The 57,671-nt window shown below is 42.1% G+C and carries 58 protein-coding genes; all 58 read right to left on the reverse strand.

Features of this window, described 5'->3' with window-relative positions:
- Nucleotides 1-166: 166 nt before the first annotated feature.
- The 58 genes from M3204_RS14140 to flgB all read right to left on the reverse strand — a co-directional run bounded on the left by M3204_RS14140 (nt 167) and on the right by flgB (nt 57,422).
- Nucleotides 167-1,399 (reverse strand): M16 family metallopeptidase, encoded by a 1,233-nt coding sequence (locus tag M3204_RS14140; protein WP_251482902.1) that lies wholly within the window; start codon nt 1,397-1,399, stop codon nt 167-169.
- 85 nt (nt 1,400-1,484) lie between these two features.
- Nucleotides 1,485-2,447 (reverse strand): polysaccharide deacetylase family protein, encoded by a 963-nt coding sequence (locus M3204_RS14145; protein WP_251482904.1) that lies wholly within the window; start codon nt 2,445-2,447, stop codon nt 1,485-1,487.
- Nucleotides 2,448-2,663: 216 nt separating this feature from the next.
- Complete coding sequence (gene pnp, locus M3204_RS14150; protein WP_251482906.1) at nt 2,664-4,778, reverse strand: polyribonucleotide nucleotidyltransferase; 2,115 nt, start codon at nt 4,776-4,778, stop codon at nt 2,664-2,666.
- A gap of 367 nt (nt 4,779-5,145) precedes the next feature.
- On the reverse strand, nt 5,146-5,415 hold the full coding sequence (gene rpsO, locus M3204_RS14155) for a 30S ribosomal protein S15 (RefSeq protein WP_251482909.1): 270 nt from the start codon (nt 5,413-5,415) through the stop codon (nt 5,146-5,148).
- A gap of 124 nt (nt 5,416-5,539) precedes the next feature.
- Entirely contained in the window at nt 5,540-6,493 is a 954-nt protein-coding gene (gene ribF, locus M3204_RS14160; protein ID WP_251482912.1) for a bifunctional riboflavin kinase/FAD synthetase, read from the reverse strand.
- A gap of 214 nt (nt 6,494-6,707) precedes the next feature.
- Nucleotides 6,708-7,622, reverse strand: coding sequence for a tRNA pseudouridine(55) synthase TruB (gene truB / locus M3204_RS14165; RefSeq protein WP_251482915.1), 915 nt, complete (start codon nt 7,620-7,622; stop codon nt 6,708-6,710).
- A 146-nt stretch (nt 7,623-7,768) separates the two neighbouring features.
- Nucleotides 7,769-8,131 carry a 30S ribosome-binding factor RbfA gene (rbfA, locus tag M3204_RS14170; RefSeq protein ID WP_251482917.1) on the reverse strand — a complete coding sequence of 121 codons (363 nt, stop codon included), beginning with the start codon at nt 8,129-8,131 and terminating at the stop codon, nt 7,769-7,771.
- Nucleotides 8,132-8,149: 18 nt separating this feature from the next.
- Nucleotides 8,150-8,431, reverse strand: a complete 282-nt coding sequence (locus M3204_RS14175) for a DUF503 domain-containing protein (protein ID WP_251482919.1) — start codon at nt 8,429-8,431, stop codon at nt 8,150-8,152.
- Nucleotides 8,431-10,746, reverse strand: coding sequence for a translation initiation factor IF-2 (gene infB / locus M3204_RS14180; RefSeq protein ID WP_251482921.1), 2,316 nt, complete (start codon nt 10,744-10,746; stop codon nt 8,431-8,433). The genes M3204_RS14175 and infB overlap by 1 nt, the downstream gene beginning before the upstream one ends.
- A 19-nt stretch (nt 10,747-10,765) precedes the next feature.
- Nucleotides 10,766-11,068, reverse strand: coding sequence for a YlxQ family RNA-binding protein (locus M3204_RS14185; protein WP_251482923.1), 303 nt, complete (start codon nt 11,066-11,068; stop codon nt 10,766-10,768).
- Complete coding sequence (gene rnpM / locus M3204_RS14190) at nt 11,068-11,349, reverse strand: RNase P modulator RnpM (RefSeq protein ID WP_251482924.1); 282 nt, start codon at nt 11,347-11,349, stop codon at nt 11,068-11,070. The genes M3204_RS14185 and rnpM overlap by 1 nt, the downstream gene beginning before the upstream one ends.
- 17 nt (nt 11,350-11,366) lie before the next feature.
- Nucleotides 11,367-12,476, reverse strand: a complete 1,110-nt coding sequence (nusA, locus tag M3204_RS14195; protein ID WP_251482926.1) for a transcription termination factor NusA — start codon at nt 12,474-12,476, stop codon at nt 11,367-11,369.
- 253 nt (nt 12,477-12,729) lie between these two features.
- Nucleotides 12,730-13,200, reverse strand: coding sequence for a ribosome maturation factor RimP (rimP, locus tag M3204_RS14200; protein WP_251482928.1), 471 nt, complete (start codon nt 13,198-13,200; stop codon nt 12,730-12,732).
- Between the two features lie 358 nt (nt 13,201-13,558).
- Complete coding sequence (locus tag M3204_RS14205) at nt 13,559-17,884, reverse strand: PolC-type DNA polymerase III (RefSeq protein ID WP_251482930.1); 4,326 nt, start codon at nt 17,882-17,884, stop codon at nt 13,559-13,561.
- A 192-nt stretch (nt 17,885-18,076) separates the two neighbouring features.
- Complete coding sequence (locus M3204_RS14210) at nt 18,077-19,780, reverse strand: proline--tRNA ligase (RefSeq protein WP_251482932.1); 1,704 nt, start codon at nt 19,778-19,780, stop codon at nt 18,077-18,079.
- Nucleotides 19,781-19,878: 98 nt separating this feature from the next.
- Nucleotides 19,879-21,141, reverse strand: coding sequence for an RIP metalloprotease RseP (rseP, locus tag M3204_RS14215; protein ID WP_251482934.1), 1,263 nt, complete (start codon nt 21,139-21,141; stop codon nt 19,879-19,881).
- A gap of 65 nt (nt 21,142-21,206) precedes the next feature.
- Nucleotides 21,207-22,349: a 1-deoxy-D-xylulose-5-phosphate reductoisomerase gene (locus M3204_RS14220; RefSeq protein WP_251482935.1), complete on the reverse strand. Its 1,143-nt coding sequence runs from the start codon at nt 22,347-22,349 to the stop codon at nt 21,207-21,209.
- A 116-nt stretch (nt 22,350-22,465) separates the two neighbouring features.
- Nucleotides 22,466-23,254, reverse strand: coding sequence for a phosphatidate cytidylyltransferase (locus tag M3204_RS14225; RefSeq protein ID WP_251482937.1), 789 nt, complete (start codon nt 23,252-23,254; stop codon nt 22,466-22,468).
- A 19-nt stretch (nt 23,255-23,273) separates the two neighbouring features.
- Complete coding sequence (locus M3204_RS14230) at nt 23,274-24,050, reverse strand: isoprenyl transferase (protein ID WP_285856957.1); 777 nt, start codon at nt 24,048-24,050, stop codon at nt 23,274-23,276.
- Between the two features lie 533 nt (nt 24,051-24,583).
- Nucleotides 24,584-25,141, reverse strand: a complete 558-nt coding sequence (frr, locus tag M3204_RS14235; RefSeq protein ID WP_251482939.1) for a ribosome recycling factor — start codon at nt 25,139-25,141, stop codon at nt 24,584-24,586.
- Nucleotides 25,141-25,866 (reverse strand): UMP kinase, encoded by a 726-nt coding sequence (gene pyrH / locus M3204_RS14240; protein WP_251482941.1) that lies wholly within the window; start codon nt 25,864-25,866, stop codon nt 25,141-25,143. Before pyrH ends, frr begins: the two co-directional genes overlap by 1 nt.
- Before the next feature lie 86 nt (nt 25,867-25,952).
- A complete protein-coding gene (tsf, locus tag M3204_RS14245; protein WP_251482942.1) occupies nt 25,953-26,837 on the reverse strand; it encodes a translation elongation factor Ts in 885 nt (294 codons plus the stop codon).
- A gap of 146 nt (nt 26,838-26,983) precedes the next feature.
- Complete coding sequence (gene rpsB / locus M3204_RS14250; RefSeq protein ID WP_251482945.1) at nt 26,984-27,694, reverse strand: 30S ribosomal protein S2; 711 nt, start codon at nt 27,692-27,694, stop codon at nt 26,984-26,986.
- 144 nt (nt 27,695-27,838) lie between these two features.
- The gene (locus M3204_RS14255) at nt 27,839-28,417 is read right to left on the reverse strand and encodes a hypothetical protein (RefSeq protein WP_251482947.1); all 579 of its coding nucleotides are present in this window, start codon (nt 28,415-28,417) and stop codon (nt 27,839-27,841) included.
- 9 nt (nt 28,418-28,426) lie between these two features.
- Nucleotides 28,427-28,741: a hypothetical protein gene (locus M3204_RS14260; RefSeq protein ID WP_251482949.1), complete on the reverse strand. Its 315-nt coding sequence runs from the start codon at nt 28,739-28,741 to the stop codon at nt 28,427-28,429.
- A gap of 9 nt (nt 28,742-28,750) precedes the next feature.
- Complete coding sequence (locus tag M3204_RS14265; protein WP_251482951.1) at nt 28,751-30,121, reverse strand: DUF342 domain-containing protein; 1,371 nt, start codon at nt 30,119-30,121, stop codon at nt 28,751-28,753.
- Between the two features lie 22 nt (nt 30,122-30,143).
- Nucleotides 30,144-30,905: a FliA/WhiG family RNA polymerase sigma factor gene (locus M3204_RS14270; protein WP_251482953.1), complete on the reverse strand. Its 762-nt coding sequence runs from the start codon at nt 30,903-30,905 to the stop codon at nt 30,144-30,146.
- A gap of 84 nt (nt 30,906-30,989) precedes the next feature.
- Nucleotides 30,990-31,487 (reverse strand): chemotaxis protein CheD, encoded by a 498-nt coding sequence (locus M3204_RS14275; protein ID WP_251482955.1) that lies wholly within the window; start codon nt 31,485-31,487, stop codon nt 30,990-30,992.
- Nucleotides 31,480-32,121 carry a chemotaxis protein CheC gene (locus M3204_RS14280; RefSeq protein ID WP_251482957.1) on the reverse strand — a complete coding sequence of 214 codons (642 nt, stop codon included), beginning with the start codon at nt 32,119-32,121 and terminating at the stop codon, nt 31,480-31,482. The genes M3204_RS14275 and M3204_RS14280 overlap by 8 nt, the downstream gene beginning before the upstream one ends.
- Before the next feature lie 18 nt (nt 32,122-32,139).
- On the reverse strand, nt 32,140-32,595 hold the full coding sequence (locus tag M3204_RS14285) for a chemotaxis protein CheW (RefSeq protein ID WP_435367724.1): 456 nt from the start codon (nt 32,593-32,595) through the stop codon (nt 32,140-32,142).
- 45 nt (nt 32,596-32,640) lie between these two features.
- Nucleotides 32,641-34,692 carry a chemotaxis protein CheA gene (locus M3204_RS14290; RefSeq protein WP_251482961.1) on the reverse strand — a complete coding sequence of 684 codons (2,052 nt, stop codon included), beginning with the start codon at nt 34,690-34,692 and terminating at the stop codon, nt 32,641-32,643.
- 19 nt (nt 34,693-34,711) lie between these two features.
- Nucleotides 34,712-35,806: a protein-glutamate methylesterase/protein-glutamine glutaminase gene (locus tag M3204_RS14295; protein WP_285856958.1), complete on the reverse strand. Its 1,095-nt coding sequence runs from the start codon at nt 35,804-35,806 to the stop codon at nt 34,712-34,714.
- 8 nt (nt 35,807-35,814) lie between these two features.
- Nucleotides 35,815-36,681 carry a MinD/ParA family protein gene (locus tag M3204_RS14300; protein ID WP_251482963.1) on the reverse strand — a complete coding sequence of 289 codons (867 nt, stop codon included), beginning with the start codon at nt 36,679-36,681 and terminating at the stop codon, nt 35,815-35,817.
- Nucleotides 36,674-37,861, reverse strand: a complete 1,188-nt coding sequence (gene flhF, locus M3204_RS14305) for a flagellar biosynthesis protein FlhF (RefSeq protein ID WP_251482965.1) — start codon at nt 37,859-37,861, stop codon at nt 36,674-36,676. Before flhF ends, M3204_RS14300 begins: the two co-directional genes overlap by 8 nt.
- Nucleotides 37,858-39,894 carry a flagellar biosynthesis protein FlhA gene (gene flhA, locus M3204_RS14310; protein WP_251482967.1) on the reverse strand — a complete coding sequence of 679 codons (2,037 nt, stop codon included), beginning with the start codon at nt 39,892-39,894 and terminating at the stop codon, nt 37,858-37,860. Before flhA ends, flhF begins: the two co-directional genes overlap by 4 nt.
- Nucleotides 39,895-39,928: 34 nt before the next feature.
- Nucleotides 39,929-41,014 carry a flagellar biosynthesis protein FlhB gene (gene flhB / locus M3204_RS14315; protein ID WP_251482969.1) on the reverse strand — a complete coding sequence of 362 codons (1,086 nt, stop codon included), beginning with the start codon at nt 41,012-41,014 and terminating at the stop codon, nt 39,929-39,931.
- Complete coding sequence (fliR, locus tag M3204_RS14320) at nt 41,015-41,791, reverse strand: flagellar biosynthetic protein FliR (RefSeq protein WP_251482971.1); 777 nt, start codon at nt 41,789-41,791, stop codon at nt 41,015-41,017.
- A 4-nt stretch (nt 41,792-41,795) separates the two neighbouring features.
- Entirely contained in the window at nt 41,796-42,065 is a 270-nt protein-coding gene (gene fliQ, locus M3204_RS14325) for a flagellar biosynthesis protein FliQ (protein ID WP_251482973.1), read from the reverse strand.
- Nucleotides 42,066-42,080: 15 nt separating this feature from the next.
- Nucleotides 42,081-42,746: a flagellar type III secretion system pore protein FliP gene (gene fliP / locus M3204_RS14330; protein ID WP_251482975.1), complete on the reverse strand. Its 666-nt coding sequence runs from the start codon at nt 42,744-42,746 to the stop codon at nt 42,081-42,083.
- Entirely contained in the window at nt 42,739-43,404 is a 666-nt protein-coding gene (locus tag M3204_RS14335; protein ID WP_435367725.1) for a flagellar biosynthetic protein FliO, read from the reverse strand. Before M3204_RS14335 ends, fliP begins: the two co-directional genes overlap by 8 nt.
- 19 nt (nt 43,405-43,423) lie before the next feature.
- Nucleotides 43,424-43,786: a response regulator gene (locus M3204_RS14340; RefSeq protein WP_251482979.1), complete on the reverse strand. Its 363-nt coding sequence runs from the start codon at nt 43,784-43,786 to the stop codon at nt 43,424-43,426.
- Between the two features lie 18 nt (nt 43,787-43,804).
- Nucleotides 43,805-45,073 (reverse strand): flagellar motor switch phosphatase FliY, encoded by a 1,269-nt coding sequence (fliY, locus tag M3204_RS14345; protein ID WP_251482981.1) that lies wholly within the window; start codon nt 45,071-45,073, stop codon nt 43,805-43,807.
- Nucleotides 45,060-46,061, reverse strand: a complete 1,002-nt coding sequence (gene fliM / locus M3204_RS14350) for a flagellar motor switch protein FliM (protein WP_251482983.1) — start codon at nt 46,059-46,061, stop codon at nt 45,060-45,062. Before fliM ends, fliY begins: the two co-directional genes overlap by 14 nt.
- Before the next feature lie 42 nt (nt 46,062-46,103).
- Complete coding sequence (gene fliL / locus M3204_RS14355) at nt 46,104-46,532, reverse strand: flagellar basal body-associated protein FliL (RefSeq protein WP_251482985.1); 429 nt, start codon at nt 46,530-46,532, stop codon at nt 46,104-46,106.
- A complete protein-coding gene (locus tag M3204_RS14360; protein WP_251482986.1) occupies nt 46,522-46,743 on the reverse strand; it encodes a flagellar FlbD family protein in 222 nt (73 codons plus the stop codon). Before M3204_RS14360 ends, fliL begins: the two co-directional genes overlap by 11 nt.
- 54 nt (nt 46,744-46,797) lie before the next feature.
- The gene (locus M3204_RS14365) at nt 46,798-48,018 is read right to left on the reverse strand and encodes a flagellar hook protein FlgE (protein WP_251482988.1); all 1,221 of its coding nucleotides are present in this window, start codon (nt 48,016-48,018) and stop codon (nt 46,798-46,800) included.
- A gap of 80 nt (nt 48,019-48,098) precedes the next feature.
- The gene (locus M3204_RS14370; protein ID WP_251482990.1) at nt 48,099-48,488 is read right to left on the reverse strand and encodes a TIGR02530 family flagellar biosynthesis protein; all 390 of its coding nucleotides are present in this window, start codon (nt 48,486-48,488) and stop codon (nt 48,099-48,101) included.
- A gap of 17 nt (nt 48,489-48,505) precedes the next feature.
- On the reverse strand, nt 48,506-49,135 hold the full coding sequence (flgD, locus tag M3204_RS14375) for a flagellar hook assembly protein FlgD (RefSeq protein ID WP_251482992.1): 630 nt from the start codon (nt 49,133-49,135) through the stop codon (nt 48,506-48,508).
- A gap of 13 nt (nt 49,136-49,148) precedes the next feature.
- A complete protein-coding gene (locus M3204_RS14380; RefSeq protein ID WP_251482994.1) occupies nt 49,149-50,390 on the reverse strand; it encodes a flagellar hook-length control protein FliK in 1,242 nt (413 codons plus the stop codon).
- Nucleotides 50,391-50,424: 34 nt separating this feature from the next.
- The gene (locus M3204_RS14385; protein ID WP_251482996.1) at nt 50,425-51,024 is read right to left on the reverse strand and encodes a MotE family protein; all 600 of its coding nucleotides are present in this window, start codon (nt 51,022-51,024) and stop codon (nt 50,425-50,427) included.
- Nucleotides 51,025-51,028: 4 nt separating this feature from the next.
- Nucleotides 51,029-51,475, reverse strand: a complete 447-nt coding sequence (gene fliJ, locus M3204_RS14390; RefSeq protein WP_251483238.1) for a flagellar export protein FliJ — start codon at nt 51,473-51,475, stop codon at nt 51,029-51,031.
- Between the two features lie 8 nt (nt 51,476-51,483).
- Nucleotides 51,484-52,761, reverse strand: coding sequence for a flagellar protein export ATPase FliI (gene fliI, locus M3204_RS14395; protein ID WP_285856972.1), 1,278 nt, complete (start codon nt 52,759-52,761; stop codon nt 51,484-51,486).
- A gap of 35 nt (nt 52,762-52,796) precedes the next feature.
- Nucleotides 52,797-53,567 carry a flagellar assembly protein FliH gene (gene fliH / locus M3204_RS14400; protein WP_251483000.1) on the reverse strand — a complete coding sequence of 257 codons (771 nt, stop codon included), beginning with the start codon at nt 53,565-53,567 and terminating at the stop codon, nt 52,797-52,799.
- Nucleotides 53,551-54,567 carry a flagellar motor switch protein FliG gene (gene fliG / locus M3204_RS14405; protein ID WP_251483001.1) on the reverse strand — a complete coding sequence of 339 codons (1,017 nt, stop codon included), beginning with the start codon at nt 54,565-54,567 and terminating at the stop codon, nt 53,551-53,553. Before fliG ends, fliH begins: the two co-directional genes overlap by 17 nt.
- An 11-nt stretch (nt 54,568-54,578) precedes the next feature.
- Nucleotides 54,579-56,171, reverse strand: coding sequence for a flagellar basal-body MS-ring/collar protein FliF (fliF, locus tag M3204_RS14410; protein WP_251483002.1), 1,593 nt, complete (start codon nt 56,169-56,171; stop codon nt 54,579-54,581).
- A gap of 77 nt (nt 56,172-56,248) precedes the next feature.
- Nucleotides 56,249-56,560 (reverse strand): flagellar hook-basal body complex protein FliE, encoded by a 312-nt coding sequence (gene fliE, locus M3204_RS14415; RefSeq protein ID WP_435367726.1) that lies wholly within the window; start codon nt 56,558-56,560, stop codon nt 56,249-56,251.
- A 14-nt stretch (nt 56,561-56,574) separates the two neighbouring features.
- On the reverse strand, nt 56,575-57,024 hold the full coding sequence (flgC, locus tag M3204_RS14420; protein ID WP_251483003.1) for a flagellar basal body rod protein FlgC: 450 nt from the start codon (nt 57,022-57,024) through the stop codon (nt 56,575-56,577).
- A 2-nt stretch (nt 57,025-57,026) separates the two neighbouring features.
- On the reverse strand, nt 57,027-57,422 hold the full coding sequence (gene flgB, locus M3204_RS14425) for a flagellar basal body rod protein FlgB (protein WP_251483004.1): 396 nt from the start codon (nt 57,420-57,422) through the stop codon (nt 57,027-57,029).
- Between the last annotated feature and the right edge of the window lie 249 nt (nt 57,423-57,671).

The raw sequence follows: 57,671 nt of genomic DNA on the forward strand, positions 1-57,671 counted from the left end.
GGAGGTTTGCCGCTCGCTTCCTTCAGATTCCGCGTCACCACGGACACCCTTGCGTTAAGCTAACCACTACTACTGCCTTCATGGCTCGGGACTTGCACCCTATAGACTGCACCCATGCCGGGCGCACGTAAAAAACAGCAGCTCCAAAAGGATCTGCTGTTTGAAATTACATTTTTGGCAATTCGCCATTCGGGCTGATTAATGAAACCGAATAATTGTCAGTGAAAATATTGTTAGCCATGCTATCGACACTTAACTTTGTCACCTGGTCAATTTGTTCCACGATTTCATCAAGAGATCTGTGCCTTCCAAGCAGAAGTTCATTTTTCCCGTTCCTGCTCATGCGGCTGTTTGTGCTCTCAAGACTCAGCATCAGGCTGCCTTTAAGCTGCTCTTTGCTGTTGTTGAGCTCCTTTTCTGTTATGCCATCAGCGCGAAGCTTGGAGAGAGTTTCCTGAATCGTTTCATATAAAACATTCAGCTGGTTCGCTCCAGTCCCACCATAGATCGTCACAATGCCGCTGTCAAGGTAGGCAGAGTGGTAAGAAAACACTGAATAAGCGAGGCCGCGCTGTTCCCGTACATCCTGGAACAATCGGCTGCTCATGCTTCCGCCAAGGACGTTATTCAGCACAATCAGGCTGTAGACATCCTTGTGGCCAATCTGCAAACCTTCAAATCCGAGGCAAAGGTGGGCTTGTTCTGTTTCTTTTTTGCGTGAAATCTTGCTTGCATGGAATTCGGGCTTCACATGCTCGATCTTTTTCTTGCTTGCTTCATATGAGCCAAAGAATTGTTCGGCATTGTTGATGAATGATTCTGGAACATTACCAGCAATCGAAATTACGACATTTTCAGGTGTATATGTTTCATGCATATACTGCTCCAGCTTTTCTCCGGAAAAGCTTTGGAGAGTTTCCTCCGTCCCGAGGATTGGATAGCCCAGAGGATGGTCGCTGTATATTGCCTTGCTCAGCAGGTCGTGAACGATATCATCTGGTGTATCTTCGTACATTTTAATTTCTTCATTTACAACGTTCTTCTCTTTATTAAGCTCTTCAGAATCAAAAGTGGAATTAAAGAACATGTCAGCTAATACTTCAAGAGCAAATGGAGCGTGATTGTCCAGCACTTTTGCGTAATAGCACGTATATTCCTTGGAAGTAAAGGCATTTACCTGTCCGCCGATGCTGTCGAAGGATTCAGCGATTTCTCTTGCCGACCTTGTTTTTGTGCCTTTAAAGAACATATGCTCTAGGAAATGTGAGATCCCATTATTCTCGGGGTTTTCATTCCGAGATCCTGTACCGATCCATACACCGATCGCGACCGAACGAACAGTCGGAATTTGTTCAAGTACAATTCTTACACCATTTTGGCATGTATATTTCTTTATCAATTATATTCCTCCTCTGGAACCTGCTGCTAAAAATACTGCATTTCATAAGTATAGTCCATTTAACTTACTTTTTCCAAATACAATGCTATTCTTTCATTTTTTTTGACATTACCCTATTTTCACTCAACATATCTGAAACTGTGCCAATTTGCAAATCTTTATCCTTGATTTGCGTAATTAGCTGATCGAGCGACGCTGAAGTAGATTCTGTAGGATGCATCAATATCATTGCTCCATTATGGACTTTTCCCATCACCCTGCTGATCAGCTTTTCTGGGGAAGGTTTCTGCCAATCGATTGTATCCACACTCCACATAACGGTTCCTAATTTGTGGGCAGCTGCAATTTCAACTACTTCATCTTTATAATAACCGCTTGGTGGGGCAAACCACTTTGTTTTCACCCCTGTTACAGCCTCAATCACTTCGTCCGTTCTCTTAATTTCCTCATTGATTTCCGGAGGGGAAAGCTGTTTCATATTAGGATGTGTATAGGAATGGTTACCTATCTCATGACCGGCCTCAGCTATCATCTTCGCCATCCCTGGATTATTTTTAACCCATCTCCCCTCGAGGAAAAAACTCGCGGTTACATTATGCTTCTTTAGTGTAGCAAGCATTCCTGAAAGGTATTCATTCCCCCAGGCCACATTGATGATAAAGCTTACCATGGGTTTTTCCGGATGCCCTTTATAAATGGCCATAGGCGGCAGGTCACTCAAATGCACCTCTGGAGGAACCTGTTTGTAGACCAGCTTTTCTTGATTGAATTTACCTTCTTTTTTCATCTTCTTATAGGATTCATCAACATCGACTTTTAGGCCATTATAGCCAGGAATCGCTTTCCAGACCGGATCCTTCCTTGCATTTGAAGCTTTAATCTCATATTCCTTCGCTTTTGTTTCTATTTCTGCAATCAATGAATTTTCATGTCCAGCTACAGCGAGAGTCTCCGTTTTCAGCCCCGCAACATATGTACTAGAAAATGGGTTATTTACCGTGATCCAAGCTCCGAGTAACAACGCAGAAATCAACACAAGCCTTCTCATATCCTTGCCCCCCTCATTTGTTAAATTAATTGCGCAGGGCCTTCCAGCCAAGCTCTTTTCCAGACGATTTATTATCATATTTTTTTAGCTGAATATACGAAATGGACCTTATTTTACATTATGAAGGGAGAGGACAAGGTAGAACGAAAGAGAGTGGGAAGGAACCGAAAATACATGTAAAAAGGCCAGGGGTTTCCCCTGGCCTCGTTGATTGAATTATTCTTTTTCAGCCTTTTCGCGCTGATCTTTTAAGACTGCTTTACGTGAAAGATTAACCCTGCCTTGCTTATCGATTTCTGTGACCTTAACAAGGATTTCGTCACCAAGCTTAAGGATATCCTCCACTTTTCCAACTCGCTCTTCAGCAAGCTCGGAAATGTGGACCAGTCCATCTTTTCCTGGGAAGATTTCTACGAAAGCACCGAATTTTTCGATTCGGCGAACTTTACCAAGGTACATCTCTCCGACTTCAACTTCGCGGACGATATCTTCGATGATTTTCTTTGCCCTTTGGATCATTTCTTCATCTACGGAACCGATGAATACCGTACCATCTTGTTCGATATCAATCTTAACGCCAGTTTCTTCAATGATCTTATTGATCTGTTTTCCGCTTGGCCCAATGACGTCACGGATTTTATCTGGCTTGATCCACATAGTAATGATTTTAGGCGCATATTTTGAAAGCTGTTCGCGTGGTTCTTTTAGTGTTGCGAGCATTGACTCAAGAATTTGCATACGGCCAATTTGAGCCTGCTGCAAAGCTTCTTCCAGGATCTCGCGGGATAAGCCATCAATCTTGATGTCCATCTGCAATGCCGTCACACCCTTGGCAGTACCTGCAACTTTGAAGTCCATATCGCCAAGGTGGTCTTCCATACCCTGGATATCAGTCAGGATCGAATAATGCTCTCCTGATTTAATAAGGCCCATTGCAATTCCGGCAACTGGTGCTTTAATCGGCACCCCTGCATCCATCAATGCTAATGTACTTGCGCAAATACTAGCCTGTGAAGTAGAACCATTAGATTCCAGTACTTCTGACACTAGACGGACGGTATATGGGAAATCTTTTTCATTAGGGATAACAGGTTCAAGTGCACGTTCACCCAATGCACCGTGTCCGATTTCACGTCGGCCTGGTCCACGGATCGGTCCAGTTTCACCTACAGAGAATAACGGGAAGTTATAATGGTGCATAAAGCGTTTTTCCTCTTCGATTCCTAGACCGTCAAGGATTTGAACATCACCCATCGCTCCAAGCGTACAAATGCTCAAAGCCTGTGTTTGTCCCCTTGTGAACAAGCCAGAACCATGTGTCCTAGGCAACAATCCAACCTCAGATGAAAGCGGGCGGATTTCTTCTAGTTTACGTCCATCAGGACGAACTTTATCTTCTGTAATCAAACGGCGGACTTCGCCTTTGACGATTTTATCAAGGATTTGTTTCACCATTTTAAGCTGGTCTGCATCAGCTTCTTGCTCTTCAAATCGAGCAATAACGGAATTTTTCACTTCTTTGATTGCGTCTTCGCGTGCATGCTTTTCTTGTACCTGGATTGCAGCCAGCATGTCTTGTTCGCAAATTCCGCGAACTTCCGCTTCTAATTCTTTGTCTAGTTCAAAGAGAGTGATTTCGCGCTTCTCTTTACCAACTTGTGCAACGATTTCCTGTTGGAAAGCAATCAGACGCTTGATTTCGTCATGTCCGAACATGATCGCTTCAAGCATTACTTCTTCAGGAACCTCATCAGCACCAGCTTCAACCATGTTGATCGCATCCATTGTACCTGCAACGACAAGATGCATATCACTCTTTTCTGTTTCTTCAACAGATGGATTGATGATGAATTTTCCATCAATTCTTCCAACTGTCACACCAGCGATTGGCCCTTCAAACGGGATATCGGAAACACATAGAGCCAGTGATGAACCAAACATTGCAGCCATTTCAGATGAACAATTTTGATCCACACTCATGACGATGCTGATTACCTGGACATCATTACGGAAGCCATCTGCGAATAAAGGGCGAATTGGACGGTCAATCAAGCGGCTGGCAAGAATAGCCTTTTCGCTTGGACGTCCCTCACGCTTAATAAAGCCGCCTGGTATTTTACCAACAGCATATAATCTCTCTTCATAATTCACTGTGAGCGGGAAGAAGTCTAAATTCTTCGGCTCTTTTGAAGCTGTTGCTGTACTTAGGACAGCAGTATCGCCATAACGGACAAGGACTGCGCCATTTGCCTGCTTTGCAAGCTGTCCGATTTCGACTGTAAGCTTGCGCCCTGCCCAGTCAAAGGAAAAACTTTGTTTTTCTTGTTCCATGCTTTATAGCCCCTCTCTACCATAAAATCCATCCAGGAGTGTCCCTGGGAAATATTCAAAACAGCACCTATGCATGTCTTATAACAAATATACCTTTATTATGTAGAATAAAACACTAACGATACCATGTTAACACCGCATCGATTCTGCTTGTCCTTTTACTGAGCTTGGCCGTTTACGGCCGTCCAGTAAAAGAACTTCTACATTAAAAAGGAATCTATCAGCCAAAGTTTACGAATAGCGCTTTAACAAAAGACTTTTATGTTATATTATGCTCCAAATAGGAACGGTTCATATCAATAGATTGTTATGTATCTTACAAAAATTTTGCCTAATAAAAAAGCGGGAAAAATCCCGCTTTAACAGACTATCTACGTAGACCAAGCTTGTTGATTAACTCGCGGTAACGAGAAACGTCCTTGTTACGAAGGTAAGTCAATAGGTTACGACGTTTACCTACCATTTTTAAAAGGCCGCGACGTGAGTGGTGGTCCTTTTTGTGAACGCGTAAGTGATCGTTCAATGTGTTGATTTCTGCAGTAAGGACAGCGATTTGAACTTCTGGAGATCCAGTGTCACTTTCGTGAACCTTGAATTCATTGATAAGTTCGTTTTTACGTGCTTTTGTGATTGCCATCCGTGTTCACCTCCTGAATTGTAATCCCCTGTTACCGAGCAAGCGTCGGTGACTCGACTTGCCAAGCAAAGGTTCTTTTTTGATACGTTAATAAGAATACATCTTTTTACGACAAAAAGCAAGTCTAACCCTTGTTTTTTTCAAAGTAGACAATCGCTTCCTGCTTATCTTTTTCTATTTGGGCGACAAGCTGCTGGATCCCTTCAAATTTCTGTTCATTCCTTAAGCGCAGGTGCCATTCAACCGAGGCTGACTTTCCATAGATCTCTTCATTGAAATTAAAAATATGGACTTCAGTTGAAGGTTTATCCTTTTTATCCTGATGGAAGGTCGGCTTATAGCCAACATTGCAGACACCTTCGTGCCACTGTCCTTCTATCTCGATTTTGACGGCATATACTCCTGTAGGCGGCAGAATGTATTGGTCATCCATCGCGACATTAGCGGTTGGGAACCCAATTGTCCGTCCTCGCTTCTCTCCATTGACAACTGTTCCTCTTGTTTTATAAAACCTGCCAAGCAATGATGGCATCGAGTCCACTTTTCCGTCTCTCAGCAAGCTTCGAATCAAGGTAGAACTGATTTTTTCTTCTGCAGGCGTTGCCAGCTTAGGAATCTCTGTGAAATCGAACTGGTCCCGCGAGTGGAATTGAATGGTTTCCATCGTGCCTTTTCCCATTTTCCCATAAGTATAGTCAAATCCTGCAACAACATGCTGGACATTCAGCCTGATAATATATTGATCGATGAATTCCTGAGGAAGAAGGCTGGAAAATTCGGTTGTGAAATGGACAACGAATAAGTAATCCACTCCCAAGCTTTCAATTACTCTCGCTTTTTCATCGAGTGGTGTTATGTACTCAATATGCTTAACACTTTTCCCAAGCACAACGGAAGGATGGGGATCGAATGTCATGACTGCACTCTTCATCCCTCTTGCATCCGCGGTTCTCTTTGCTTCCATAATTACCTGTTGATGACCTAAATGGACTCCATCAAAATAACCGAGTGCCATTGCCAAGGCCGGGAAATCCTGTTTTTCAAATTCATGAGGATGGTATAGTTTAATCAATTCCACGAATTTACTCACCTTTTCTGAACCAGCTGCTCTATCATAATGGCTGTTTTCACATTTATTGTTGCTGTTCGGACCAAGCGATTCCCCTGTTTCTGTTTGCCTTCGAGTCTTTTTCGAGAGGTTCCTGATCCAGGGAAGTCATTATTAATGTATAAGATAATAGTCGATTTAACGCTTGATTGTGAAAGGAACAAAGTATACGAAAAGAGCCTTATTATTCATTTCTTAAAACTTTATCGGGCTTCATCATTCCAATTTTGGTTGGATGTTCCCTGTAAATCGCGAGCGCTTGTCCGTCTTCTGTTTCAACCACAATTGGACCGCTTGTTCCCTTCAAATCCTGAGGAATTTCAAGGAGCGCCCCATTTTTCACTTTCTCTGCTACTTTATCATTTATGCGATATTTCGGCAAATAAGAAATACCTGCTTCCAATGGGTGAAGTGCAGTTTGGATCGTACCCTCCTCTGACATGGCTTCAAGCTGACCAAACGTAAAGCAATCCACCAGTGTAAACTCCGCAGACTGAGTCCTTATTAGAGAAGACATGTGAGCTGGATAACCAAGCTTTTCCCCGAGATCCACAGCCAGAGTCCTGATGTAGGTCCCTTTACTGCATGAAACACGAAACTTAAAGCTCACAAGATCACCTTCAAACAATTCCCTGTCATCGAGAAGCTCGATGCTGTAAATGGTCACCTTTCTGGTTGGCCTTTCGATCTCGATCCCTTGTCTGGCATATTCATATAGTTTCTTGCCGTTCACCTTAACAGCCGAATACATTGGAGGTGTTTGTTCTATTTCCCCTATAAAGGATTTAAGTACATGTTCAATTTCACTTCTGGGAATGGTCCGGTCTACGGATTTTTCTTCTATTTTCTCACCAGAAGCATCCTCCGTTGTGGTTGTAAACCCAAGAGTCACTTCGCCTTCATAGGATTTGCCTGCATCGGTGATATACTCAGCAATTTTAGTTGCCTTTCCGACACAGATAGGCAACACACCAGTTACATCAGGATCCAGAGTTCCCGTATGTCCTACCTTTTTGGTTCTTAACAGCTTCCTAAGTTTAAAAACACAATCATGCGAGGTCATGCCCGCCGGTTTAAAAAGAGGCAGAATTCCTTCCATGCTCTATCCTCCTGAGTTCTTTTTTTTGGTGGTACTATCAAGCCTAAGTATTCAAAAAAATGGATAGACAAGGTGTCTATCCATCTCTTAGCTAGATCGTGAGAGGCCCTTAGATGAGCAGGGCTCCACAATCCTTCATTTTCTTCTTATTCATCCCCATCGGACTGTTCTTCTCTTTGCAGCTCATGGATCAATGAATTGATCCTGTTGCCGTACGCCATCGATTCATCAAATTCAAAGATCAGTTCTGGCGTTTTTCTGAGACGAATCCTTTGGCCGATTTCAGTCCTGATAAAGCCTTTTGCTTTAGCCAGGCCCTTAAGGGTATTTTCTCTCTGCTCCTCGTCGCCTAAGACAGAGATGTAAACCTTTGCCTGCTGAAGATCACCTGTGACCTGGACATCTGTGACCGTCACAAAACCAATTCGCGGGTCCTTGATTTTACGGCTGATGATGTCGCCCAGTTCTTTCTTCATCTGTTCCCCAACACGGTTTACTCTATGAGCCATTTCAATCACCTCGTTCTATTAAAGCCATTCTATTTCGGTGATGGTACGTTCGATCTCCGGAAAAGAATCAATCATTTTCAGCGCGTTCTGCAGCTCCCGTTCAGTTGAAACCTTCGATGAAGATACAGCAGCAACAGCAATTGTTGTTCGCTGCCATACATCTTGGTGATCTACCTCAGAGACAGAAACATTATATTTCTGCTTCAGTCTAGTAATAATCCGCTGCAGGACGGCTCTCTTTTCTTTTAGAGAATGAGCATCATATATGATGCATTCACAGGCTGCTAAGCCTACTACCATTAACGTTCCACTTCTTCCATGATATATGCTTCAACAACATCGCCTTCTTTTAGGTCATTGAAGTTTTTAATGGTAATACCGCACTCGTAGCCTTGTGCAACTTCCTTAGCATCATCTTTGAAACGTTTTAACGCATCAATCTGTCCTTCGAAGATAACTACTCCGTCACGGATCAGACGAACTCCGCTGTCACGGGTAATTTTACCGTCAGTGACATATGAACCACCAATCGTTCCGATTTTTGAAACCTTGAAAGTCTGGCGGATTTCAGCCTGGCCAATAATCTTTTCAGCATAAACCGGATCAAGCATACCCTTCATTGCTGATTCGATTTCTTCGATTACTTTATAGATAATGCGGTGCAGACGGATATCGACTTTTTCTGATTCCGCCGCTCGCTTCGCATTATTGTCAGGACGCACGTTAAAACCGATGACAATACCATTGGATGCTGCTGCAAGTGTGATGTCAGACTCATTGATCGCACCAACACCAGTGTGAATGATTCTTACATTTACACCTTCAACATCCAGTTTTTGCAATGCTGCTGCAAGTGCTTCAACTGAACCTTGAACGTCGGCTTTAATGATTAGATTTAAGTCTTTCATTTCCCCTTGTTTCATGTGTTCAAACAAAGTATCAAGACTTACGCGGGCTTTTTCGCTTCTTTGTGCCTGAACTGCCTGTGAAGAACGGATTTCTCCAACCTGGCGGGCAGTCTTTTCATCATCAAATACTACGAAGCGATCTCCAGCCTGTGGAACATCGTTCAAGCCTGTGATTTCTACAGGTGCTGACGGGCCTGCTTCCTTAACACGGCGGCCAAGATCATTGACCATTGCACGTACTCGGCCGAAAGTATTGCCGACAACGATTGGGTCGCCAATCTTAAGTGTACCGTTCTGGACAAGCAATGTAGCAACCGAGCCACGGCCTTTATCCAGCTGCGCCTCGATAACAGTACCGATCGCATTTCTATTAGGATTTGCTTTATATTCTTCAACTTCTCCGACTAGTAAAATCATTTCCAGAAGACTGTCAAGACCTTCTCCAGTTAATGCGGAAATCGGAACAAAGATCGTTTCTCCGCCCCATGACTCTGGTACAAGTCCATATTCTGTCAGTTCCTGCATTACGCGGTCAGGATTCGCAGTTGGTTTGTCCATCTTATTTACAGCTACGATAATTGGAACGTTAGCAGCTTTTGCATGGTTCAATGCTTCCACTGTCTGTGGTTTGACACCATCATCAGCAGCAACTACAAGAATCGTGATATCCGTGATCTTGGCACCACGCGCACGCATAGTCGTGAAGGCCGCGTGTCCTGGTGTATCTAGGAAAGTGATTTTCTTGCCGTTTTCTTCAACCTGGTACGCACCAATGTGCTGAGTGATTCCGCCTGCTTCACCTGCAGTAACCTTTGTGTTACGGATTGAGTCAAGAAGAGTTGTTTTACCATGGTCAACGTGGCCCATGATTGTTACAACTGATGGTCTTTCTACTAATGATGCTTTGTCATCTTCAGTGAAGTAAACCTCAAGATCAGTTGCATCAACTTTGATTTCTTCTTCAACCTCAACACCATAATCAGTAGCAATCAATTCAATCGCGTCTTTATCAAGATCCTGGTTGATTGTTGCCATGACACCAAGCATGAATAACTTCTTGATGATTTCTGATGGTTCACGGTACAGCTTTTTAGCAAGCTCGGCAACCGTCAGTGACTCACTGAAAGTAATTTTAGCTGGAAGCTCTTTTACTTTCTTGACTTGAGGCTGTGCAGACTGCTGCTGTTGTTTGCCTCTGTTTTGGTTTTGCTGGTTTCTGTTTCTGTTGTTGTTCGGCTTATTTTTATTATTTTTATTAAAAGGCTGTGAGTTTTGAGGTTTCTTTGCTGCCACTCCACTCTTTACTTTTTCAGGAGTTGTTGCGCGGCGCTCGTCATCTGAAAAAGCACTGGCAGTAGTCTTCAGTTGAGCTTTTGGCTGTCCCTGCTGGTTTTGGCCTTGGTTACGGTTTTGATTCTGGTTCTGGCCCTGGTTACGGTTCTGGCCTTGATTCCTGTTCTGGTTTTGGTTTTGCCCCTGGCTTTGTCCTTGAGCAGCTTTAGGCTGGCTTTGCTGCTGCGGCTTTGCCTGTGTTTGTGGTTTTTCTTCTTTTTTAGTATAAATGGCGTCTAGTCTCCTCACGGTTTCATCTTCCATGGCAGTCATATGGTTTGAAACCTCGATGTTCATCTCTTTTAATTTAACAATCACGTCTTTACTCGATAAATTATGCTTCTTTGCATATTCATAAACGCGTGTTTTACTCATATTTTCACCCCCGCTAGAATTAATCGAGCAACGTCAACAGTTTTTTTGCAAAACCCTCGTCCAACAGGGCTACTACAACACGGGCATCCTTACCAATTGCCTGGCCAAGCTGGAACCGGTCCGGAACCATCTTGCAGGGCACATTGTATGAGTTGCACTTGTCGGTAATTTTCTTTGTAGTATTTGCGGATGCATCCGCTGAAAGCAAAATGAGTTTCGCTTTGCCGTTTCTGATTTCTTTAACGGAAAGCTCTTCCCCTGAAATAATTTTCCGTGCTCGATTGGCTAAGCCAAGCAATGACATCCATTGATTCGAATTCATCAGGATAGTCTGTTCTCCTTTTTAATGAGCTCATTAAGCTCATCATATATTGCATCGTCCACTTGCGTTTCAAGCTGCTTGGACAATATATTACGTTTCTTTGCAATCTGAACTGCTTCTTTATCTTTTGATAGATAAGCTCCACGACCTGATTTTTTCCCTGTCAAATCAATGGATACTTCTCCTTCTTTTGAGCGAACGATGCGAACGAGTTCTTTTTTCGGCCTCATTTCACCTGTAGCGACACATTTTCGCATAGGAACTTTTTTACGGCTGTTCACGACTCATTCACCTCACATTAATCGATATCTTCATCATCAAAGTCATCATTTGCAGATAATAACGGCTCATTGTCCCGCGGATAAATTCCGGACTCCCTTGCATCTGTTTCTGCTTTGATGTCAATTTTCCAGCCAGTCAGTTTTGCAGCAAGCCGAGCATTTTGCCCGCGCTTCCCAATCGCAAGCGACAGCTGGTAATCAGGTACGATGACAGTTGTAGCCTTATCAGCTTCATTCACAATGACATCTAAGACCTTGGACGGACTCAATGCATTTGCAACGAAAACAACTGGATCTTCAGACCACTTGACGATATCGATTTTTTCGCCTTTCAGCTCATTAACCACTGCCTGAACGCGATTCCCTCTAGGGCCTACACAAGAACCTACAGGGTCCACTTCTGCATTATCAGAGTGAACGGAGATTTTAGAACGGTCCCCAGCTTCACGTGCTACTGATTTAATTTCAACCGTTCCATCATAAATTTCAGGAACTTCAATCTCGAAAAGTCTCTTTAACAGCCCCGGGTGGGTTCTGGAAACGAAGATTTGCGGACCTTTAGTGGTTTTTTCAACCTTGGTGATGAATACCTTGATACGGTCGTGAGGCTTATAATGTTCGTTTGGCATCTGTTCATTCGCTGGCAGGATCGCTTCAATTTTGCCTAAGCTTACATAGATAAATTTTGGATCCTGGCGCTGGACGATACCAGTCATGATGTCTTCTTCACGATCGATGAATTCGGAATAGATAATTCCTCTTTCTGCTTCGCGGACACGCTGTGTAACGACCTGCTTAGCTGTCTGAGCAGCAATCCGTCCGAAGTCTTTTGGCGTAACTTCCAGTTCAACTACATCCTCAACCTGGTAGTTTGGATTGATACTTTGTGCTTCTTCTAGTGAAATTTCCAGACGTGGGTCGAATACTTCATCAACCACTTCTTTACGTGCAAAAACACGCATTGAACCATTGCCAAGATTAAGATCAATCCGCACGTTCTGTGCCTGGTTGAAGTTGCGGCGATATGCAGAGATCAGTGCTGCTTCAATCGCGTCAATTAAAATGTCCCTGGAAATGCCTTTTTCTTTTTCAAGAATTGTAAGAGCATCCAACAATTCGCTGGCCATGAGATATAAATCCCCCTTTTTTACTACCCAACTTGTTTTATAAATGGCTGTGTTCGCATTGATAATTGTTGTTCGAACCAAATTTTCAAACCGCATATCCCTTGAATCCGAGCTCTTTTCGAGGAGATTTCTAAACAAGGAATGCGTTTAAACTCGTAAAGATCCAAATGCCGATTTTTACTTTATGTTGTAGAAGCAACAAAGTTTACGAAAAGAGCCTTATAAATAAACTTAAGAATTGATTCTAGACAGATTATGAAAAAGTGACTGCGAGCCTAGCGCTGGCAATCTTATCAAATGGGAGTACGACTGTTTTCTTGCGAGTCTTAATCCTTACTTCAACAGTGACGGTTTCTCCATTGTAATCGGTTAACATTCCTTCGAAAGCCTTTTCCCCATCTATTGGTTCATAAGTCTTAATGAAGACATTTTTTCCGATTGCCCTTTGATAGTCCTTTTCCTTTTTCAACGGTCGTTCTGCACCTGGTGATGAAACTTCCAAAAAGTAGTTATGTGGGATTGGATCAAGGGCATCCAGCTTTTCGCTTAGGCGCTCACTCACGATGCCGCATTCTTCGATATCAATACCGTTGTCTTTATCAATGTATACGCGCAGGAACCAGTTCTTTCCTTCTTTTACGTATTCGATGTCAACCAATTCAAGTCCATTTTCAGTTAAGATGGGAGTTACTAGCTCTTCCACTACCTCGGTAACCTTGCTCATATAATCCCTCCTTTGACACAACATCTTTTACTTTCATAAGCTACATTTTTCATCATTTTTTGGTTTTTATCCCCGAAAAAGTGCGTAACAAACAAGAAAGAGCGGGTTGCCCCACTCTCATCTGCCAGAGTTATCCTCAGTATTTCCAATAAAAATATAACATAACCAGGTATTTAATGCAAACAAAGGGAAGGCGCAACGTGGTTTCAAGCAGGTACTTATCTAATTGATTTCCGCACCGGTCACTCGCTTTCCGCTGCATTCGTCAAAATTTTAGAATAAAACACCTGTTATGGTGAAGGTTCCCCAGGATATGTAAAAAAACAGACTCCCTATCGGAAGTCTATCTATAAACATGCTAAAACAACGACAGCTGATTCTGATCTGGCATGCCCTGCAGACAGCCATGGTTGTCCAGGTATTCGAGAATCGTCTTGGAAATCTTGCCTCGCTGTTGAAGGTCTTCTTTCGAGAGGAACTCTCCTTCTTCTCTGGATTTAACAATATTGATGGCAGCATTCGTTCCAAGTCCTGGTATTGCATTGAATGGCGGAATTAAAGTGTCGCCTTCAATAATAAATTCCGTCGCACTCGATTTGTATAGATCGACTTTAGCAAAACTAAAACCTCGTTCGCACATTTCAAGCGCAAGCTCCATGACTGTCATCAGGTTCTTTTCTTTTGTTGAAGCGTCCAAACCCTTGGCATTGATTTCTTCAATTACTGACCGAATGCTTTCGGATCCGCGGACCATTGCATCAACATCGAAGTCATCTGCCCTTACTGTGAAGTAGGCAGCATAGTACATAAGCGGATGGTGGACCTTGAAGTACGCAATCCTTACAGCCATCAATACATATGCTGCAGCGTGAGCTTTAGGGAACATGTACTTGATTTTCTTGCAGGAATCAATATACCATTCTGGAACCTTATTTTTTCGCATTTCCTCTTCCATTTCATCTGTCAATCCTTTACCTTTACGGACTGATTCCATGATTTTGAAAGCAAAGGCCGGTTCAAGGCCCTGGTAGATAAGGTATACCATGATATCATCACGGCAGCCGATTACTTCGCTAAGGTTGCATATATTGTTATGGATCAATTCCTGGGCATTTCCCAGCCATACGTCCGTGCCATGGGAAAGACCGGAAATCTGTACAAGCTCCGAGAAAGTGGTTGGCTTTGTATCTTCGAGCATCTGGCGGACGAACCGAGTTCCGAATTCAGGAATACCAAGCGAACCTGTCTTGGATATAATTTGCTGCTCAGTGACTCCCAAAGATTCGGTTCCACTGAATATCTTCATGACTTCAGGATCATCAGTCGGGATCGTCTTCGGATCGATGCCGCTCAAATCCTGGAGCATCCTGATCACTGTCGGGTCATCGTGTCCCAGAATATCGAGCTTCAAAAGATTATCATGGATGGAGTGGAAATCAAAATGGGTTGTTTTCCATTCGGAAGTGTTACTGTCCGCCGGAAACTGGATTGGCGAAAAGTCGTAAATATCCATGTAATCCGGAACAACGATGATTCCCCCCGGGTGCTGACCTGTCGTTCTTTTGACACCAGTACACCCAGAAGCAAGACGATCGATTTCCGCGCCGCGAAGCGTAAGATTGTTATCACCCTGATAGCCTTTAACATAGCCATAGGCTGTTTTATCAGCAACGGTGCCAATTGTTCCAGCGCGATAAACGTATTCTTCACCGAACAAAACCTTTGTATAGTTATGGGCGCGCGGCTGATATTCACCAGAGAAATTCAAGTCAATATCGGGAACCTTGTCCCCTTTAAATCCAAGGAAAGTTTCAAACGGGATATCATGGCCGTCTTTAGTATACTTTATTCCGCAGTCTGGACAGTCTTTATCAGGCAGGTCGAAACCTGAGCCGACTGATCCATCATTGAAGAACTCCGATTTTTTGCATTTCGGACATACATAATGCGGCGGAAGCGGATTTACCTCGGTAATTTCCGTCATCGTCGCAACGAAAGATGATCCTACCGATCCACGGGAACCCACAAGATAGCCATCATCCAATGACTTTTTTACAAGCTTATGCGAAATCAGGTAAATAACCGCAAAGCCGTTGTCAATGATACTTTTCAATTCTTTTTCAAGACGCGCTTCGACGATTTCCGGCAAATTCTCACCGTAAATCTTCCTGGCCATGCCGTAGCTCATGCTGCGCATCTCTTCATCCGCACCTTCAATTTTCGGAGTGTAAAGATCATCTTTGATTGGCTTGATGACATCAATCATGTCAGCAATTTTGTTCGTATTCTCGACAACAATCTCTTTCGCTTTGTCTTCTCCTAAAAACTTGAATGCATCAAGCATTTCATTCGTAGTCCTGAAGTGGACATCGGGAAGCTGGTGGCGATTCAGCGGGTTTGCGCCGCCCTGGGAATTGATTAAAATCTTGCGGTAGATTTTATCATTTTCATTCAGGTAGTGTACATTCCCTGTAGCTACTACTGGCAGCTCAAGTTTTTCACCAAGCTTTACGATATTTGTAATAATATCTTCTAGTGCCTTTTGGTCACGCACTAACTCCAACTCCAAAAGATGGGCGTAAACGGCTTTAGGATGAACTTCTAGATAATCATAGAAATGGGCAGCTTCTTCAACCTCGTCAGGTCCTTTTTGCATCATACCCTCAAACACTTCACCTTTATCGCAGCCCGATCCGATCAGGATCCCTTCACGGTGTTTGTTTAAAACAGATCTCGGTATCCGCGGCACACGGTAAAAATAATCAATATGTGCTATTGATACTAATTTAAAGATGTTTTTCATGCCGACTTCATTCTGGGCCAGCAACGTTGCATGGTAAGGACGTGCCCGCTGGTAGGCTTTTCCCTGTCCCATATTGTCATTCAGCTGGTCATGGTACTCCAGACCTTTTTCGCCAGCATCCTTGAGCATCCGGAGCAATAGATAGCCTGTTGCCTCGGCATCATAGATCGCACGGTGATGCTGTGTCAATTCAATATCAAATTTCTTGGCCAAAGTATTCAATCTGTGGTTCTTCATGTCTGGATACAGGAAACGGCCAAGTTCGAGTGTATCGATAACCGGATTAGGCGCCTTGCCCATTCCTATTTTTTTATATCCCACGTTGAGGAAGCCCATATCAAAAGAAGCATTGTGCGCTACTAATACGCTATCTCCTGTCCAATCCTTGAACTTCTGCAAGACTTCACTTACTTCTGGGGCGTTCCTGACCATGTCATCAGTAATGCCTGTCAAGTTGATCGTGGTTGCTGATAAACGATGATGCGGGTTTGCAAACGATTCAAAGCGGTCAATGATTTCACCATTATGAATTTTTACTGCTGCAAGTTCGATGATCGTGTCATACACAGCTGAAAGACCAGTTGTTTCAACGTCGAAAACAACATACGTATCTTCAGTTAAAAGTCTGTGCGCATCGTTATAAGCTATTGGCACCCCATCATCCACAAGGTTGATTTCAACACCATACAAAATCTTGATGCCATTTTTCTTTCCTGCACCGAAAGCTTCCGGGTAGGATTGGACAACAGCATGATCTGTGATCGCAATCGCTTTGTGTCCCCATTTCGCCGCCTGTGCCACAAGGGCGCTCACTGGTGTCACTGCATCCATCTGGCTCATAGGTGAGTGAAGATGAAGTTCTACACGCTTTTCTCCTTCGGGAGCAGTGTCGATTCTTCCCTTCGCCTTAATTTCGTTTATGTCATTTCCAATCATGACTAAATCGCGTACAAAAGTATCATTCTGGATGCTGCCGCGTACCTTCAGCCACATACCCTTCGTAACACGCTGATAAAGAGCTGCATCTTCCTTATCGCGAGAGAACATTTTAACCATGATTGAACTTGTATAGTCAGTAATTTTAAATGTTAAAAGCGTTCTGCCGCTGCGGAGCTCCTTCGTTTCAGCAAAGAAAACATACCCTTCAACTGCTACACGGCGCTCTTCATCGACAATTTCTTCAAGCTTGCGGAAGTCAGCGTCATCCTTGATCGTCAGGCCGATCGTAAGCGGGCCTTCTTGCGGTGCACCGTCACCCTGTGCTTTTTCCGCTTCTTTCTTCTGCATTTCGATCATCGCCATTAGACCGCGTTCCTGGTCTTCCTTCTCTTTCGCTTTCATGAATTTTTCATATTCATCTGAAGCGTTGCTTTCGCTTACTTCGGTATCGATTGTTAACAGCGGGAATCCTAAACCCTGGTAGATTTCTGAAATGATGCTGGAGTACTTTCTTTTGATGGCAAGTCCTTCAGTTTCATTTCGAACACTTAGTACCAGTTTTGTTCCCTGGATTTTTGGAAACTGTTCATTCAGCAGTTTTAAAAGCGGAGGTGCAATTCCGTCTATTTCTTTAATGCAGACCTTCCAGTAATCCAGGATTTCCTGTTCACTGATCGCCTGCTCAAGTACTTTTACTGTGTATGAAATTTTTGCAATATGCGAGAATGTTTGTTCCAGCTTACTTGTAAAAGTGCTATAAAGCTGGCAAGGGACAATTTTTTCGAACTGGAAATAGAAATGCCATCTCCTTGCTTGTTTTTCAATTACTACTCTGTCAATTTCAGCATTGTGAAAATGAGTGACAATCGCATCTTCTGTAAGCTGCAGCTGCTGCAGCAGGAGCTGAAACCTTTCTTTTTTCCCCGAAGAAAGATCACCCATGGTTATATCTCTCCCATCTGAAAAGCTTGAAATATCTATCTATCAGGCTAATTGCCTTATATCTAATGACTTAAAATTGTCCATTTGTGGTTATTAGCAATCGTTATTATAACATAAAAAGAATGTGCCGTTAGACAGTGTTTGAATTTTACCATCTAAAAAGCGGATCCTCTAATGGGACCCGCTGAATGTTTATAGTTCTTGGAGAATACCTTTAATTGTATCAGCAAGTTGATCCTTGTGGACTTCTTGCATATCGCCATTTTTGCGGATTTTGACTTCGACGATTCCTTCGCCTGCTTTTTTGCCTACGGTAATCCTGACTGGCAGACCAATCAGGTCAGAATCAGCAAATTTCACCCCTGGACGCTCCTGGCGGTCATCGAGAAGCACATCGAGACCCGAGTCCTTCAAATTGGAATAAAGCTCTTCAGCCAAAGCAGCTTGATCACTGTCCTTCATATTGACCGCAATGAGATGGACATCGAATGGTGTAATATTAGACGGCCAAACAAGACCGTTCTCATCACTGAATTGTTCTGCAACCGCAGCCATCGTACGGGATACGCCGATACCATAGCACCCCATGATCATCGGCTGTGTCCTGCCGTTTTCATCAAGGAATACAGCGTTCATCGCCTCACTGTATCTTGTACCAAGTTTAAAGACATGACCTACCTCAATCCCTTTTGCAAAGACGATTGTTCCCTGACCATCTGGAGAAGGATCCCCCTCCTTGATAAAGCGCAAATCTGCGTACGCACTTACCTTGAAGTCGCGCTCAGGATTCACATTCTTAAAATGATAGTCTTCTACATTTGCACCACAGACGCCGTTGACAATTGCTTCGACTGCATGATCAGCGAAAACCTCCACATTCTCCACGCCAATTGGCCCAAGTGAGCCAACTGAGCAGCCAAGGACTTCTTTGGTCGTATTTACATCTGCCAATTCTACAACTGATGCTTCTAAGAAGTTTTTAAGCTTAATATCATTCACTTCATGGTCACCGCGGACCAAAACGAGGATCTGGCGGTCATCCACTTTAAACAGCAATGATTTTATGCAATCCTTCTCTTGGACCTGCAGGAAGGAAGATACTTCTTCGATCGTCTTCTTGTTTTCTGTATGGACTTTTTCGAGACTATTTGCCGGCTCACTGCTTTTTTCGTACACAGCAGTAACTGGAGCCATTTCAATATTGGCTGCAAAGTCTGAAGTATCCGAATAAGCAATCGTATCTTCGCCAATATCGGAAAGGACCATGAATTCATGTGTATCTTTCCCGCCCATTGCACCTGAATCTGCGATTACCGCACGGAAATTCAGACCACAGCGCTTGAAAACATTAGAATATGCCTGGAAAAGACGGTCATAGACCTGGTCTAAACTCTCTTGATTAGCATGGAATGAGTACGCATCTTTCATGATGAATTCACGGCCGCGCAAAAGGCCGAATCTAGGGCGCTTTTCATCGCGGAATTTCGTCTGGATTTGATACAGAGTTAGCGGTAGACGTTTATAGGATTTTACTTCATCGCGTACTAGGCTTGTGATTACCTCTTCATGGGTAGCTCCGAGGGCAAACTCACGGTCATGTCTGTCCCGCAGCCTCATCAGTTCTGGCCCATATGAATACCAACGTCCTGATTCCTGCCATAACTCTGCCTGCTGAAGTGCTGGCATAAATAGTTCAGCAGCTCCTGCATTATTCATTTCTTCCCTGATAATCGCTTCAACCTTTTGCAGGACTTTTCGGCCCAAAGGCATATATGTATAAACTCCGCTAGCGTTTTGGCGGATGAATCCAGCACGCAACAGCAGCTGGTGACTTTTTACTTCTGCGTCTGATGGTACTTCTCTTAAAGTAGGAATAAGCGTCATACTTTGCTTCATTGATCTACACCTCATTAGGATATTAAAAATATAGTTCTCGGGTAAAAATTTTCCTGCCGGGTATACGCCCTGGCAGGAAAAAAAGTTTTTTCTAAAGCCTATAAAAAGAACCTCTGGATATCATTCCAGGTTACCACAAGCATCAGCAGCATCAATAATGCGAAGCCGACGAAATGGACCATTCCTTCTTTTTGCTTGTCAATCGGCTTCCCTCTCAGCGCTTCAACCGCGAAGAAGGTCAATCTGCCGCCATCAAGTGCCGGGAATGGGAGCAGGTTCATGATTCCCAGGTTAATGCTCAGGATTGCCGCCCATTTCATTAAATAAAAGATTCCAGACTTTGCAACAGTATCTGTCGAGACATAGATCCCCACAGGACCTGACAGCGCATCAATTGAAAATTGCCCAGTCAGCAGTTTTCCAAGCATGGAAAAAATCTCAACTGTCCAGTAATACGTTTCCTTCACACCATAGGTTATGGATTTCAAAGGTGATTTTTCAACAGGGCTGTATACACCGATCAACCCGAATTTTTCCCCTTCAACTTCCTTTGTTTCTGGGGTTACAGGTACCTCCATGCTTTCCCCATCTCTTACGATGGAGAAATCGAGTTCATTTCCCGGGTTCTTGCGGATGATCTCAACGACATCCTGCCAGCTGGATACTTCTGATCCTTCAATGCTGTTAACAATGTCGCCCTCTTTTAACCCTGCATCAAGCGCACTTCCATCCGGTGTCAGCTTTCCTAAAACAGGCTCATTTGACGGGATGCCCTGGAAGATGGCAAGAATGATGAATATGACCATGGCGAGCAGGAAATTCATCATAGGTCCGGCAAAGATCGCCAGCGTTCTTTGACCGAGAGTTTTTGATCCGAATTGCCTGTCGTACGGAGCTATTTGCGTTTCTGTACCATTCTCGACAAGCACGGCACTCTTACTGATTGGGAATGATTTTAGCTGTGTATCCTCGTCTCCCTCTTCATAACCTTTGATAAAAAGGGCGTGCTCGATGTCAGCTTTCTCTACTTCAATAATGCGTGCATCAGGAAACTTTTCCTTATTATTGAGGATGATTTTTGTGACTTCCTCGCTGCCATTGAAAAGCAAGCCCACTCGATGGCCTGGCTTTATTTCGATCATTTCCGGGTCTTCCCCAGCCATCCGCACAAATCCTCCTATTGGGAGCAGGCGGATTGTATAGGTTGTTTCATTTTTTTTATGCGAGAAAACCTTTGGCCCAAAACCGATAGCGAATTCACGGCAGAGAATCCCGGCCCGCTTCGCGAAAATCAAGTGCCCAAGTTCATGGAAGAACACGAGGGCGCCAAAAATGACGATAAAAGCAATAACTGTATTCAAATTATCTAACCACCTTTTTTAAGGATAAGAATTCACTTTTACTAAACCTGAGGCCTTTCAGTTCTTTATACAAGTGAGTTTATAAAGCTTCTTGTTTCTTTATCAACCTCTTGGATCGTTTCAAGGCTTGGATTTTTTGTGATTTCATGGCTGTCCATTGCTTTCTCAATCAAGTCTTCAATTTGCAGAAAAGTGATTCTGTCTTCCAAAAAGGCAGCTACTGCCGCTTCATTGGCTGCATTCATGACAGCAGGCAGGGTTCCGCCGGAATTGCCAGCTTCATAGGCGAATTTCAAACAGCGGAACCGGTCATAGTCCATTTCCTTGAAGTGCAGTTTGCCGATCTCAGCAAGATTCAATCTCTTCCCTGAATGTAACGGCAACCGGTCAGGATATGTAAGAGCATATTGGATTGGCACCTTCATATCAGGAGTTCCAAGCTGCGCAATGATGCTGGTATCATGGAACTCTACCATTGAATGGATGATACTTTCACGATGAAGCAATACGGATATACTTTCATAGGGAAGTGAGAATAGCCAGTGTGCTTCAATCACTTCGAGCCCCTTATTCATCATTGTTGCAGAATCAATGGTTATTTTTGCACCCATGGACCAGTTTGGGTGGTTCAGAGCATCTGCTTTAGTGACTCCTTGCAATTCCTCTCGTGTCCGGTCTCTGAAGCTTCCTCCTGATGCAGTCAGGATCAGCCTCTCGATATTTTTCTCATTCTCTCCCTGCAAAGACTGAAAAATTGCAGAATGCTCGCTGTCTACCGGCAGTACGGACACATTGTGGCGCCTGGCTTCTTCCATTACAATGTGACCTGCTGTAACAAGTGTTTCCTTATTGGCAATTGCAATCGTCTTCCTGGCTTTTATCGCTTCAAGCGTAGGACGTAAACCCACACTGCCCAGTACAGCGTTGACAAGAATACTTGATTTATGGAATACCGCGGCTTCCTCAAGACCTTCGTTCCCATAAACTATCTTCACATTCGAAAACTCAGTCTTTAAAGTTTCAGCATCTGCCTTTTCCTGGACGGAAACCAGTTCCGGTTGGAACTCACTGATGATTTTACGTGTAAGGTCCATGTTCCGGCCGGCCGACATCGATACTAGTTTAAATTCTTCAGGATGCTCTCTGATCACATCAAGCGTTTGGATTCCGATTGATCCTGTAGCACCTAACAAGCTGATTTTCTTCACAAAGTTCACTCCTAAATATCTTCAACGGGAAACAAACGCACCCCGGTTTTATCCGATTTATGTGCAATACCCTTTTAGTCACAGCCTGCTTATCAGTAATAAAACATCGAAGGGTTTTATAATAGGTGGAAAAGATGGATTAACGGCCAGACAAACAACAGGCTGTCAAACCGGTCAAGCATCCCGCCATGTCCAGGCAGGATTTTGCCTGAATCCTTCACATTGTAATGCCTCTTCATAGCAGACTCTACAAGGTCTCCCACCTGGCCGAAAACCGATAAGAAAGCTGTTGCTGCAAGCAGAACGACTACAGAAACTTCCATGTCAGCGAAAATACTGAAAAGAATGGCGACGGCAAGTGCAGAAACCACGCCTCCAAAAAAGCCTTCAGTTGTTTTATTTGGGCTTATTTCAGGCCATAGTTTGCGTTTGCCTATCGCCCGTCCGATAAAATATGCCCCCGAATCGGTAGCCCAGATCATGAATAACGAATAGAACACATAAGGAAGACTTGCTTCTCTTGTTTCAATGAAAAAGTAAAAGCCCAGTCCAACATAAAGAGTGGACAGGATGGAGAATGCAACATCCTCAAAAGTAAACCTGTTTTTCGTGATGACCGTGTATGTTAGGAATAAAAGTACTCCGAGCAGGAAAAGTTCCATTTTTGTATAATTTATGCTATCAAGAATACCTAGATATTGCTCTGGAATCATAAAAACCCATAATAAAACCAATGAAATTATTCCTGGGACTGATAATAGCTTTAATTTCCTCATGTTCAATGCTTCATATAAAGCAACGGACGCAATAAGATAGACCATTGCGATAAATGGCAAGCCTCCAAAGATTACGATTGGAAGAAAAACCGCTGCTGCTGCGACTGCTGTAATGATTCTCTGCTTCATCTATTTATTCACACCTTTTTTATACTCCTCCAAAACGCCGCTGGCGACCCTGGAATGCTTCAATTGCTTCGACAAAATGCTCCTCGTTGAAATCAGGCCACAGTACATCTGTAAACCAAAATTCTGTATATGCAAGCTGCCAAAGCATAAAATTGCTTAAGCGGATCTCGCCGCTTGTCCTGATTAACAAATCAGGGTCTTTAAAATCCTTTGTCATCAAATAAGAAGAAAATACTTCCTCCGTCAATTCATCCTCACTCATTATACCACTTTTGACATCATTTAAGACTCGTTTGACTCCATCAAGGATTTCTGCCCTGCTGCCATAATTCAGGGCGAAATTCAACGTCAGGCCGGTATTGTCTTTCGTATCTTCCTTCGCTTTTCCTACTGCTTTCCTTGTATGGTCCGGCAGCTTATCCATATAGCCAATCATTTCTACACGGACATTTTCTTCGATAAGCTCAGGAAGGAAAGTACCGAGAAATTCTTCAGGCAGCTTCATTAAAAAATCAACTTCCATTTTTGGCCGTTTCCAATTTTCTGTTGAAAAAGCATAAACGGTTAGAGTCTTAACTCCAAGTTCATTTGCAAGCTTGGTTATTTTCCGGACAACCTTCATGCCTTCATGATGGCCGGCAACACGGGGCAAAGCACGTTTTTTAGCCCAGCGTCCATTGCCATCCATTATTATAGCAACATGAGATGGTACATCATGTTCTTTAATTTGAAGTACACGATCTCGGAGACTGGAAGAGTTATTTTCTTTCTTCCATAGATTCATTTTATTTAACATTAGGACAGCTCCCCCAAAAGATAATCTATAACTCCGATCTGACATGGTTTTATGCCTCATTCAGACTTTATTCAAGCAGACAGGTCTCTACTCAAAGTCCGTTTGTTGCACGAAAGGCGTACGCTGAAGCTGGACACCTCATTTAGGTAAACTATATGTGAGATCCTTTTCTTTTTCTGCCATATCCATATGCCACTATCATACCAAAAAAGAAAAAAGATATCTCTATAAATGGATGTATTCATCTGAATGTCGCTATTGCTATGCTTTTTCGTTCAAATTGCAGCTAAAAGTGTCTTACATAAAGATTATGTACATTAAAAGCAAAACAGAATATAACACCCAACATTATTATATTCTATCATTTAGGCTCGTTTCGTAAACTTGTTATTTTCCCCTTAATCTACACGTTACGGTACATCTTTTCTAAAATGTATATATGGATAGAGAAAAAACCCCCTGGAAAACAGAGGGTTTTCGTAAAAAGTCCAATTTTTCAGTATTCATCGCAAACGTTAATCCACGCCTGTGATTTACACTTCTAAAATTTCTTTTTCCTTATCTTTCGTAATCTGATCGATTTTAGTAATATGCTCATCAGTCATTTTTTGAATATCATCTGAATATCCACGAAGGTCATCTTCAGTGATTTCACCATTTTTTTCAAGCTTCTTTAAATCTTCATTTCCATCGCGGCGAATGTTGCGGATAGCAACTTTCGCTTCTTCCGCTTCTTTTTTCACTTGCTTAGCAAGCTCTTTACGGCGTTCTTCCGTAAGCTGAGGGATGGCAAGTCTAATGATGGATCCATCATTAGAAGGATTCAAGCCAAGATCAGATTTTAAAATTGCTTTTTCGATTTCACCTAAGATTGACTTATCATACGGCTGGATAACTAGCAAACGGGCCTCAGGTACAGATATACCGGCCAGCTGGTTTACAGGAGTCGGCGCTCCATAATATTCCACCTGGATTCTGTCAAGAAGAGAAGCACTGGCTCTTCCGGCACGGATGCTGGCTAGTTCGCGAGTGTATGCTTGAATCGCTTTTGTCATTCTTTCCTTTGAATTGGCAATTGCTTGTTTTGGCATTAGTTTTTCCCCCTCACAATTGTTCCGATTGTTTCACCCATTACTGCTCTTTTGATATTACCTTTCTCCATGATAGAGAAAACAATTAATGGGATATCATTGTCCATGCATAATGATGAAGCTGTGGAATCCATAACAGCTAAGCCTTCCTTTAAAACATCCAAATAAGATAGTTCATCATATTTGGTCGCATTCTTGTCAACACGCGGGTCTGCAGAATATACGCCATCAACATTATTCTTCGCCATCAGGATTACATCTGCCTCAATTTCGGCAGCACGTAATGCAGCTGTGGTATCCGTTGAGAAGTATGGATTTCCTGTTCCTGCTGCGAAAATGACAACGCGCGTTTTCTCTAGATGTCTGATCGCTCTTCTTCTGATGTAAGGCTCCGCCACCTGACGCATTTCAATGGAAGTTTGAACCCTTGTTTCGATCCCCGCTTGTTCCAGGCTGTCCTGTAAAGAAAGGGAATTCATGACCGTTGCGAGCATGCCCATATAGTCTGCCGTCGCTCTGTCCATTCCCATTTCTTCACCGATTTTACCTCGCCAGATATTTCCCCCGCCTACTACAACGGCGACTTCGACACCAAGCTCCGCAATCTCTTTTACCTGGTCTGCAACATTTTTGATTACCGACGGATTGATGCCAAATCCTTGTTCTCCGGCTAAAGCTTCTCCACTTAACTTTAAAACAACTCTTTTGTATTGTGGGCTAGTCATAGGGTACCTCCATATGTAATTTATAAAGCTATGTCCAAAAACAGGGAACACAAAGTGTTCCCTGCAATTACATAGGCTAGTAATAATTATTTCTTGTTTACTTGGTTCATTACTTCTTCAGCAAAGTTATCTTCACGCTTTTCGATGCCTTCGCCTACTTCATAACGAGTGAATTCACGAACAGTAGCGCCTTTAGATTCAACAAACTGGCGTACTTTTTGATCAGGATTCTTAACAAAAGTCTGGTCAAGTACACAAACATCTTCGAAATACTTGCTTAGACGGCCTTCAACCATTTTCGCAACGATATTTTCAGGTTTGCCTTCGTTAAGAGCTTGCTGAGTAAGGATTTGGCGCTCGTGTTCAACTTCTTCTTGAGAAACTTCGTCACGAGATACATATTTAGGTTTTAATGCAGCGATATGCATAGAAACGTCTTTAGCAGATGCTTCGTCAGTAGTTCCTTCAAGAACTGTTAAGACACCAATGCGTCCGCCCATGTGAAGGTATGCACCGAATGCATCATTGTCAGTTTTAGTCTTGATTTCAAAGCGGCGAAGGGAAAGCTTTTCACCAATCTTAGCAATTGCTGCATTGATGTGGCTTTCTACAGTTGCACCGTTTTCCATAGTTTGAGTGTTTGCTTCTTCAGCAGATGCCGGCTTGTTTTTCAGAAGGTGCTCAGCAAGTTCTTTAACAAGAGCCTGGAAGCCTTCGTTCTTTGCAACGAAATCTGTTTCAGAGTTTACTTCGAGGATTACAGCTTCATTGCCTTCTGTAAGGATATAAGTTGTTCCTTCAGCAGCGATGCGGTCAGCTTTCTTAGCTGCTTTTGCGATTCCTTTTTCACGAAGGTAATCGATTGCTTTGTCCATATCTCCAGCTGTTTCAGTAAGTGCATTTTTGCAGTCCATCATACCTGCGCCTGTTTTTTCACGCAATTCTTTAACCATTTGAGCAGTAATTGCCATAATGAAATTCCTCCTAGAATCATGATTATGTAACTATACTTTATTTTAACTTCATTTTGCCAATATAAACCCTATCAGGCTTATAAGGACTTATTAGTCTTAAAAAAAGGTGATAAAGGGTGCTTCCCTATATCACCTTTTTCAAATTAAGCTTCTACAGCTTCTGTAGTTTCTTCGCCTTGCTTAGCTTCGATAATAGCGTCAGCCATTTTAGCAGTAAGCAATTTAACAGCGCGGATAGCGTCATCGTTCGCAGGGATAACTACGTCGATTTCGTCCGGATCACAGTTTGTATCAACAATTCCAACGATAGGAATGTTCAATTTACGAGCTTCAGCAACAGCAATGCGCTCTTTGCGTGGGTCAATGATGAAAAGAGCATCTGGAAGGCCCTTCATATCTTTGATTCCGCCTAGGAATTTCTCTAAACGCTCTTGCTCTTTCTTCAATTGAACTACTTCTTTCTTAGGAAGTACTTCAAAAGTTCCGTCTTCAGACATTCTTTCGATGTTCTTTAGACGTGAGATACGCTTTTGGATTGTTTCGAAGTTAGTTAGAGTACCACCCAACCAGCGTTGGTTAACATAGTACATACCAGAACGAGCTGCTTCTTCTTTAACAGAATCTTGAGCTTGTTTCTTAGTTCCTACGAAAAGAACAGTTCCGCCGTTACCAGCAAGCTCTTTCACGTAGTTGTAAGCTTCTTCTACCTTCTTAACTGTTTTTTGAAGGTCGATGATGTAGATGCCGTTACGCTCAGTGAAGATGTATTTCTTCATCTTAGGGTTCCAACGGCGTGTCTGGTGACCGAAGTGTACACCAGCTTCAAGCAGTTGCTTCATTGAAATTACTGACATGTTGTTTCCTCCTAATGGTTTTGATTTCCTCCGTTCATCTCATCTTCAGCCGGCAACTGTCGAAACAGCACCGTCCGGCCAAATCAATGAACGTGTGTATTAACACCATGAGATAATATAGCATATAAAAATAAGACAATCAAGTTATTCTTGCGTATTTTGCCGGAATTTAAGCAAAAGTTCTATTTCTGTTTTACCTTTGTCAAGATCCCGCGCAATTTCCTCAATTGTTAATCCTTGTTTTTTCATTTTCACAACCTGGTCAATAAAGCTTAATTGCACAGGCTCACTCTCGGAAACGGGTATCCTGGGTTTATCCTGTAATGCCTCTGCCTCAGCCTCAACTTCTTCCTTCACTGAAACTGGCTTGCTGCTTTGTTGATACGCCTTCCTTGCAGCATGATAGGATACACCTTTGCCGATTCTGCTTGGCAGTTCGTTTGTATTTTCTTTCGCAGTGCTTGAGGTGGCATCTTTATCTGCAGTTCCATCTTGTTTGTAAGGACTGGCGCTGTTTGTTTTCTTCATCATTTCAATGAAAGTATCATTTTCTTCTTTTAATTCAAACAAATAAGCAGAAAAAACCTCTTCAATTTCTTTGATGATTCTTTGTTGTTTTTTCTCTGCTTCCATAAGCCGGTTTTGGCGTAAATATAATAGGATAATTGCGAAGATGGCTGCTGCGTTTAGTATGAGGCTTAAGAGTAGTAGAAAAGTGGTCATAAAATCCCTCTATCCGCTGTAATCAATTACTTTTCCCTTGTAGGGATGGTGCTGTGGTGATTGATGATCATTCTTTTGCTTGTTATTTTGGCTGTCCTTTTGTTGCTGCTGGTTTGAAGAACCATGGTCTTTATTAAGCCGTGCTTCTTGCTTCTGTTCATTCTTGTTCACGGTCTTCCGCTTTAATTCATCTTCCTTCATCACACTTTGTGCGGCATGTTCCTGAAGATGTTGTCCCCGCTGCTGAAGTTGTTCCTGAATCTTGCCTGCATCATGTGTCCGTGGAAGCGCAATCTGCATTTCGATTGTCTTGAGACTCATCATGTCACTTCCTTAAGTATGAACTTTTTCAGGTACCTCATATGAATGGATGTAGATTTCGCTATTTTCAAGTCTGAACATTACTTTCCGATAAATCTGGTGTGTCATTAAGGCGTACTTCCCAAAATAAACTTTAGTATTTGGATAAACCTTTTCAATCACAAATAAAGAAGAGTTCAGCCTGTCTTGCTTTTCTGCCTGCAAAATTCTCAGTTCGTCCATCATTAAAAGCAGGCTGTTTTCAAAGCTCATTCTAGTAGCCTGCTGCTTGCTGATCATTTGCTGCTGCTCATCTGTAAGCTTTCCTGTGTGTTTTGATATTCCAGCCAGTTTCACTTCGATTTCAGTCAGCTTTTTAATATTCCCTTTGCTGTTTTCGATTGACTCGATTAATTCTATTTCCGTTTTCTCCAGTAAAGGATCCCATCCGATGGCAAGTTCAGTTTTCGTGAAAAGCTCATTACCTAAATCCTTGACAAAAATATTTCTGCCCGCGGAAATGGTGCCTCCAATAATTGTACCAGCTCTACACTCAACATTGCCTCCAACTGTTATCTTGCTATGAAGGATTGATGATTTCACAAAAACATCCTGTCCAGCCTTTAAAATCGCCTGGTTAAGATAATTAACCTGAACATTTCCTCCTGCAGTTATGCTCCCTTTCATCGCTCCAGCTATTCCGCCCTGGATGATAATATTGCCTTCCGCATGCAGGACAGCCGCTTCCACCAGACCATAGACATAGATGTCTCCTCCAGCCTTCAGTTCATATCCGCCAGGAACGTTTCCTTTAATTATGATATTTCCGACAAAGTCAATATTGCCGGTCCTTAAGTCCAGGTCGCCTTTAACCTCGAAGACAGGATTTACGGAAATCGATTTATTTGTGATGCTGACCTGGCCATCAAGCATCGAATAAAATTTCCCAGACTCGAACAATACATTGTTGCCAGCTTTTATTTTGAGTGGACGCCCAGGCTTTGCGGGAATGGAATATCCTGTCACATCTTTACCTGGAGTTCCTTCCGTTGCAGGGATCATAGTTGCCAGCAATTGACGATGCCTTACTGAAGGTATATGCAACACTGCCCGGAAATTAAAGGTTTTTTGATCAGGCATACTAGTATTTTGAACTTCATTCTGCAAATAGGAATCAATCCCATCAGTTTTTGGTTCACCTGCTGCAACTCTCACCGGATAATCAACTGATTTAGGATCCGTGGATATTTGCGTTAACACATCTATTTTTATGCCGTATACTACCTTTTCTTCTTTCAGGATATTCAATAGGTCGTTTACAGAACAGGAAATATCCTCTTCTTGGATGTTTAAGATTAAATCCGCTGTTACCCGATCTTTTGATAGCTTAACCTCGTACTCCATCCTTAAGTTCATCTCCGATCTATCATGCTGTCTCTAACCGTTTCCTTAATTTAAAGATAGCTTTAGAGTGAATCTGTGAAATCCTGGATGTGGATAAATTCATGACTTGCCCAATTTCAGTCAGAGTCAATTCCTCTTTATAAAACAGGCTTAAAACAAGCTGTTCCTTGTCATTTAATTGGGACACCATGAACGCAATTTCCTCAAGCATTTCAGATTTAATGATTTTTTCTTCAGGAATTTCCGCCTTTTCGTCCTTGATAACAAATGATTGGTTATCTCTCTCATCATTTTCATTCGGATGTTCATCTATGGAAAGGACATTTGCAAAAAAATGCTCATTGATTGTAGTATATATTTCGCTTTCTTCCATATTTAGTTCCTTGGCAATCTCTTCTATGGTCGCATTTCGCATTAAACGCTGTTCAAGCCTCTCAATTGCAGCATCAATTTTTTTTGCTTTCTCCCGAGTACTTCTCGGAAGCCAATCTTCTTTCCTTAATCCATCTAAAATAGCGCCACGAATACGAAATGATGAGTATGTATCAAATTTCAAATCCCTGTTTGGATCAAATTTTTCCAAAGCATCATACAAACCAATCATACCCAGGCTTTTTAAATCGTCTCTTGAAACGCTCTTCGGAAGGCTCACCGAGATTCTTTGCACATGGTAGGAAACAAGTGGCATATATTTTTTAATCAGCAAATTACCTGCATCCGGATCACGGGATTGTACCCATTTTTCCCATGTCAATTGTTCTTCCGATGTAGATCCACGCACCATTGTAATCCTCCTCACGCGCATAACGCATTATTCTTTGAAGCTTTTACTATAGAAAAATCAGGGAAAGAAGATCTTTTAAAATGCTTAAATCTCACTATTCCCTTTATTAACTGTCCTGATCTGCATCAAACCTGTCTTTGGATCGAATTCAATCGTTCTCCCGCTATTTCCGCCAACATCCTGGCCAACAACCGGAATCCTTAACTCTTTCAATTCGTGTATGACAGCTTCAACATTTCTCGGTCCAATCCTCATCATGTCGCTGCTTCCGGAAAATTGGAACATTTGAGCTCCACCAGCAAGTTTAGCTTTCAGCCCTTGATGCTTTGCCCCTTTCTTTATCAAGCTTTCATAGAGTTCTTTAATTGCTGTATTAGCAAATTTCGCTCTATTAAGTGGTTCTGATCTGGATAAAGCAGAATCCGGCAGCATCACATGGGCCATCCCGGCAAGTTCTCTTGCCTGGTCATACAATACCACTCCAACGCATGAACCTAGCCCTGTTGTCCTTATTAAATCTGGCGCCTTTACAATATTCATATCAGCAATTCCAACTTTAATGATCTCTGCAGTTTTAAACATCAATCTTTACTCCCAGGGCACTAAAAATAGTATAGAAAGAATCTGGATCTGGAAGAAGAAAGAAATGGCCTCTAACACTATCTTGCTGTTGAGCACCTTCATCGTCCAATGCTGTATCAATAACAATGGCATAATCACTTACCTGAGACAGTTCCAGCAAACCAAAACTGACGACAGCCCCTGCCATGTCTATGCTAAGAGCAGGAACTGATGGGTACAAAGCCAGGCTCGTAAAATCAGAAAGTGAAGAAAGATAGGATCCTGACAAGATGTTTCCCAATTCCTGAAGTGCAGACATAGCTAGTTCATTTTCCGGCTGTTCTGAAAAGGAAAATGATTGATCTTTGATTAATTGACTGATAAATTTTTCAGCTTGCTGCAGCGGGAGTATAAAAAACATACTGCCTGGCGCATCGCCTTCAATTCTAAGAAATACGCTTGCCACAACATTTTCCGCGCCTCCAGCCAAATCCATCATTTCATCAAAGGAAACAACTCTTACACTTGGCACCTTCATATCAATTTTCTTATTCAATAATGTGGATAGAGCTGTAGCAGCATGGCCAGCCCCAATATTGCCCACCTCTTTTAAAATATCCAGATGGACATCCGAAATACTTTTTAAAAAAGTCATAGTTTTTTCCCTTCACCTTTACAGTGCATTAATTTCATCGGTCTCAAGGATGTTTACTAAGTCAATCACAATCAGAAGCCTCTTATCCAGATTGGCTACCCCATTTATAAATCCTTCAGCCGTTATCCCAACAATTACAGGAGGAGGTTCAATCATGCTGGATGGTATATCAATGACATCGTTAGCTCCATCAACAATTAAGCCGACCTCCTTATCTTCTACTGACACAATAATGACTCGAGTGCTTTCAGAGTAAGCCTGTTCTTCAAGTCCAAACCGTACTCGCAAATCAATCAACGGAGTTACTACTCCACGAAGATTCATGACCCCTTTTACAAATGAGTAAGTATGTGGGACCCTTGTGATATGCATGATTTTTTCGATTGATTTTACCTGTTCTACAGGAACCGCATACTCTTTATCATTCAGCTGGAAAACTATTACCTTTAAGTCTGAAACCAGCATTTCCGCCATGTTCATCACTCCTAAATTTTCATCTGCATCTGCCTGATCACTGACCTATTTTATTAACGCATTGCAATCTACAATCAAGGCTGCCTGTCCGTCTCCGAGAATAGTTGCACCGGAAATTGCAAATACATTCGTTAAATAATTTCCTAATGATTTAAGAACAACCTCCTGCTGGCCTATGAATGAATCGACTATCAATCCAGCCATCTTGTCCCCTTTTCGGACGATGATAACAGAATGGAAATGATCTTCAACTAGTTCAGAAGGGACCTCAAAGATATCCTTTAGGAACACCAATGGGACGACCTTGCCCCTAAAGTCGATTACCTTTTGATTATGCGCATTCATGATTTCAGAATCTTTGATAATGGCAGTTTCGATAATTGAAGAAAGAGGGATTGCAAACTTTTCTTTCTGAATTTCCACAAGCATTACCGAAATAATCGATAATGTCAGTGGCAGTTGAATAGAGAAAATTGTCCCTTTATTTTCTTTTGAATCAATTGAAATGGTACCGCCTAAAGATTCTATTGTATTTTTAACAACATCAAGCCCTACTCCGCGGCCTGAAATATCAGATATCTTTTCTGCTGTCGAGAAACCGGATGACAGGATTAACTCATAAGCCTGCTTATCAGTAAATCCAGCTGCAGCTTGTTCGGTAATAATCCCTTTGCTGATCGCCTTCTTTAATACCTTTTCCTTGCTGATTCCAGCGCCATCGTCTTCAATCTCAATGAATACATGGTTACCACTGTGAAATGCACGCAAAACTACAGTGCCTTCTTCATACTTGCCCTTGGTTCTTCTCTCTTCGGGTGATTCAATGCCATGGTCTACCGAATTTCTCAATAAGTGAACAAGCGGGTCGCCAATTTCATCGATTACTGTACGGTCTAGTTCTGTCTCTGCACCAACAATTTCAAGATTGATTTTCTTATTTAAATCTCTTGCAAGCTGGCGAACCATTCGGGGGAATCTATTGAATACTGTCTCTACCTGGACCATCCGCATATTTAAAATGATGTTTTGCAAGTCACCTGAAATTCTCGACATACGCTCGACAGTTTCGGTAAGTTCCGTATTCTCAAGATCTTTGGAAATTTGCTCTAGCCTTCCGCGATCGATTACAAGCTCTTCGAATAGATTCATTAATATATCTAAGCGCTCGATGTTCACACGGATTGTTTTGTTACTATTATTCTGTTTCCCGTTGTTCTTCTTTTCTTCCACTTGAGGACGATCTGCCGGTGCAGAAGATATTAAAGAAGGATCATCGCTTTGGACTTCAGAATTATCATTGATGGAGTGAACTTCAAGTTCGGTAACGTTGCTTAGTTCACTGAATTCCAGTGATTTAACTTCCGTTTTGACCACTTCAGAAACTTTCATGATCATGCCTTTTATATCTTCAGGATTTTCTTTGGAAACGATCGTAACAGAGAACTCCTGGTCGAACTGCTCTTCTTCCAATTGGTCAACAGATGGGCTAGATTTTATGACTTCACCAATCTTCTCGAGGACTTCAAATACCATATAAACTCGGGCGGCTTTTAGTAAACAATCTTCGCGTAATGCAATGGCAATTTCATAAACACCGAAACCCTGCTCTTTTGATTGTTTTAAAACTGTCAATTCAAATTCGTCATAGTTTGAAAGAATCGGGGTATCCACTGCTGTAGTTGCAGCAACTTCTGGTTTAGCTGAAGTGACGACAAGTTCACCCTTTTCAATTAACTTTAACTTTTCTACTGTCTCCGTGACATTTTTCTTTCCATCACCACCTGCAGCGATTGATTGTACCATATCCTCAAGGTGGTCAACGGCCATGAAAATGACATCGAGAATTTCTGGAGTCGTTTTCAAGCGGCTATTCCGTATTGCATCAAGCACATTTTCCATCTGGTGAGTCAAGCTTGCCAGATCCTCATAACCCATGGTCGCCGACATCCCTTTGAGCGTGTGTGCTGACCTGAAGATTTCATTGATGATCATTAAATCATCTGGATTCTTTTCCAGTTCCAGTAATTGTTCGTTGCAGGCCTGCAAATGTTCTTTACTTTCTTCAATAAAGACTTCAAGATATTGATTTAATTCCATGTGCCATGCACCCCCGGCCTTAAATATATTTCATAATTGATTGAGCAATATTTTCCACATTTGACACATCATCCACCATATTAGTGCCAATCGCCGCTTTAGGCATCCCAAAGACAATAGATGTCTCCTGGGATTCGGCTATCGCTTTTACAGCGCCGTTTTTTTTCATTTCCAGCAACCCTTTAGATCCGTCTGATCCCATACCAGTCATAATGACCGCTATTTTCGTGTAATTCTTTATACTGCTGACTGATTCAAACATTACATCAACAGACGGTCGATGCCCATTGCGAGGCGCCGCGTTCCCTAAGCTGATCGCCAGGCTTGTTCCGATACTTTTCACTTGCAAATGCCACCCGCCTGGGGCTATGTATGCAGTCCCCTTTTGCAGAAGCTCACCGTCCTCAGCTTCCTTTACGTGTATCTGGCTTAACGAATTCAGGCGATTGGCTAGTGACTTCGTAAACCCAGCTGGCATGTGCTGGACGATAAGTATTGGCACGCCAATATCTTTTGGCAATGATGTCAATACCTGCTGGAGAGCTCTGGGGCCCCCAGTCGAAGTGCCAATACAGACAATTTTTTTTGAATTCTGATCCCGTTTCGTTCCGGATGCAAACAGCTTTTCTGCGGGCTTTTTCTCAGAAGCTATCATTCTAAACGCGTTTTTATCAACAGGTACAGAAATGTCGACGCTGCTAAGCTTCGACAGATTCGCTTTGCTCGCTGAGAGAATCTTTTCAATCAGTTCCGCTTTGATTTTATGCAGGTCGATTGAAATGGATCCAGACGGTTTTGCGACGAAGTCCACAGCTCCTGCCTGAATCGCTTGTAAGGTAGTATCCGCACCTTCTTTCGTGGTGCTTGACAGCATGACAACCGGTATCGGTTGTTCCCTCATGATTGTTTTTAATACTTCCAGACCATTCATAACTGGCATTTCCACATCGAGCGTGATGACATCCGGCCTGAATATTCTCCATTTCTTCAAAGCGTCCTCACCATTGCGGGCCGTACCTATAACCTCAATCTCAGGATGTTCGGATAGAAAGTCGTTAATAAGCTTGCGCATGAAAGCTGAATCATCTACGATGAGTACTCTGATCTTCGCCAATAAGACCCCTACCTTTCGAAAAGGAATTGCTTTAATCTTGCTGTAAAACCTCTGTTATCTCTCTTTTCGGCATTGTAGTTCATTTTGTTCATATATTTTTCTGCAATCGCAGACATTCCTTTTGCAGCTTGTGACCGTTCATTGAACAAAACAAAAGGGATCTGCCTTTTCACTGCTTCATGCACACTTTTATCATCAGGAAGCATACCGAGCTTTATCGGGGACCGTCCGAGAAACTTTCCAAGGACATCCTCGAGCCTCGAAAGAGTTTCATTCCCTTCCTTTGTGGAACCCGCTCTGTTTACGACTAAGTAAAAAGGCAGCTCCGAATCGGCCATGTGAATGTATTTCATAGTGGCATAGGCATCCATCAATGAAGTAGGTTCAGTAGTTGTAATCACGAAAATCTCATTGACTGAAAGAAGGATCGATAGAGTTTCTTCATTCAGTCCGGCGCCCATATCAAAAATAAGATAATCATATTTTCTTAGAACTTCACTTAGACTTGCGGTGAAATAATCCACACTTTCCCTGTCCATCCTTATTAACTGGCTTAATCCAGTACCGCCAGAAATATATTCAATTCCTTCAGGCCCTCGTAAAATAACCTCTTCTATAGATGACTTACCTGAAAGAAAATCAGCTATGGAAAGGGATGAGTTTCTGCCCATCAAAATCTCAATATTCCCCATCCCTATATCGAGATCAAACAGCAATACTTTAAAGCCTTTCCTAGCTAACGATATCGAAAAATTAAGCGAAAAGTTTGACTTGCCTACCCCGCCTTTGCCGCTTACGACAGCGAGTGTTTTCGCTTCCTTTGAAGGAATATCCATCTTAAGACGGTTTCTTAGTTTCTCTGCCTGATCACTCATAGGTGCTAACTCCAAGAATAGTATTGGCGATGACTTCAGGATTTGCCTCAATCAAATCATCAGGAACGTCCTGCCCATTAGTCACATACGCAATCCCAGTAGAGAATTTCACTGCCATATTCAGCATCGCGCCGTAAACAGCTGTTTCATCCATTTTGGAGAAAATGAATTTATCGATGTGGATGAGCGAAAACTGTTTCCGAATCTCTTCCATATCCTTTTGCTTTGAAGTTAGCGCGAGAACCAAAAAGGTTTCCATCTCATTATTGAAATCCATTGCATTTTTCAAATCGCTGACATATTTTTGATTCCTGAAGTTTCTTCCTGCTGTATCAATAAACACGAAATCATAAGCAGAAAATTTTTCTGTTGCCGTTTTGAAATCGTCCAAGTTATAGCAAACTTCAATTGGCACATCGAGAATTTTGGCATACGTTTTTAATTGTTCTATTGCCGCGATCCGGTATGTATCGGTTGTAATGAAGGCTACTTTCTTTTGATGCTTCAACACACATTCCGCAGCAACTTTAGCAAGAGTAGTTGTTTTCCCTACTCCTGTCGGTCCAATTACATTGATGAACTTCTTTTTGAATGAAAGGCCGCCGAACGAATAAGCAGATAACTTTTCCTTGATCACTTCAGAGCTCCATTTACCAATCTCATCATGGTTCGCAGCCGCTCCACCTGAATACCATTTTTCAAGGAGGACTGCAGCCAGCTCATCGAGGATGGCGGGCTCCACTTCCTGTTCTTTAAACAGCTGAAGCTGTTTGTTAATCGGATCTGGCAACGAAACTGGTGCAGCATTGCTTGCTCCACTCGTTTTAAGAAGTTCTTTTAAAAGTGTAATTTCTTTTAGGAGTTCGCTGTCATCTTTTGAAGTATCCACAGCCGCTGATCGTCCTTGCCAATCTGGTTTGTCAGCTGCCGATAGTTCGTAGGATTTTAACGATTGCTTATTATAGTTTTGCTGTTTTTCAGTGATTGCAGGCTTCAGACTGCTTTCCGTATCAGGGTCGATAGCAGCGATTACTTCTATACTGTTTTTCCGAAAAAACCCCATGAATCCTCCGGACTGGACGACTCGGGAATTCAAGATGACTGCATCACTGCCTAGTTCGGCCCTTACTTGTTTCATTGCTTCCGGCATGGATGATGCTGTATATTTTTTTACCTTCATTCTACATTCACCACTCCGACACTTTGGACTTCTACATTTGCTTCGAGTTCGTTATAAGACAAAACAGGGATCTGCGCGAAATATCGTTCTGTCAATTGACGTACATACATCCTTACAGCAGGAGAGCATAGGATGATTGGCGTCTGCTCCATTATGCTCAATTGCTCCACCTGGCTTGCTACCGATTCCAAAATCCCTTGGGATACATTAGGATCGAGAGATAAATAGTTTCCGTGTTCAGTTTGCTGAACACCTTCAGCAATTAGCTTCTCTATTCTGCCTGATAAAGTGATGACCTTCAGCGTTTCTCCCATTCTTGAATACTGGTTGGTTATTTGCCTGGCTAGTGCCTGCCGGACATATTCCGCAAGAATATCTGTATCTGTCGTCACTTTTCCATAATCAGCAAGTGTCTCGAATATAACCGGCAAATTCCTGATCGATACATTTTCCTTAAGAAGCCTTCCTAGAACCTTTTGTATCTCCCCGACAGCCAAAGGGTTAGGGGTAGCTTCCTCAACAAGAATTGGATAACTTTCACGAAGATGATCGATCAACTGCTTCGTTTCCTGTCTTCCAAGAAGTTCATGAGCATTAGCCTTGATAATTTCAGTGATGTGGGTAGAGACAACTGAAGGTGGATCAACAACTGTGTAGCCAAAGATTTCTGCCTGTTCTTTCATCTCTTCCGTTATCCATTTTGCGGGCAATCCAAAGCTTGGCTCAATCGTATCGATTCCCTCAACTGATTCATCATCAATTCCCGGACTCATCGCCAAATAGTGATCGAGCAACAGTTCTCCCCTTGCCATTTCGTTCCCTTTTATTTTTAAGCGGTATTCGTTTGGCTGGAGCTGGATATTGTCCCGAATCCTGACCACCGGTATAACGAGGCCTAGCTCAATCGCAAGCTGCCTCCGGATCATGACAATCCGGTCAAGCAGGTCCCCTCCCTGATTCGTATCAGCAAGCGGAATCAAGCCATAGCCAAATTCAAATTCAATTGGATCCACATTTAACAAGTTGACAACACTTTCAGGACTTTTCATTTCATCCATCTGAATATCCTCTTCCATTTCCTGCAGCTGCTGTTTATCTGGTTCAGGAACACGGGAGTATGCATAGCCGCCTGCAACCATCAATGCTGCGAGCGGAATTGTCAGCAAATCAGTGATAGGTGTGAATAAACCAAGAAGGAAAATTGTTCCTCCTGCAACATATAACATTTTAGGATAAGCCAATAGCTGTGAAGTGATGTCGACCCCAAGATTCCCATCTGAAGCAGCACGGGTGACAACTATACCGGTTGCTGTCGAAATTAACAACGCTGGAATTTGGCTGACGATTCCGTCTCCTACTGTCAATAAGGAATATTTTGTTGCAGCTTCGGCAATCGCAAGTCCCTGCTGGGTCATGCCAATGACTATCCCAAAGATCAAGTTGATTATTACGATAATGATCCCTGCGATTGCATCCCCTTTAACAAATTTGCTCGCACCGTCCATGGCGCCGTAAAAGTCTGCCTCTCTGCTCACCTTCTCGCGTCGTTCACGAGCTTGCTGTTCTGAAATCATTCCAGCATTCAAGTCAGCATCAATGCTCATTTGTTTACCAGGCATAGCATCAAGCGTAAATCTTGCCGCAACTTCTGAAACACGCTCAGATCCCTTCGTAATGACGACGAATTGGATAATAATCAAAATGAGGAAAACGACCATCCCGACAACAACATTCCCTCCGACAACGAATGTGCCGAAAGTCTCGACCACCCCGCCAGCTTCTCCTTTAGACAGGATTGAACGCGTTGTGGATACATTAAGCCCGAGACGGAATAATGTTAAAAGAAGCAGCAATGAAGGGAAAACAGAAAACTGCAGTGGCTCGGTCATATTCATTGTGTTCAACAGCACGAGAAGTGCGAGTGATATATTGATCATGATTAGTACACTTAACAGCCATGAAGGAAAAGGAATGATTAACATGGCGACGATTAAAATGACACTAAGCAGGACGGTCAGGTCTCTTGCTGACATACTTCTTCTCTCCTAACACTGCATACCCTGAGAATTACAGCACTTTATTTTTAGTTTGATATACAAAGGCAAGGATTTCGGCCACTGCTTTGAAGAATTCCTCAGGTATGGCATCCCCGATTTCTGCCTGGCTGTACAAAGCCCTGGCCAGCGGACGGTTCTCGACAGTGACAATATCATTTTCCTTAGCAATCAATTTTATTTTCTGGGCAACAAAGTCTACACCCTTGGCGACCACAACCGGGGCATCCGATTTCTGATCGTCATATTTCAGCGCAATGGCGAAGTGAGTCGGGTTCGTAATGACGACATCCGCCTTCGGGACTTCTTGCATCATCCGCCGCATTGCCATCTCTCTTTGCTTTTGCTTGATCTTCGACTTGATGAGCGGGTCACCTTCGACGTTCTTGTACTCATCTTTTATATCTTGCTTTGACATGCGGATACTTTTTTCAAAGTCATATTTTTGGTATAGGTAATCCATTAATGATAAAAATAGCAATGCTCCGGAAGCAAAAAGTCCCATTTGGAGTGTTAAGCCAGCGATAGTAGCCAGCGCAGCTCCTAAACTTTTATTGGCAAGCAGCAATACCTCATCCATCCTTGACCACAGAATAGAAAAGGCGATAACCCCAATAAAGCTGATCTTGAGAATCGATTTTATCAGTTCGACAATTGCCCTCATCGAAAATATCCGTTTAAAACCGCTAATTGGGTTGATTTTTTCCAACTTCATCTGTATGGCTTCTGTAGAGAACATGAATCCTACCTGAGCATAGTTGGCGGCCACCCCAGCTAATAATGCAACCATCATAACAGGCCCCAGAAAAAAGACGAGTTCAGCGAGGATTTCGATTAATATGGATTCAATATTCTTTTCAGTCAGATCCAAGAACATATAATTTTGCAGGGAATGCCGGAGAACACCTATCAATCTCTCAGTCATCGTCTTGCCGAAGAACATCAAAAACAAAAAGACCGCCAGGAGGACAACTGCAGTATTGACATCCTGACTTTTAGCAACCTGTCCCTTTTTACGGGAATCCTGTCTCTTTTTAGGAGTCGCTTTTTCCGTTTTCTCGCCCGCAAAGTATTGCAGGTCTAATGTCAACAAATTCATTTACGCTCCTCCAATCAGCTCCATCAACGTTCGCATTGTCGCAAGCGTGGTAGAGAAGAGATCAGAAATCACCATAATCAGCACACCCAGTACAGCTATTAGCACGAGAAAGCTCACACCAATTTTCACCGGTAGCCCCACAACAAAAATGTTCAATTGCGGCACGGTCCTGGCTACAATACCCAGTGCGACATCCACTAGGAACAAACTGCCGACAACAGGAAGGGACATCTGAAATGCGATGATGAACATCTTGTTGAAAGAAAGGATGATAAACTCGGCTATATTTTCATTTCCAAATGGAATCATTACCTGGTCGATTGACACAAAATTATAACTGTAAAAAATACCGTCCAAGAGCAAATGATGACCATTGACGGTTAACAAAAATAACAGCGCTATTGTGTATAAGTATTGCCCCATCAGCGGGCTCTGTGCTCCAGTCTGGGGGTCAATTACATTCGCAATTGCAAATCCCATCTGGAAATCTATCAATCCGCCGGCAATCTGGATTGCCGACATCATCAATGCCGCTATAAAGCCAATGAACAGTCCCACCATTGCTTCTTTAAAAACAAGCAGAAAATAAGAGCTATCAATTGCGATTTCTGGTGCCCCTATTGTTGAAAACATGATGATAGAAAGCGAGAAGCCTAAACCGACTTTATGGGATGCTGGAATGGTTCGGTATGAAAATAACGGCATCATCAGGAAAAAAGATGTTACCCTGACGAAAATCAGCAGGAATGCTGGGAATGAAGGAATGATGTCTATCATGGCCTCATCCTACAAACCTGGTTAAATTAGAGAATATTTCGCTGGCATATGAGAGCATATAGCTCAGCATCCATGGCCCAAAGAAAACAATTCCAATCAAAACGGCAACGATTTTCGGAACAAAAGCAAGCGTCTGTTCCTGGATCTGAGTAGTTGCCTGAAATATACTGACAATCAAGCCTACTACAAGCGCAAGTACAAGTAACGGCCCTGAAATCATAAGAACCGTATAGATTCCTCGTTCTGCTATGGAGATGACTGCTTCTGATGTCATAATCTAATCACCTGCTTAAAAACTTTGTAATAATGACTTCACGACTAAATACCATCCATCTACCATCACAAACAACAAGATTTTGAATGGGAGTGAAATCATTACTGGCGGGAGCATCATCATCCCCATCGACATCAGGACACTTGCTACGACCATATCAATCACCAAAAACGGGATAAATATCATGAAGCCAATTTGGAATGCTGTTTTGATCTCACTTATGGCGAAGGCCGGAACCAAGGCAGTCAATGGGATGTCCTCCACTGATTCGGGCGTTTCAGCTTTTGAATATTCAAGAAATAATGCGAGGTCCTTCTGCCTTGTATGGGCACTCATGAATTCTTTAAAAGGGACTGAAGCTTTTTCATAAGCCTGTTCCAAATTTATTTCTTCGTTGAACAATGGTGTTAATGCCTGTTCATTCACTTCCTGGAATGTTGGTGCCATAATGAAAAATGACAGAAACATGGCAAGTCCGATCAACACTTGGTTTGGCGGCATTTGCTGGGTTGCAAGCGCCGTTCTGACAAAGGAAAGAACGATGATGATCCTTGTAAAACTTGTCATTAAAATCAAGATGCTTGGCGCAATGGAAAGTACAGTCAGAAGGAGCATCAGCTTTACTGAAGTTGATACATTCTCAGGAGCGCTGCTATTGAAAAACTCCATAAACTCATTCATTTTTGTCTGACCCTTTCCTTTGAATCTCTTCAAGTATTTTCTTTCTTCCGCTTGCCATATCATTCAGCTGTTTTTTTAATAAAGCGGAAAAATTAGTACTTTCATTGCTGCCATCTGTATTCGCTCTTTTAAGCAACTTTGTCACAATATCGCTTGGCTGTACAAGCTGTTCCATTTTGTTGTTATACTCCTGAATGACTTGGCTGTATTCTTCTGGATCATCTATCTCTTTTAACAGCTGTATATTTTCGCCAACACCAACAATCAGCAGCCTGTTGCCCGCTTTCACTATCTGGATTGAGCGGTTTGCTCCGAGACTGGTTCCGCCCAGGTTCTCGACAAGCTGTGAGCTTTTGTAGGACATACTTTTCTTATTGATAAATTTAAGCAGGAAATACAACAGTCCAGCCACAAAAGCGGTCGCAAAAATCATCCTCAGGAAATCTAAAAATGTAACCCCTACTTTTGTTTCGGTAGCGTTTGATTTGTTCTTTGTTTTGCCTGCCTGACCTTCTTCACATGAATCAGGATTTTCCAGGCAATCCTTCACACTGGAATTCAGCTGCTCTGCACTCGCCATGCTATGCGTGCTCAGCAGAGCAGCTAATAGGAAAAGGATCGTTGAGGCAGTTTGGATTAATCTTAACAATTGCCGCACCCTCTAGAATTTAAGTTCATTAGCTTAGAGCTTTAGAAATAGCTTCAATTACACGGTCCGCCTGGAATGGTTTTACGATGAAATCTTTTGCACCTGCCTGGATGGCATCGATGACCATCGCTTGCTGTCCCATTGCAGAACACATGATGACTTTTGCATTAGGATTAATTTTTTTGATTTCTTTCAATGAAGTGATTCCGTCCATTTCCGGCATTGTTATGTCCATTGTTACAAGATCCGGCTGGAGTTCTTTAAATCTTTCTACAGCCTGCTGGCCATCTGCCGCTTCTGCTACAACCTCAAACCCATTTTTCGTTAAAATGTCCTTAATCATCATTCTCATAAAAGCCGCATCATCCACGACTAAAATTCTGTTTGCCATTGGAATTCCTCCTGTTTGTTATTTCAATTTTTTAAGGCGATCGCTCTGGCTGATAATATCCGTTACACGAACTCCAAAATTCTCATCGATTACTACAACCTCACCCTGGGCAATCAAACGATTATTTACTAGAATATCGACAGGCTCTCCAGCGAGTTTGTCCAATTCGATAATCGAGCCGGATCCAAGTTCGAGGATATCTTTTACAGACCGCTTTGTACGGCCTAGTTCAACTGTAACCTGCAATGGTATATCAAGCAGCATATCAAGGTTTTTCGTTTCCGCTTGCTGCGGCTGGAATGTATCAAAACTTGAGAAAACAGCTGGCTGGACTGTCGGCTGAGCTCCAGTCATTACATTGCCAATATGTTGCGGCCCTGTATGCACGGGCTGCTGTTGTGACCAGCCATTTCCTGGAGGAACATTATTCTGCACCGATTGCTGATAATAAACCTGTTCCTGTGGCTGGTATTGAGCATGCTGCATCATCGGCTGTTGTTGCCCAAAAGCCTGCTGTTCATTCTGTGAAATTGAATGAGTTTGTTCTGGCTGCATTGCTGGCGTTTGTTGACTACTAGGCTCAGCAACTTGATTTTGAGATCCACCCGGATTCAATAACTCATCAACGAGACTCTTTGCAAATGTAACGGGTAGAAGCTGCATAATGTTTGAATCTATTAAACTGCCAATTTTTAAAGCGAATGAAACTTTCACTAAAATATCATCTTCTGGAATGGAATCCGTACCTTCACCTTCAGCTACATTTAGGAGGTTGATATTTGGAGGTGATATATCCACCCTTTTACTGAATACTGTGGACATTGATGTCGCAGCCGATCCCATCATCTGGTTCATGGCTTCCTGCACCGCACTTAACTGGATTTCATCCAGTAAATCCCTGGGGTTAAGTCCATCCCCTCCAAGCATTAAATCAGCAATGATTGCTGCGTCATTTTGCTCGATCACCAGCATGTTGCTTCCAATGAAACCTTCTGTATAGTGTACCTGTACTGCCACGTATGGATCTGGAAAGGCATCTTCAAGCTTGGACCTATGTACAACAGTTACTGTTGGAGTATTAATCTCCACCTTTTGGTTCAGCAAGGTCGACAACGCTGTAGCAGAACTTCCAAATGAGATATTGCCTATTTCGCCTAGGGCATCCCTTTCCATAAAAGAAAAATAATCATCTACATCAATCGTACTTTCTATTTCTTCCGCTTCATCGGATGTCCCTCGAAGAAGCGCATCAATTTCATCTTGAGATAACATGTCATCGCTCACCATTTTCGGCTCCCCCCTTAAATGTATCAAACACTTGAATGGCTAATTTTTTGTTTATTTTCCCTGGCTGTCCAACAAATTTAGGGATATCTCCGACTTTTATCAGTAATGGTTTTTCAATCTGCTGGTTCAATTCAATCACATCGCCAATATCGAGCATTAGGAAATCCTGAATTGAAATGTCCGATGAACCAATTTCAGCAGTGATGGATACATCAGCCTTTTGGATTTCGTATTGCAGCAGTGAATTTTCAATTGGCAAGCTTTCCTTTTTATCTGACTGCATCCAGTACTTTACAGACAACTTAGGTATGATTGGTTCCAAGACTACATGCGGGATACATATGTTGATCATGCCGCTTGCCTCACCGATTGTTGTGTTCAAAGAAATTACAACGACAGTTTCATTTGGGGAAACCATCTGCAAAAATTGCGGGTTGATTTCAAATTCAGATAACTGCGGGTCTATATCGGATATTGAACCCCAAGCCTCTCTGAAGTTTTCAAATGCTTTTTCAAACATATTCGACATAATCCTGGTTTCGATTTCTGTCAAACTATCGACCTTGTTATGGCTCGTCCCTCTTCCACCAAGCAACCTGTCCATCATTGCATAGGCAATATTGGGATTAACCTCCATCAAAATCCTTCCCTCTAGTGGTTCCACATCAAATACATTCAATATTGTTATCTTTGGAATAGACCTAATGAATTCTTCGTAAGGGATCTGGTCAGCGGATGCTACACTAATATTCACATAGGTTCTAAGCTGGGCAGAGAAAAAAGTAGTCAACAGCCTGGCAAAGTTTTCGTGAATTCGAGTAAGACTGCGGATTTGGTCTTTTGAGAAACGCAAAGCCCTTCTAAAATCATAAACCTTTACTCTTTTTTCCACTTGTTCCTTCTTTAACTCATCCGCATCCATTTCACCGGTAGACAACGCGGACAACAGAGCATCTATTTCGTTTTGTGATAAAACCTCTCCCGACATTCCCTTCACCTCCATATCATTGCGGTTTAGTAGTTTTATTTGTTACTGGAGGAGAGAACCTGTTATATAGACCTTTTTAATTTTGCCTTCTTGCATCAGCCCGTTTAACTTGGATTTGAGTGTTTCCTCTAGATTAATCTTGCCGTCCTTACCCTGGAGTTCTTCAGACTTTTTCTCAGAAAGCTCATAAATAATAATGTTCCTCACCTGGAAATCTCTCTTCTGAAGCTCTTCTTTAGCCTTTTCACTGTCTGTCTCAATCTTAAATGAAATTTTAATAAAATCATTGGATGCAAGGTTCGTTGTTACTTCTGGTATATCTACGGATGCTTCCAATACTTCATCAATACTTGGTTCCTTTTTTCCATCTTCACCAGTAAGCTTCATAACAGTAACAGCTGCTATCGCACCAACCAGCATGATCGCTACAAGCATGACCAACATTATCATAACCAGCTTATTATTCTTCATTATTTTGTTCCTCCAACATTCGCCCTCCAAGAAGGCCGACACTCTGATAAAATTCCTGAATTAATTTGCTGACTTCGTCTACCGATTCCCTTACAACATATTTACGTCCGTTGGTTAACGCAATCGTTGTATCCGGAAAAGATTCAACTGTTTCAATAAAGAGTGAATTAATTCTAAATGTTTTCCCATTTAATTTCGTAACTTGTATCACAATAATTCACAGGGGCTAAAAGCCTGATGCTTTCAGCCCTGCTCCTCTCTTAATCTATCGTTTTAAGTTTACGAGCTCTTGGAGAATCTCATCAGATGTTGTAATGATTCTTGTGTTTGCCTGAAACCCACGCTGAGCAGTTATCATTTCTGTGAATTCTTCAGAAAGGTCGACGTTAGACATTTCTAATGCGCCGGCAGCAATCGATCCCCGCCCTTCACCAGGAACGTTGATGTTTGCGGTTCCTGAGTTTACTGATTCCTGGAATGTATTGTTTCCAGTCTTTGAGAGACCTGATGGATTGCTGAACTTCGCAAGCGCCAACTGTCCTAATGTCAAAACTAGACCGTTAGAAAACACACCGTTGATTTCACCAGTTGAACCGATGTTGAAGCTCTCCAGGGCACCTTGTGTGTTGCCGTCAGGGTAGGCGTTGGCGTCCATGCTGCCGCCTTCCTTTGTCAAATCTTTGATAGGCATGTTAACTGTTAAAGTCCTTGCTCCGTTACTACCATCATTCACCTTTAACTCCAGAGATATATCAGCAGCAGGGTTATTGGGATCATAATCAGGGATTGTAATATTCTGTTCTACAATATTTGCTCTAGGGTTCGCTGGGTCAACAGTGATTGACTTATCCTCAAAAGAAAGTTTCCAAGAACCATTTGCAGCATTTACAGGTGAAATTTTCAAATCAATTACATGTTCTATTCCTTCATCATCAACAACTTTTATTTGCTGCAATAGATCGGAATTACCTTTCGCTTCTTTTGGAAGGTTCCCCTTCATGACTAACTCAGTTGTTTGTCTTGCAGGTAAAAGAGCATTCACATTTACAGTGACATCTTCCAATACACCGTTCTTTAATGATTGTACTTTCATTCCCTCACCAGTAACAAGAGTCCCATTATCATCAAGATAAAAGTTCCCGGCACGTGTATACATCTGAGATTGACCTTGCTTGACAACAAAATAGCCATCTCCTGAAATTGCAAGGTCAAGCGCACGGCCAGTTGTTTGCAAGCTAGATTGTGTATCGATTGTATCGACGCTTGCAATTGTAGATCCTAATCCTACCTGCATTGGGTTTTTGCCGCCTTTATTTTGGGTGGCGGCACTAGCTCCTGAAATCGTTTGGTTCATTGTATCTTTAAAAGTGACACGGCCCTTTTTGAAGCCGTATGTATTTACATTGGCAATATTATTACCGATCACGTCTAATTTTGTTTGAAAGTTTTTCATTCCGCTAATTCCTGAGTACATTGAACGAAGCATTTATAAAACTCCTTCCTATTCTAGGGGCTGCTTCTTTCGGTCCACAGCCCAGGCCTCCGTAAAGGTCCAGCCTTGTTATCTTAAATTTCCATGACAATTGTGCCATTAATATTCGTGAAAATTTGTTCGGCGGCTTCTTGCCTTCCCATAGCCGTAATAACCGTATTATTTTTCGCACTGACGATCAGAGCTGCATCTCTTAGCAGCACGAGTGAATCAGTCACTCCCTTAGCCTTGGCCTGTTTTACTTTTTCTTCGATCCTGGACCACCTGTCTTGGGAAATATCAATTCCACGCTGGACAAGTCGGTCACTCGCATGCTTGCTTATTGTCAGCTTACTTTTAGATTGGATTGCTGATTGCAGCTGCAAGGAAAAAGGTGTTTGTGTTAAATGATTCGTTTTAACGGGCTTTTTATCGTTCCTGCTAACAGGCAGTGACTGAATCGGACGGAAATTCGCCTTTTCCATCTCATCACTTCCCTACATCATTGAATTTTGGTAATTTGTGAAGAAATAATGCTTGTGTTGCCTTCATCAGCCAGCACATATGATGTTTTTCCGTTTTTAAAAGATACTGATTGAACTAAAGCAGATTTCTCTTGCTTATTTTCATCAAGATAAGTGACTGTCTTTCCGATTAACATACTTGCCTGAAGGATGTGATTTTCACTTGATAGTTCATTGATTTGTGAAATATTTGCTGGTTCAAGCTTCGTGCCATCTTCAAGTATAAAAGAAACATTATCTTCTTTGAATTGGACGGATGCGACTTTTCCAGTACCCTCTTTGATGGTTTCCTGCCCATTACTTCCTTCAACCTTATGCCAGGTAATTTCCTTGCCGACGAACTGGCTATATGAAATCATTTTGTTCTGCTGTTCAGCCTGAACAAAACGGTCAATCGACTTTCCCATATTTGTAATTTGCTCAAGTGTTGAAAATGTCGCCATTTGTGCTATAAAATCCTTATCCTGCATGGGATTCATTGGATCTTGGTTCTGGAGTTGGGTCATCAAGATTTTCAGGAAATCATCTTTCCCAAGAATATCCGAACCAGTCTTTCTATCCTTTTGAAGATTTGAGAGCAGATAAGAAGAATTAATTGTATTCACCATCGTCATAGTCCTCCTATACTTCGGTGTTCAGCAGAGCTTCCTCAAAAGAAAGGTTAAATTCAGCTTTTTCTTCTTTCTTTTCCTGCTCTTGCCTGTCCGGCTGTCTGTGCTGCTGTTGGGAATCTCTGTTCAGGAATCGTTCCTGCTGAGTTGTCTGCTGGGTGATTTCGATTCTTTCCACCGAAATATTTTGTGCAGCAAACGCCTGCTTAAGACCATTTATCTGGGATTCCAGTGTATCCTTTGCAGTCCCGCTCGAGGTTATGATCCTGGCCATCATCGTATGGTCCTTTTGGAACAATTCTACCCGAATGCTTCCAAGATGCTCTGGAAATAACTTGATAAATAGTTTTTGTGTTCCTCCGCTATTTATAAATTGCGACTTAGAGAGAATCGATTCAAATTGTTTCATTAATTGTTCAGCCGATACTGGCTTTTCTGGACTATTCATCATCAATGTCAGTTGTTCAGCCCTCGCCATTTGAGGAAGGAATGCAATCGTTCCTGTTTGTCCCTCAGCTTTGATACTAGATCCTCCGTCTCCTGAAACATTCGCTTCAGAAAAAAGTGGATTTTTTGAGTTTGAAAGGTTTAATTCACCGGCTAAACGGGTAAAACGGCTTTGTAAATATTCCGTTGGGTTGCTTCCAGCACTCTGTTTTACCAGATTATCTAATTTCTCTCCAAGATTTCGCAAACTTTCTTTAAGCGGATGTGTATTCTTTTGTTCATATCCGTCTGCATATTTTTCCATCAAATCATAAAGCTTTAATGCCTTTATTGCATGAATTTCACTTTTTTCAAGCTTGATTGCCAAATCTTTTTGCGGAAGATTTGCTATAGCGCCTAATAATGCGGCAAGCGAGGCAAATAACTCTTCTTCTGGCATCTCTTGAAGTTCCGTTTCATTCAGTGCTGACCATTTTTGGATCAAAAGATTTAGTTCATCTTCGCTTATGCCAAAGTGTTCCAAAGCTTTTTCAAGAAAATCCCCTGAGTCAGAAATTAAAATACCGAATAGCTCTCCACCCTCTTCTAAATCTAGAAGATCACCAGTTTTTAGGAATGCAATTAAATCATTTAGTTTTTCATCAGGGTTTTTTACCTGTTCAGTTGCTGTGCCACTAACGTTTGCATTACCCATTATTAACCCTGCCATCATTCCGGCAAAACCACCTGAATTACCAGTCTTGTCTGACACTTGCTGTTTTCCAGCTGCAATTGTATTAAAAAAGCCTAGGCCTCCTACTTCCATTCTTTCACCTCCCTTCAAATAAGGTTTGTAAAGGCTAATTATTCTGTGATTCGTTTGTAAGCAATTCTGTATATTTCGCTGCATCCTCAGACGGCATCTTCTCCATTATCGCCGCGAGTGTTTCAGGTTTAATATTTGTCAGAATTTTTATCGCTTCATCAGATTCCATCTTAGCGATTATTGGAGCAGCGCTCTTTGCTGACATAGTTTCATATGTTTTCACAATTTCCTTGAAGGCACGCTTATTTTCTTCCTGGATTGCAGTCAATTCTTCAATTTGAGCTTCCAACTGTGTTTTTTCCAGCTCCATCCGCTCAACCTGCAAATCCTTGCTTTCAATTTTCGTCTGCAGTTGTTCCATTTTTGCTTCACGGTCTTTAATCTCGGCTTCCAGGCTTATGATGTCCTCTTCATATTCTTCAATAGATGGCTGCTTTTCATCTTTGACATAGTCCGAAATAAAAGGAATTTTCACCCCGAGCCCCTTCGCCGTTTCGAAAACATTGATTCCTGCAAAAGATAGCACTACCAATGCTATTACAATTGCGAAAAGCGATGGTATTACAACTACAAACAGCAACCATTGAAACCTATTAACATGCTGACCTTCTTTTTCCTCGATGCTTTGTCCCATTAAATCACCTTATTTCCCGGTTCATATATTGCTGAATCGAGATTTCATCCATCAACTTGCCCTCTGCAAACTTTTCATCAGCAAGAAATTTTAGATGGTCCTTCTCTTTGATCTTTTCAAATTTTTTAACTTCAACATTCTTTTCCATTAGCTGCATTTGTTGATAGTTCATAATATTCCTGGCATTCATAACAACTTTTTGATAGTGCGCTATCGATTTTTCTAAATTGCCGATAAACTGTTGATGGTGGCGTATTTCCTGTACTGGCAATCCGCTGACCAAACGGCCAGATTGATAGCTTTCAAGATCCTCTTTCTTCTTCAGGAGATGGTAAAGCCTGTCAGCAGCTTCCTCAAATTTCTTTACTGAATCCTGGTATATAACTTGTGCTTCATCTTTCTCCCTGGATTTAATTGACAGGATTTTATCGAATTTATACTGATAGCGCATTGTAACCATCAACCTCTCCTTACTAATTGCAACAGTTCCTGGACACTTTCATTTATCGATACTTTTTCGTTTGTACCCTGCTTCAAGAAATTCAGAATTTGCGGGTATTTCATGATTGCTTCATCTATTTCAGCTGATGACCCTTTTTTATAGGCACCGATATTAATCAAGTCTTCGGAGTTTATATAGGTGCTTAATAACTCTCTTAGCCTCTCTGCTGCTTTTACATGGTCGTCACTGACAATATTGTTCATGATCCTGCTTATGCTCTTTAACACATTTACTGCAGGATACTGGCCCTTATTAGCTAAATCCCTGTCTAACACAAAGTGTCCGTCAAGGATCCCCCGCACTGTATCTGCTATTGGCTCATTCATATCGTCACCGTCTACGAGTACCGTATAAAAACCAGTGATCGAACCGAATTCATTTGTGCCAGTCCTTTCAAGAAGTCTTGAAAGGATTGCGAAAACAGAAGGCGTGTAGCCTTTTGTAGTCGGAGGTTCTCCGACCGCAAGTCCTACTTCACGCTGAGCCATTGCCACACGTGTAACCGAATCCATCATCAACATCACATTGAGCCCTTTATCGCGAAAGTATTCAGCTATGGCAGTAGCAGTATAAGCGCCTTTGATCCTCATTAGAGCAGGCTGGTCTGAAGTGGCGACCACGACAATCGACCGTTTTAAACCCTCTGGGCCAAGGTCGCGTTCAATAAACTCTCTTACTTCACGTCCACGTTCGCCGATTAATCCAATGACATTTAAGTCTGCAGTAGTATTCCTCGCAATCATCCCCAGCAAGGTACTTTTCCCGACGCCGCTGCCAGCAAATATCCCAACACGCTGCCCATTGCCTACTGTCAACAGACTGTCAATCATCCTTACACCTACTTCAATCGGTTCAGAGATTGGCGGCCTGCTCAACGGATTAGGAGGATCTTGTTCAGTAGGGACTGAAGCCAAGCCTTTTGGAAGGCTTGATTGATCCAAAGGCACACCTAGTGAGTCTACGACTTTTCCAATTAATCCCGGGCCAGCTTTAATCTCAAGCGGCTTCATTGTTGTTTCTACCAGGCTGCCCGGAGAAATGTCATGGAGTGATGTATATGGCATAAGAATGACATTTTCGTCTTGAAAACCGACCACTTCTGCCTGTATTTGCCGCTTCTTCTTGGTGCCCACATGGATGAAGCAAACATCGCCTATCGAGCTTTCGGGACCCTGAGACTCGATCATCAAGCCGACAACTCTTTTGACCCGACCAAATCGCTTAAAGCTATCCATGAAATCAATATGATCGATTAAATCTGAAGCCTTCACTATTGTTCACTCTCCAACAATTCGAACAGCTTTTGTTTGAGTTCTTCCAGCTGGCTGTCCACACTTGCGTCAATCCTGCCATTTTCCGATTCTATCAAGCAAGATTCTTCATTCAATTCATCATTCGGGTAAATATAGAAATCTACTTCCTTAGGAAAAATCGCAATTAATTCTTCTTTTTGCGCTAGCAGGAATTGATAGTGATTTGGATGAACATGCAGTTGAATATCTTTATAATCCCTGGCGTTTTTCAAAGCCCTCTTAACGAGAGAAAGGAACCCTTCATCGGCAGAAATTTTTTCTCCGATAATTTTACTGGCAATCTTCACTCCAAGATCCAGAATTACTTTTTCAGAAGATTCGATATGGTTACGGTAATCTCGTTTGGAGGCCTCAACTGTTTCCTGAGCAAAAAGAATCGCTTCACTGTATTCCTTGTAACCCTGGTTTTGACCATCCTGCAAGCCTTGTTCATATCCACTCTGCCTGGCTTCTTCTGCCAAGAGAACTTTTTGCTGCTCCCAATCTTCTCTTTCTCTTGAAATATGTTGTCGTATTTGTTCTGCCTCTGATGCTGCTCTTGAAACAAGACTTTCAGCTTCTAATTCAGCTTGGGCTATAATCCTCGCTCTTTCTGCTTCTGTATGAATAAAAACAGGTTGAACATCTTCTTTCCCACCTGTTTCTAAAGCACGTATTGAGATGACTTTTTTCTCAACTGATTCCATACTGGTGAATTGTGACTTAATTAACCTAGACAATGATATCATCCCCTCCGCCCCGGGCGATGACAATTTCACCAGCTTCTTCCAGACGGCGGATAATAGCTACAATTCTCGACTGTGCTTCTTCAACATCACGCAGCCTTACAGGGCCCATGAATTCCATTTCATCCTGGAAGGTTTCAACCATTCGTTTAGACATGTTTTTAAAGACAATTTCCTTCACTTCATCGCTTGAAACCTTAAGTGCAAGCATAAGGTCCTCGTTTTCACAGTCTCTAATCACACGCTGGATTGCACGGTTATCAAGCGTAACGATATCTTCAAAGACAAACATCCTCTTTTTGATTTCCTCAGCCAGCTCGGGATCCTGTATTTCAAGTGCGTCCAGAATTGTCCGTTCAGTAGCTCGGTCAACACCATTCAATACATCTACAACAGCTTCTATTCCACCAGTTTGTGTATAGTCTTGTGTCACGGTAGCTGATAGTTTTCTTTCTAGAATCTGTTCAACTTCATTAATGATTTCAGGTGAAGTACTGTCCATGACAGCAATCCTTCTGGCAATGTCAGCCTGAACCTCTTGCGGCAATTCCGACAAAATTTGCCCTGCTTGAGCAGAATCTAAATATGACAGAATAAGGGCAATAGTCTGGGGATGCTCATTTTGGATAAAATTCAGAATTTGACCAGCGTCTGCTTTCCGTGCAAAATCAAAGGGTCTCACTTGCAAGGAGGATGTCAATCTATTAATGATCACTGCTGCCTGGTCGGTGCCTAACGCTTTTTCAAGTACCGTCTTGGCATACCCGATGCCACCCTGAGTAATATAATCCTGGGCTAATGCAATGTTGTGAAATTCTTCTAAAATCTCCTCCTTGGCTAAGGAGTCAACTTTTTTTACTCCAGAGATTTCAAGAGTAAGTTTCTCTATTTCCTCTTCACTTAAATGTTTATAAACCGTTGCAGAAACGTCTGGTCCGAGTGAGATCAGGAGGATAGCTGCTTTCTGTTTTCCAGTAAGTTCTTTCTGTTCTTTCCGTGCCATATGTCCCCCTCCTACTCTTCAGAAATCCATGTACGTAATAGCTTAGCGAAATCTTCCGGCTTCTCTTTAGCCATTTTTTCAAGTTGTTTTTTCTTCATTGTACTTTCCGTCTCGAGTTCTTTATTTACATCGGGTACACGAATTTGCTCATATTTCTCTTCAATAACAAACTCGTCTCCGACTTCAGTTTTTTTCGTTCTTATAAATAGAAGCAACAGGACTACAATTGCTGCAAGCAATAGCCCTCCAACAAGGTATACCCACCATGGAAGCTTTTCTACAACATTGTTTTCGAACGTAACCTTACCGTTGAACGGTTGGACAGATACAACGACCTTATCCTCAATCACCTCATCCGTAAGTTCAGTTGCTAAAGAATTTTTATCAATTGTCGTACGGACGATCGTACCTAGAATTTTGGTAATATCGTCTACCCGCTCCTGCGGCAATGAATTAGGATCATCAGGTGTTGGCGGTTCAACCATAACCTGTATCCCTAAATCCCTAACCTTGTACGGGCTTTCGGTAATTTCCTTACGGATTCTGCTGACTTCACTATTGATTGTTTCTTCAACTTTCTCGTAGTCTCCATTGCCATTGGCACCTTCGAGATATTGAGCACCATTAGAATCTGCCGGGTCACCGGTTTCTGTAACCCCTCCAACCTGATCAGCGTTTCCAGTGAACGTTTCAGTAATCCTTTGGGCACTGATCGCGATTCCTTCCATATTTTCTTTATCAACTGGTTCAACAAGGTTTTCTTCCCTGTTTTCTTGGGTAAAGTCAATATCGGCGGAAACGGAAACAACTACTTTATCGTGGCCCATCAGGGTGCCAAGCATGTTTTGTACTTGTCTTTGTACGTCTCTCTCAATTTGCTGTTTAATTTCGTGTTGAGAAGCAAAAGTAGCACCACTGGAATTATTTTCATTTTTTAAATCAAAATACTCAAAAAATTGATTCATGATGACGATATTATCTGTAGGAAGACTTGGAACACTTTTCGCAACCAGATGGTAAAGTGAATTGATTTGTTCTTCCTTGAACTGATATCCCGGGCTCGTATTCAATACAATGGAAGCCGAAGCCTGTTCTGTGCTATCGTTTACAAAGATGCCCTTCTCAGGCAGGTTGATCATTACCTTCGCATCATTTACGCCTTCAATGCCTTTCATCAATTCAGCAAGCTCTGTTTGCATTGCTTCAAGTTTCAAGACATTGAATTCATTATCTGTCATGCCAAGACCAGCATTCTGGCTGAAAAATGAATAATCAATGCTTCCTGATTTCGGGATCCCTTCGGCAGCTAGTTCCACTTTTAAACTATCAACCGATTCCTCAGGAACTAAAATTGTTTTGCCTCCATCGGCAATTTCCGATGTGATGCCTCTTGCATCAAGGCTTTCTTTGATGGTGCCAGTTTCAGCAGGTGAAAGATTGCTGTAAAGCGGCACCAAAGAAGTTCTGGAAGTTAAGAAGGCTGTAAGTCCGGCAATTGCCAAAACAAAGAAAATAGACGCACCCAGACTAATTTTTTGCTTTCTGGTACGCCCTTGCCAGAAATCCTTCATTGTATGTAAATACTTTTGAACGGTTTCTTTCATTTCAATCCCCCGGTTATTAAGTCTCTTCTTTTTATACAGCTAATAACCGCTATAATCTTAGTTTTTAGCCAATATTATTAAACTTGCATTCTCATCATTTCCTGGTAAGCTTCAATCACTTTGTTTCGCACTTCTAGGGTAGCCTGCATTGTTATGCTGGCTTTTTGGCTTGTAATCATTACTTGGTGCAGGTCAACATTCTCACCACGTGCCAATTTTTCTGTCATTGCATCCGATTGAAGCTGTGATTGATTTAAATTTTCAATTGATTGCTTAAGTACGGACGAAAAACTTTTTTGTGCTTCGTATGGTGTAGGTGTAGAGGTAGGCCCTTTTATTTCAAATGGCCTGACCATTTGGCTAACAGAATTAATTCCCGCTGTATTCATTTATGTTTCTCTCCTTACTTGCCAATTTCAAGAGCTTTCATCATCATTCCTTTTGAAGCGTTAAACACTGTGACATTCGCTTCGTATGAACGGGTAGCACTGATTAAGTCCACCATTTCCCTTAGAGGGTCAACATTAGGATATTCAACATAGCCTTCAGCATTTGCATCTGGATGTTCAGGATCAAAAACCATTTTTAATGGTGTTTCATTATCGTCCATAATTCTGGTTACCTTAACCCCGTTTCCAGCCCCACCATCTGCTGAATTCCCCATCGCTTTATTCAGAAATGAAGAAAAACTTCCTCCCTTTGGTTCCAAAACGACCATTTTCCTTCGGTATGGCTCCCCATTAACTCCTCTGGTGGAATCAACATTTGCCATATTTGATGAAATTACATCCATTCTTAGGCGCTGAGCAGTCAATGCAGATGCTGTTGTATTCATGCTATGAAAAATTGTCATATTTACTTACCACCCCGTATGACCGATTGGAGGGAATTAAATTTCCCATTAATTCTTTCAGTCAGCGCATTATAATAGATTTGGTTCGTCGCCAGGTCGGCCATTTCTTTATCCAAATCAACACTATTCCCATTTTCGTTATAATTCACATTTTTCTTTGTTACCATCGCTGGCCCACTGCTCACTCTGCTGCCAAATTCAAAATGGCGGGCATCAGATCTATTCGCTTGAAAAGACTGGCCTAGTGCCTGCTCAAACGCCGCTTTAAAGGATACATCTTTCGCTTTATAATTCGGTGTATCAACATTCGCGATATTCTGCGAAATTACTTTTTGCTTTGCAGAAGAATAGTTCAACGCATTTTCTAAGGTTGATACCGTGTTCGAAAACAACTTCAATTTTTGCACCTCACTAATGCTTTACTGTAAATTTTGCTGAATTTTGTAATACATTGCTGAAATTCGTCATTATATCCCTAATTGTAAAGAATCTGAAATAATCTGTCTATGTACTTTCAGTTAATTTTTATCATGCATAGTGCTCATTTTTCAAAATAGGTTAAAAGACCTATTAATTTACTGTATTTTATATTTCTATAAATATCATACAAATATATTAGCAATAAACTGATTACAATTGGTTAAAAA

Source organism: Mesobacillus subterraneus (genome assembly GCF_023715485.1).
GTDB classification, from domain to species: Bacteria; Bacillota; Bacilli; order Bacillales; family Cytobacillaceae; genus Mesobacillus; species Mesobacillus subterraneus_B.

Coding starts and splice junctions, on each gene's coding strand:
- M3204_RS14370 (WP_251482990.1), bottom strand. CDS start 48,488: ATGGAAAAGGCGAATTTCCGTCCGATTCAGTCACTGCCTGTTAGCAGG.
- M3204_RS14280 (WP_251482957.1), bottom strand. CDS start 32,121: ATGACTTTTTTAAAAAGTATTTCGGATGTCCATCTGGATATTTTAAAA.
- M3204_RS14380 (WP_251482994.1), bottom strand. CDS start 50,390: ATGGAAGTAGGAGGCCTAGGCTTTTTTAATACAATTGCAGCTGGAAAA.
- fliF (WP_251483002.1), bottom strand. CDS start 56,171: ATGAAAGAAACCGTTCAAAAGTATTTACATACAATGAAGGATTTCTGG.
- M3204_RS14290 (WP_251482961.1), bottom strand. CDS start 34,692: ATGGAATTAAATCAATATCTTGAAGTCTTTATTGAAGAAAGTAAAGAA.
- pnp (WP_251482906.1), bottom strand. CDS start 4,778: ATGGAACAAGAAAAACAAAGTTTTTCCTTTGACTGGGCAGGGCGCAAG.
- infB (WP_251482921.1), bottom strand. CDS start 10,746: ATGAGTAAAACACGCGTTTATGAATATGCAAAGAAGCATAATTTATCG.
- M3204_RS14145 (WP_251482904.1), bottom strand. CDS start 2,447: ATGAGAAGGCTTGTGTTGATTTCTGCGTTGTTACTCGGAGCTTGGATC.
- M3204_RS14205 (WP_251482930.1), bottom strand. CDS start 17,884: ATGGGTGATCTTTCTTCGGGGAAAAAAGAAAGGTTTCAGCTCCTGCTG.
- flgD (WP_251482992.1), bottom strand. CDS start 49,135: ATGGTGAATACAATTAATTCTTCTTATCTGCTCTCAAATCTTCAAAAG.
- M3204_RS14300 (WP_251482963.1), bottom strand. CDS start 36,681: ATGAGTGATCAGGCAGAGAAACTAAGAAACCGTCTTAAGATGGATATT.
- fliG (WP_251483001.1), bottom strand. CDS start 54,567: ATGGCACGGAAAGAACAGAAAGAACTTACTGGAAAACAGAAAGCAGCT.
- fliJ (WP_251483238.1), bottom strand. CDS start 51,475: ATGCGCTATCAGTATAAATTCGATAAAATCCTGTCAATTAAATCCAGG.
- fliE (WP_435367726.1), bottom strand. CDS start 56,560: ATGAATACAGCGGGAATTAATTCTGTTAGCCAAATGGTCAGGCCATTT.
- M3204_RS14255 (WP_251482947.1), bottom strand. CDS start 28,417: ATGACCACTTTTCTACTACTCTTAAGCCTCATACTAAACGCAGCAGCC.
- fliI (WP_285856972.1), bottom strand. CDS start 52,761: ATGGATAGCTTTAAGCGATTTGGTCGGGTCAAAAGAGTTGTCGGCTTG.
- pyrH (WP_251482941.1), bottom strand. CDS start 25,866: ATGACTAGCCCACAATACAAAAGAGTTGTTTTAAAGTTAAGTGGAGAA.
- flhB (WP_251482969.1), bottom strand. CDS start 41,014: ATGAATTTGTTGACATTAGACCTGCAATACTTTGCGGGCGAGAAAACG.
- fliH (WP_251483000.1), bottom strand. CDS start 53,567: ATGATATCATTGTCTAGGTTAATTAAGTCACAATTCACCAGTATGGAA.
- fliY (WP_251482981.1), bottom strand. CDS start 45,073: ATGGTGAGCGATGACATGTTATCTCAAGATGAAATTGATGCGCTTCTT.
- M3204_RS14225 (WP_251482937.1), bottom strand. CDS start 23,254: ATGAAGCAGAGAATCATTACAGCAGTCGCAGCAGCAGCGGTTTTTCTT.
- M3204_RS14260 (WP_251482949.1), bottom strand. CDS start 28,741: ATGATGAGTCTCAAGACAATCGAAATGCAGATTGCGCTTCCACGGACA.
- fliP (WP_251482975.1), bottom strand. CDS start 42,746: ATGAATGAGTTTATGGAGTTTTTCAATAGCAGCGCTCCTGAGAATGTA.
- flhA (WP_251482967.1), bottom strand. CDS start 39,894: ATGTCAGCAAGAGACCTGACCGTCCTGCTTAGTGTCATTTTAATCGTC.
- rimP (WP_251482928.1), bottom strand. CDS start 13,200: ATGAGCAAGGTTACCGAGGTAGTGGAAGAGCTAGTAACTCCCATCTTA.
- M3204_RS14385 (WP_251482996.1), bottom strand. CDS start 51,024: ATGGGACAAAGCATCGAGGAAAAAGAAGGTCAGCATGTTAATAGGTTT.
- M3204_RS14365 (WP_251482988.1), bottom strand. CDS start 48,018: ATGCTTCGTTCAATGTACTCAGGAATTAGCGGAATGAAAAACTTTCAA.
- fliL (WP_251482985.1), bottom strand. CDS start 46,532: ATGAAGAATAATAAGCTGGTTATGATAATGTTGGTCATGCTTGTAGCG.
- fliM (WP_251482983.1), bottom strand. CDS start 46,061: ATGTCGGGAGAGGTTTTATCACAAAACGAAATAGATGCTCTGTTGTCC.
- M3204_RS14185 (WP_251482923.1), bottom strand. CDS start 11,068: ATGAATTCGAATCAATGGATGTCATTGCTTGGCTTAGCCAATCGAGCA.
- fliQ (WP_251482973.1), bottom strand. CDS start 42,065: ATGACATCAGAAGCAGTCATCTCCATAGCAGAACGAGGAATCTATACG.
- M3204_RS14340 (WP_251482979.1), bottom strand. CDS start 43,786: ATGGCAAACAGAATTTTAGTCGTGGATGATGCGGCTTTTATGAGAATG.
- nusA (WP_251482926.1), bottom strand. CDS start 12,476: ATGGCCAGCGAATTGTTGGATGCTCTTACAATTCTTGAAAAAGAAAAA.
- M3204_RS14175 (WP_251482919.1), bottom strand. CDS start 8,431: ATGGTAGTAGGCTTAGCAGCCTGTGAATGCATCATATATGATGCTCAT.
- rbfA (WP_251482917.1), bottom strand. CDS start 8,131: ATGGCTCATAGAGTAAACCGTGTTGGGGAACAGATGAAGAAAGAACTG.
- M3204_RS14275 (WP_251482955.1), bottom strand. CDS start 31,487: ATGTTTAAAACTGCAGAGATCATTAAAGTTGGAATTGCTGATATGAAT.
- M3204_RS14270 (WP_251482953.1), bottom strand. CDS start 30,905: ATGGTGCGTGGATCTACATCGGAAGAACAATTGACATGGGAAAAATGG.
- M3204_RS14210 (WP_251482932.1), bottom strand. CDS start 19,780: ATGAAGCAAAGTATGACGCTTATTCCTACTTTAAGAGAAGTACCATCA.
- rpsB (WP_251482945.1), bottom strand. CDS start 27,694: ATGTCAGTAATTTCAATGAAGCAACTGCTTGAAGCTGGTGTACACTTC.
- flgC (WP_251483003.1), bottom strand. CDS start 57,024: ATGACAATTTTTCATAGCATGAATACAACAGCATCTGCATTGACTGCT.
- fliR (WP_251482971.1), bottom strand. CDS start 41,791: ATGATAGACATCATTCCTTCATTCCCAGCATTCCTGCTGATTTTCGTC.
- truB (WP_251482915.1), bottom strand. CDS start 7,622: ATGGAAGGAATTCTGCCTCTTTTTAAACCGGCGGGCATGACCTCGCAT.
- M3204_RS14230 (WP_285856957.1), bottom strand. CDS start 24,050: ATGTTAAATAAAATGAATCTATGGAAGAAAGAAAATAACTCTTCCAGT.
- M3204_RS14285 (WP_435367724.1), bottom strand. CDS start 32,595: ATGGCGGAAATGCTGGTTTCAGACTTAAAGGTAATAGTTTTCCAGCTG.
- tsf (WP_251482942.1), bottom strand. CDS start 26,837: ATGGCAATTACTGCTCAAATGGTTAAAGAATTGCGTGAAAAAACAGGC.
- flhF (WP_251482965.1), bottom strand. CDS start 37,861: ATGAAGGTAAAAAAATATACAGCATCATCCATGCCGGAAGCAATGAAA.
- frr (WP_251482939.1), bottom strand. CDS start 25,141: ATGCCAAAACAAGCAATTGCCAATTCAAAGGAAAGAATGACAAAAGCG.
- M3204_RS14265 (WP_251482951.1), bottom strand. CDS start 30,121: ATGGAGTACGAGGTTAAGCTATCAAAAGATCGGGTAACAGCGGATTTA.
- rpsO (WP_251482909.1), bottom strand. CDS start 5,415: ATGGCAATCACAAAAGCACGTAAAAACGAACTTATCAATGAATTCAAG.